At 54.4% G+C, this 57,671-nt stretch carries 35 protein-coding genes (1 of these 35 running past the window's edge); 9 read left to right on the top strand and 26 right to left on the bottom strand.

Features of this window, described 5'->3' with window-relative positions:
• Both hemA and ACAW75_RS13860 read left to right on the top strand, forming a co-directional pair.
• Window positions 1-1,155 carry the 3' portion of a glutamyl-tRNA reductase gene (gene hemA, locus ACAW75_RS13865; protein WP_370729328.1) on the top strand. 135 nt of this gene lie to the left of the window's left edge, so the window shows 1,155 of its 1,290 coding nt (coding positions 136-1,290); the start codon falls outside the window, past its left edge; it ends in the stop codon at window positions 1,153-1,155.
• Window positions 1,156-1,318: 163 nt separating this feature from the next.
• Window positions 1,319-2,065, top strand: a complete 747-nt coding sequence (locus tag ACAW75_RS13860) for a 3-keto-disaccharide hydrolase (RefSeq protein ID WP_370729560.1) — start codon at window positions 1,319-1,321, stop codon at window positions 2,063-2,065.
• 16 nt (window positions 2,066-2,081) lie between these two features.
• On the opposite strand, the gene ACAW75_RS13855 is transcribed toward ACAW75_RS13860, so the two are convergent.
• From ACAW75_RS13855 to ACAW75_RS13845, 3 genes are all read right to left on the bottom strand, one after another.
• Window positions 2,082-4,442 carry an ABC transporter permease gene (locus ACAW75_RS13855; RefSeq protein WP_370729327.1) on the bottom strand — a complete coding sequence of 787 codons (2,361 nt, stop codon included), beginning with the start codon at window positions 4,440-4,442 and terminating at the stop codon, window positions 2,082-2,084.
• Between the two features lie 126 nt (window positions 4,443-4,568).
• Entirely contained in the window at window positions 4,569-6,125 is a 1,557-nt protein-coding gene (locus ACAW75_RS13850) for a sensor histidine kinase (RefSeq protein WP_370729326.1), read from the bottom strand.
• A gap of 242 nt (window positions 6,126-6,367) precedes the next feature.
• Window positions 6,368-8,830, bottom strand: coding sequence for an ABC transporter permease (locus ACAW75_RS13845; protein WP_370729325.1), 2,463 nt, complete (start codon window positions 8,828-8,830; stop codon window positions 6,368-6,370).
• A 241-nt stretch (window positions 8,831-9,071) separates the two neighbouring features.
• Here ACAW75_RS13845 and ACAW75_RS13840 point away from each other — a divergent pair, with 241 nt between their 5' ends.
• Window positions 9,072-9,818, top strand: a complete 747-nt coding sequence (locus ACAW75_RS13840) for an SDR family oxidoreductase (protein WP_370729324.1) — start codon at window positions 9,072-9,074, stop codon at window positions 9,816-9,818.
• 41 nt (window positions 9,819-9,859) lie between these two features.
• Here the strand turns inward: ACAW75_RS13840 and ACAW75_RS13835 are convergent, their stop codons facing one another.
• From ACAW75_RS13835 to ACAW75_RS13825, 3 genes are all read right to left on the bottom strand, one after another.
• Complete coding sequence (locus tag ACAW75_RS13835; protein ID WP_370729323.1) at window positions 9,860-10,273, bottom strand: DUF1493 family protein; 414 nt, start codon at window positions 10,271-10,273, stop codon at window positions 9,860-9,862.
• Between the two features lie 75 nt (window positions 10,274-10,348).
• Window positions 10,349-10,798, bottom strand: coding sequence for a DUF5990 family protein (locus ACAW75_RS13830; protein ID WP_370729322.1), 450 nt, complete (start codon window positions 10,796-10,798; stop codon window positions 10,349-10,351).
• Between the two features lie 70 nt (window positions 10,799-10,868).
• Window positions 10,869-13,241 (bottom strand): ABC transporter permease, encoded by a 2,373-nt coding sequence (locus ACAW75_RS13825; protein ID WP_370729321.1) that lies wholly within the window; start codon window positions 13,239-13,241, stop codon window positions 10,869-10,871.
• A gap of 46 nt (window positions 13,242-13,287) precedes the next feature.
• On the opposite strand from ACAW75_RS13825, the gene ACAW75_RS13820 reads away from it, so the two are divergent.
• Window positions 13,288-13,740 carry a hypothetical protein gene (locus tag ACAW75_RS13820; RefSeq protein ID WP_370729320.1) on the top strand — a complete coding sequence of 151 codons (453 nt, stop codon included), beginning with the start codon at window positions 13,288-13,290 and terminating at the stop codon, window positions 13,738-13,740.
• A 62-nt stretch (window positions 13,741-13,802) separates the two neighbouring features.
• Here the strand turns inward: ACAW75_RS13820 and ACAW75_RS13815 are convergent, their stop codons facing one another.
• Both ACAW75_RS13815 and ACAW75_RS13810 read right to left on the bottom strand, forming a co-directional pair.
• On the bottom strand, window positions 13,803-16,184 hold the full coding sequence (locus ACAW75_RS13815; RefSeq protein WP_370729319.1) for an ABC transporter permease: 2,382 nt from the start codon (window positions 16,182-16,184) through the stop codon (window positions 13,803-13,805).
• 113 nt (window positions 16,185-16,297) lie between these two features.
• Window positions 16,298-18,760: an ABC transporter permease gene (locus ACAW75_RS13810; protein ID WP_370729318.1), complete on the bottom strand. Its 2,463-nt coding sequence runs from the start codon at window positions 18,758-18,760 to the stop codon at window positions 16,298-16,300.
• Window positions 18,761-19,111: 351 nt separating this feature from the next.
• Between ACAW75_RS13810 and ACAW75_RS13805 the strand changes: the two genes are divergently transcribed.
• Window positions 19,112-19,915: an OstA-like protein gene (locus ACAW75_RS13805; RefSeq protein ID WP_370729317.1), complete on the top strand. Its 804-nt coding sequence runs from the start codon at window positions 19,112-19,114 to the stop codon at window positions 19,913-19,915.
• 20 nt (window positions 19,916-19,935) lie between these two features.
• On the top strand, window positions 19,936-21,336 hold the full coding sequence (locus ACAW75_RS13800; RefSeq protein WP_370729316.1) for a tetratricopeptide repeat protein: 1,401 nt from the start codon (window positions 19,936-19,938) through the stop codon (window positions 21,334-21,336).
• Between the two features lie 141 nt (window positions 21,337-21,477).
• On the opposite strand, the gene ACAW75_RS13795 is transcribed toward ACAW75_RS13800, so the two are convergent.
• From ACAW75_RS13795 to ACAW75_RS13745, 11 genes are all read right to left on the bottom strand, one after another.
• Entirely contained in the window at window positions 21,478-21,771 is a 294-nt protein-coding gene (locus tag ACAW75_RS13795; RefSeq protein ID WP_370729315.1) for a hypothetical protein, read from the bottom strand.
• 107 nt (window positions 21,772-21,878) lie between these two features.
• Window positions 21,879-22,454 carry a hypothetical protein gene (locus ACAW75_RS13790; protein ID WP_370729314.1) on the bottom strand — a complete coding sequence of 192 codons (576 nt, stop codon included), beginning with the start codon at window positions 22,452-22,454 and terminating at the stop codon, window positions 21,879-21,881.
• Window positions 22,455-22,465: 11 nt separating this feature from the next.
• Complete coding sequence (locus tag ACAW75_RS13785) at window positions 22,466-22,831, bottom strand: hypothetical protein (protein ID WP_370729313.1); 366 nt, start codon at window positions 22,829-22,831, stop codon at window positions 22,466-22,468.
• Window positions 22,832-22,845: 14 nt separating this feature from the next.
• On the bottom strand, window positions 22,846-25,284 hold the full coding sequence (locus tag ACAW75_RS13780; protein ID WP_370729312.1) for an ABC transporter permease: 2,439 nt from the start codon (window positions 25,282-25,284) through the stop codon (window positions 22,846-22,848).
• Between the two features lie 149 nt (window positions 25,285-25,433).
• The gene (locus tag ACAW75_RS13775; protein WP_370729311.1) at window positions 25,434-27,797 is read right to left on the bottom strand and encodes an ABC transporter permease; all 2,364 of its coding nucleotides are present in this window, start codon (window positions 27,795-27,797) and stop codon (window positions 25,434-25,436) included.
• 258 nt (window positions 27,798-28,055) lie between these two features.
• A complete protein-coding gene (locus ACAW75_RS13770; protein ID WP_370729310.1) occupies window positions 28,056-30,440 on the bottom strand; it encodes an ABC transporter permease in 2,385 nt (794 codons plus the stop codon).
• Window positions 30,441-30,597: 157 nt separating this feature from the next.
• The gene (locus tag ACAW75_RS13765; protein ID WP_370729309.1) at window positions 30,598-33,024 is read right to left on the bottom strand and encodes an FtsX-like permease family protein; all 2,427 of its coding nucleotides are present in this window, start codon (window positions 33,022-33,024) and stop codon (window positions 30,598-30,600) included.
• Window positions 33,025-33,153: 129 nt separating this feature from the next.
• Window positions 33,154-35,604 carry an ABC transporter permease gene (locus tag ACAW75_RS13760; RefSeq protein WP_370729308.1) on the bottom strand — a complete coding sequence of 817 codons (2,451 nt, stop codon included), beginning with the start codon at window positions 35,602-35,604 and terminating at the stop codon, window positions 33,154-33,156.
• Between the two features lie 137 nt (window positions 35,605-35,741).
• Entirely contained in the window at window positions 35,742-38,168 is a 2,427-nt protein-coding gene (locus ACAW75_RS13755) for an ABC transporter permease (protein ID WP_370729307.1), read from the bottom strand.
• 86 nt (window positions 38,169-38,254) lie between these two features.
• Window positions 38,255-40,657: an ABC transporter permease gene (locus tag ACAW75_RS13750; protein ID WP_370729306.1), complete on the bottom strand. Its 2,403-nt coding sequence runs from the start codon at window positions 40,655-40,657 to the stop codon at window positions 38,255-38,257.
• A gap of 100 nt (window positions 40,658-40,757) precedes the next feature.
• Entirely contained in the window at window positions 40,758-43,187 is a 2,430-nt protein-coding gene (locus ACAW75_RS13745) for an ABC transporter permease (RefSeq protein WP_370729305.1), read from the bottom strand.
• Window positions 43,188-43,569: 382 nt separating this feature from the next.
• Here ACAW75_RS13745 and ACAW75_RS13740 point away from each other — a divergent pair, with 382 nt between their 5' ends.
• The gene (locus ACAW75_RS13740) at window positions 43,570-44,334 is read left to right on the top strand and encodes an alpha/beta hydrolase (RefSeq protein WP_370729304.1); all 765 of its coding nucleotides are present in this window, start codon (window positions 43,570-43,572) and stop codon (window positions 44,332-44,334) included.
• A gap of 188 nt (window positions 44,335-44,522) precedes the next feature.
• Window positions 44,523-45,746, top strand: a complete 1,224-nt coding sequence (locus tag ACAW75_RS13735) for an ABC transporter permease (RefSeq protein WP_370729303.1) — start codon at window positions 44,523-44,525, stop codon at window positions 45,744-45,746.
• A 270-nt stretch (window positions 45,747-46,016) separates the two neighbouring features.
• On the opposite strand, the gene ACAW75_RS13730 is transcribed toward ACAW75_RS13735, so the two are convergent.
• From ACAW75_RS13730 to ACAW75_RS13715, 4 genes are all read right to left on the bottom strand, one after another.
• On the bottom strand, window positions 46,017-48,425 hold the full coding sequence (locus ACAW75_RS13730) for an ABC transporter permease (RefSeq protein WP_370729302.1): 2,409 nt from the start codon (window positions 48,423-48,425) through the stop codon (window positions 46,017-46,019).
• Window positions 48,426-48,518: 93 nt separating this feature from the next.
• A complete protein-coding gene (locus ACAW75_RS13725) occupies window positions 48,519-50,903 on the bottom strand; it encodes an ABC transporter permease (protein ID WP_370729301.1) in 2,385 nt (794 codons plus the stop codon).
• A 75-nt stretch (window positions 50,904-50,978) separates the two neighbouring features.
• A complete protein-coding gene (locus ACAW75_RS13720; RefSeq protein ID WP_370729300.1) occupies window positions 50,979-51,605 on the bottom strand; it encodes a GIN domain-containing protein in 627 nt (208 codons plus the stop codon).
• Between the two features lie 76 nt (window positions 51,606-51,681).
• On the bottom strand, window positions 51,682-54,099 hold the full coding sequence (locus ACAW75_RS13715) for an FtsX-like permease family protein (protein WP_370729299.1): 2,418 nt from the start codon (window positions 54,097-54,099) through the stop codon (window positions 51,682-51,684).
• Between the two features lie 340 nt (window positions 54,100-54,439).
• Here ACAW75_RS13715 and ypfJ point away from each other — a divergent pair, with 340 nt between their 5' ends.
• Entirely contained in the window at window positions 54,440-55,303 is an 864-nt protein-coding gene (ypfJ, locus tag ACAW75_RS13710; RefSeq protein WP_370729298.1) for a KPN_02809 family neutral zinc metallopeptidase, read from the top strand.
• A gap of 298 nt (window positions 55,304-55,601) precedes the next feature.
• Here the strand turns inward: ypfJ and lpdA are convergent, their stop codons facing one another.
• From lpdA to ACAW75_RS13695, 3 genes are all read right to left on the bottom strand, one after another.
• Window positions 55,602-57,020: a dihydrolipoyl dehydrogenase gene (gene lpdA / locus ACAW75_RS13705; protein WP_370729297.1), complete on the bottom strand. Its 1,419-nt coding sequence runs from the start codon at window positions 57,018-57,020 to the stop codon at window positions 55,602-55,604.
• 126 nt (window positions 57,021-57,146) lie between these two features.
• Window positions 57,147-57,344, bottom strand: a complete 198-nt coding sequence (locus ACAW75_RS13700; RefSeq protein WP_370729296.1) for a DUF4177 domain-containing protein — start codon at window positions 57,342-57,344, stop codon at window positions 57,147-57,149.
• Window positions 57,337-57,567: a DUF4177 domain-containing protein gene (locus tag ACAW75_RS13695; RefSeq protein ID WP_207328184.1), complete on the bottom strand. Its 231-nt coding sequence runs from the start codon at window positions 57,565-57,567 to the stop codon at window positions 57,337-57,339. Before ACAW75_RS13695 ends, ACAW75_RS13700 begins: the two co-directional genes overlap by 8 nt.
• Window positions 57,568-57,671 lie beyond the last annotated feature (104 nt).

Genomic DNA, 57,671 nt, shown 5'->3' with positions numbered 1-57,671 from the left:
TTGCTGGTTGTCTCGACCTGTAACCGTACTGAAGTGTATTATGCGGCTTCTGAAGATCATAATACCACTATTGCGCGGTTGGTGCTGATCGAAAAAGGCCTGACTGATACTGATTCTTACCTGCCCTATTTTCAACAGATTGCCGCGCACGCACAGGCAGTTCGGCATTTGTTTGAAGTCTGTGTAGGCCTGCATTCGCAGGTCATCGGCGACATGCAGATCCCAAACCAGGTAAAACAGTCGTACCAATGGTCGGCTGACCTCGATTTGGCTGGTCCGTTCCTGCATCGTCTGATGCACACCATTTTCTATACCAACAAGCGTGTAGCTCAGGAGACATCTTTCCGCGACGGGGCAGCGTCGGTATCCTATGCCGCCGTGGAGCTGATCGACGAGCTGTTGGGTGAACGGGCCAATCCAGCAGTACTGGTCGTTGGGCTGGGCGAAATTGGTGCCGATGTCTGCCGTAACCTGGTGAACCGGGGCGTTACAAATATCACGCTCTGCAACCGCACCCGCTCGAAAGCCGAAGAGCTGGCGACTGAATTACAGGTACGTTTTGCCGACTTCGATCAGCTGGCTACTGAGATTCAGCAGGCCGATGTAATCATCTCGGCTGTTCAGCGCGACGAGCCATTGTTTACCCCCACTCTTTTAAGCGGGGTAACGGTGCTTACCTATAAATACTTCATCGACTTATCGGTGCCCCGGAGCGTCGATGCGGCCGTTGAGCAAATTCCGGGTGTGCTGGTGTACAACATCGACCACATACGCACCCGGGCCGACGAAGCCCTGAACCGGCGACTGGCCTCGATTCCGCAGGTAGAAGCTATCATCACTCAGTCAACTGCCGAGTTTGGCGACTGGTCGAAGGAAATGATGGTCTCACCAACTATTAATAAGCTGAAGAACGCCCTGGAGCAAATCCGGAAAGAAGAGATTGCCCGGCATCTGAAGCACCTCAGTCCCGATGAGTCGGAACGGATGGACAAGATCACTAAGGGTATTATGCAGAAAGTACTGAAATTACCCGTTCTTCAACTGAAAGCTGCCTGTAAGCGTGGTGAAGCCGAAACGCTGATCGACGTCTTGAACGACCTGTTCAATCTGGACAACCAGTCGGCCAATGCCGATACTTCCTCGTTGCATTACTAACCTATGGGTATTGATAGAGAACCCCAGCCTGCCAGGCTGGGGTTTTTCATGTTCAGGCCGTTCGCGCGAAAGCGAAGTAAAAACAAACAGACTGCTGCTTCTTTGACCAGCAACTCGTTCAAACTAATCTACCGCCAGTTCTGTGATAACGAATAAATTACTCATGCCAGTTGCCCTGCTCGTAGGGCTGTCGACAATGGCCACCGCACAGACAGGCGTTGGCGCAAAGGCCCCCAAAGGAGCCACCGTTTATTTTGACGGCACCCAGAAGATGCGTGACGCCAAATGGACTTATTGGGATGGACCAGGCCGTACGGCTACAATGCCCATCAACTGGCCAATGGCAACCGATCCCGTTGATGGCGGGCCGGTCATGACCAGCAACGACCCTGCTTCGGCGGGTGGTAAATACGGGTCTGCCGATCTGGTAACGAAAGACACCTTTAAAGACGCTCGTATCCACGTTGAATTCCTCATCCCCATGACCGGTGGTAACAGTGGGGTTTATCTACAGAACCGCTACGAAATTCAGGTGCTGGATGGCGACTCAACGGCCCACGGCATGGCCGCTGTCATTAATGAAGAGGCCTCACCGTACAATGCCTACAACGGGCTGGGCAACTGGAATGCGTATGATATCACTTTCCGGGCGGCCCGTTTTAAAGCGGGTAAGCTGGTTGAAAAAGCAATGGTTACCATGTATTTCAACGGCAGGAAAGTACACACCAACAAGTCGATCAGTCAGGTGTGGGGCGGCCCCAAGTCAGGCATAGATGGGGGTAACGATGGCGGCAAAGGCATTACAGACACGCCCGGTGGCCTAAAGCTACAGGCAGAAGGCCACAACGTCATGTACCGTAACATCTGGATTAAGCCGCTAAACCTTACAAACGCGTCAACGGATTTCTAGCTGGGCACTAACCCATTTATTCACCCCGTAATGCATCAACCGGATCTGTCAGGGCAGCACGGATGCTGTGATAAGCGACCGTCAGCAGGGCCACGACAATGGCCAGTAAGCCAGCGCCAACGAAAATCCACCCGTCGATCGTGACCCGGTAATTGTACGTGCTCAGCCATTGTTCCATTCCCCACCAGGCTAGCGGAACAGCTAGTAATATGGCCACGACGACCAGTTTCAGGAAATCTTTTGATAGCAACGTCACCACACTGGGTACGCTGGCCCCTAACGTTTTTCGGATACCGATTTCTTTCGTTCGCTGTTCGGCTATGAACGTGGCCAGGCCAAACAATCCGAGGCAGGCAATGATAACGGCAATCACGGCAAAAGCGTCAGCCATGGCTCCAATGGGGCGAAGCTGGTCAAACTTGCGCTGATATTCCTGATCCACGAAGTTTGCCTCGAACGGAAAAGCCGGATTATACCGCGTGAAAATCTGCGCCGCTTTTTTCAGGGCTGTTTCGGTGGGCAAAGCCGGGTTCAACCGGTAATTGATTGTACCCGACCAGTTACTACCCTTGACGAACATAGGCGGCACTTTGTCGAATGGTGATCCCCAGATGAAATCAGCGAACACGCCTACGATACGAAAATCAGTACCTTCGTTTTTGATCACTTGCCCGACCGGATCTTTAAACCCTAACACGTTGGCCGCCGTTGCATTGATCAAACAGGCAGACGTATCCGTTGGGTACGTTAGGTGATCGAGGTCGCGTCCGGTAATGAGCTTAACGCCCATCGTTTTCACAAAATCGCCGCTTCCGCACGTCAACTGATCGAAGGTAATTTTTGAGCCCGGTGGTTTTCCTTTCCAGTCAAGGCCCCAGGTATTGCTATACGATTCTGTGATTGCATTGTTCGTTTTGCAGACAGCCGTCGCTACCCTCTGATTGAGCAGTTCGTTTCGGATGAGGGTATAGTTTTTATCAATGTCGCCCGTGAATCGGCTAAAGACCAGGTTAGCCCGGTTGTAGCCCATGTCGCGTTGCTGGGTATGGGCCAGTTGGCGTTTCACGACTAACGTACTAATCAGCAGAGCCACCGTAATCAGAAACTGAAAGACAACCAGCACCTGCCGGGTTGCCAATCTTCCCCTAATGGCCAGTAACCGTCCTTTCAATACGCGGATGGGTTCCAAAGCTGACAGGAAAAAAGCCGGATAACTACCCGCTAACGTACCTGTAACTAGAATCAGCGCCAGGCAGGCGCCCCAGAAACGCATAGTGGTATAGGGAATTACCAGTTGCTTTTCGAGTAGCGTATTCAGGGCAGGTAGTGCCAGCTGGGCTAACAGCAAAGCCAGCATGAATGAAACCACAGTCAGCAGGAGCGACTCGCCTAAAAATTGACCAACCAACGACCAACGGCTTGCACCGACCACTTTTCTGATTCCCACCTCACGACCGCGCTTTTCCGAACGAGCCGTGCTGAGGTTCATAAAATTGATGCAGGCCAGTAGCAGAATGAATCCCGCAATGTATCCTGCCATACGTACATACACCATCGCACTGGCACTCTCAACGCCATTCTGGAACCAACCATACAAGTGCCAGCGGGGAGAAGGATACAAAAACACTTCGTTGTCTTCTGTTCCTTTCGAGTGGCGTCTGGTGATATCACGCACTTTAGCGTTTACCGCCTCTACTTTGGCTGTTGGTGCCAATTCGACAAACGTGCGGACGTAGTTGTTTCCCCAATAGCCATAATCATCGCCAGTTTTGGTCTGGTAGGCCCAGGGAAGCAACATCTCAAACTCGAATTCTGTGTTCTTCGGCAGGTCTTTCAGCACGCCCGACACCACGAAATTGTCTTTATTGTCGATCCGCACCACTTTGCCCATCGGATCTGTCTCACCAAACAGTTTTTTGGCAGCTACCTGGGTCAGCACCACTGAATTGGTACCGTTCAGCGCCGTTTTCGGGTTACCCTGTAGCAGCGGAAAACTGAACATGGTCAGAAAACCAGGATCGGTAAAGCTACCGTCGATGTTTACCCTGGTTGTACCGTAGCTGGTCAGGTACGGCTGTTTCCAAAGCATCCGGGCCGACTCGACAATTTCCGGGAATTCAGCTTTCAACGCCGGGGCCAGCGGACTTGGCGTAGTTGGCCAGCAATGAACAGACCCTTCGAAGGTATTCCGGTTGTAGGCTTTATACAGTTGTGATCCTTTGGCATGAAACCGATCATACCCCAGTTCATCGGCTATGTTGATACCGATCAGCAGGGCGCAGGCCATACCAAGTGCTAATCCGATAATGTTGATAAAGCTTTGGGTACGATTGCGCCAGAGTGTACGGAAGGAAACGAGCAGGTAGTTACGAACCATAGACGTTGATGTAGTTTTATGCCGGTTTATCCACAAAAAAACAGCCAATTAAGCAAACATCTGTATATCAACGGTTCCCTGCCCAATAAATGTCCAGAAGCGGACAGCGCCCGGTCAGAAACGGCCCTATTTAGGGAGGTAAACAGTAAATGTAGCCCCTTCGCCCAGCTTACTGGTGGCAGCTATATTGCCACCATGCGTTTGGGCTACCCGTCGGCAAACGGCCAGCCCTACGCCGGTACCAGCGTACTTGTTTTTGCCATGTAGCCGCTGAAAAACCTCGAAAATACGGTCGGTATACTGCTGATGAAAACCAATACCGTTATCCCGAACGTCGATTTGCCAGTAGGTACGTCGAGCAGGCAGGTCGGCGGGTAGTGTTGCCGAATCAGCGAGCTGGCAGGTAACGGCAACCATTGGCTGCTGGCCCGGCGGCTGAAATTTCAGCGCATTCCCCAACAGGTTGTGGAACAACTGACGAAGTTGCACGGCCCGCCCATGCACGGTCGGCAAGGCATCGATCTGGATCGTTGGCTGGGTTTCCTGAATGCGTAGGTCCAGATCGATAAGGGCTTCATTAATGATTGCATTCAGATCAACCGCTACCATCGGCTCTTTTTCAGTCGTCAGGCGAGCGTAGTTGAGCAGATCACGAATCAGTTCCGACATTCGCCGGGCCGACGACTGCACCCGCGTAAGCATATCCAGGCCCGTCCCTTCCAGTTGCTCGGCGTATTGTTCACCCAACATCTTACTGAATGACTGCACCTTACGCAGCGGCTCCTGCAGATCGTGACTGGCGATATAGGCAAACTGTTGCAGGCTCTCGTTCGAATGCAGCAAATCCCGGTTCATCTGGGTTAGCTGCTGCTGCTGTTCGGCTAAACGGGTTACGTTAGTGAAGGTAAACAGTACGCCATCGCCCTGCTGAATGTAATACCCATCGAAGGTCCCTTTCACGCCATAACGGTCATAAACGAACGTGTTTTCGATGGTTTCCCCCGTTTCTGTTACGTGAACCAGCGTATTGAATAAATCCAGGGTCTGGTAGCCGGGGAACAGCGACGAGACCAGTTGACCATTCATTTGAGCTACCGTGAGCCCCATCATTTTCGCATTGAGGTTGTTGGTCAGCAAATAAACAAAATCAACAACCTGCTTATTGGCATCCCGAACGGCTTCCAGCAGCATCAGCCCGGAGGGAGAATGGTCTACTACCCGTTGCAACAACTCGGCCTGTTCCTGCGAACGAAGCGTAGCCTCATAGCGATCATGGATATCATTGAACGACATGAGCAGGGCATCACCCACCCGCGACACCGACATGTCGAGCCAGCGATGTACCGTCGGATGAAGCATCTCCTGACGAAAGGCTACACCAGTCGTGTATACGTCTGCGAATAGTTTGCAATGCCCTGACTCATGAAACTCCTGATTAAATTCACTGACCAACCGACCAGCCAATTCTTCGTTGGAATGGTTGAGGTAACGAGCCGCCGCCGGATTAACGTACAGATAACGGAAATCAATCAGTGCGCCTTCATCATTCCAGACGGGCGCCCACAACGAATTAGCCGAAGCGGTATGTTCAACTATAGCCCGGAGTAAATCGGTCTGATTTTCAGTCGATAATGACGACAGCACCGGAAACGCCGGGGGCGGCGCATGGAGCAGAGAAGCCATGAGATAGTAAGTTAGTTACGGAGGTTGCCGGTAAAGATACGGCAATTATACACAGAGGGATTTCAACACCAGCCAGATAAATACGGATTTTAGGCCGCCTTATCAGCTTTTACTGATACCGGCTAATCGTTCATCTCTCTTATGCCTGTAGACAATACCGACCTTATATAAACATAAAGATACTGTCTACCCTCCCGACCATGACCCATCCTTCCGCTTATCCGTTTATACGTCGGCCAAAATCATTCTGCACGCAGGCTGGTCACCGGATCGGCCAGCGCAGCACGGATGCTTTGGAAAGAAACCGTTATCAGCGCAACAAGCGCTACTAACGTACCTGCGCCCGCAAATAGCCACCAGTGCAGCGGTGTTTTTTCTGCAAAATCCTGCAACCACCGGTCCATTGCCCACCAGGCGAGCGGAACGGCCAGTACAAAGGCAGCCCCAACCAGTTTCAGGAAATCTCCCGATAATAACGCCACAATGCTGGCCACACTCGCTCCCAGTACTTTCCGAACGCCAATCTCTTTGGTACGACGCTGTGCCGTAAAGGCCGCCAGGCCGAAAAGACCCAGGCAGGCAATAAAAACAGCCAGGCCTGCCGCTACACTGAACAGCTGCCCGTACTGCTGCTCGGCCTGGTATTGTTCATTGTATTTCTGCTCAACAAAGAAGTAATCGAACGGATTACCAGGGTAGCTGGCTTTATATAGCTTTTCCAGTTCGGCCAGGTGTTCAGGTACGTTCCCCGGCGCAAGGCGCACGGTGAGGTATCCGTTGTAGGTACGTGGAATGATGATGACGGGCTCGACCGGCGTTTTCGGCGACTGATGCCTGTAGTTATTTACCACGCCTACCACCTCAAAGGCGCTTCCCCATAACACAGCTTTACCAATGGCATCGCTGGCCGATGTAAAGCCCATATCCTGGGCAGCGCGCTCGTTCAGGATAATGGCTCCCCCTTTTTCGTAATCGACTTCTGTTTGTGCCCGCGTAAAATTCTGACCCGCCAGCAACCTGATCCCGAACGTGGGCAGAAAGTGATCATCGGCAAAAACCATGTTGTACGACCGCTTTGCTTCATCGGGTGTCGGGTTCTGGCGCGTAATACCGGCTGAGGTAAAATTGTACCAGTTGCCCGGCACGCTTCCGGTATTGCATAGCGCCTCCACATACGATAACTGCGCCACCTGCTGCTGGAAGGCTGTTCGGCGCGAGACGAAATCGGCCTGCTGTTTGCCTACTTCCGGCCCTTTTATCGTCACTAAACGATCCATAGTGAGCCCCAATGGTCTATTGCGCAGAAACTGAACCTGCTGAAACATGACGACAGTGGCCACGATCAATACCAGGGCAATGCCAAACTGCACCACCACCAGCGACTGGCGCAGCCAGGTAGCCCGCCCGTGGCTGCCGACGCCCGCCCGCATTATATCTACCGACCGCGTACGTGTGAGTGCGTAGGCCACGTAGCAACCCGATACCAGCGATCCGGTCAGCAAGGCCAGTAGTCCCCAACACCAAAGGCCCAGTTCGCCGGGGCGCCCAACCAGCAACGTACCTATGCTAAGCTGTTTACCCACAAACTGGTTGAATACGGGCTGCACCAAACCGATCAGCAGCAGGCCAAGCAATAACCCAAGCGCATTGATCAGTATCGATTCGCCTAACAACTGGCCAACCAGCTGGCTTTGCGTGGCGCCTATCACTTTTCTGACGCCCACCTCTTTGGCGCGGGTAAGGGCTGTGGCCGTGCTTAAGTTAATGTAGTTCAACCAGGCAATCAGCACGATCAACAACGCCAGGGCACTGAGCAGGTACACGAATGCCAGACTACCCACCGTCACGAACGGATCATCCAGCGATTGGCCAAGGTGGCTGTACTTAGCGGCTTGCAGGCGCACCGTCGTGGTGCTTTCATCTGGTTTTTTGGCGCGGTAAAAGGTCGTCAGTTTACGAGCCAGCGCATCGGCATCAGTACCAGGTTTGAGTTGCAGGCTGGCCTGCAGAAAATTACTGTTGTAGCTGGTGAGGCTAGCCCAGCCGTTTCCGTTTAAGTTGGCCGGATTAGCCAGCGTCGCCAGCGAGTAGAGCAGATCGAACCGGATATCCGAATTCTCGGGCATATCGGCATATACGCCCCCGACTGTATAAAGCTGCTGCCCAAACTGGCCATTCACGGTAATCGTTTTACCCACCGCTGGCTGGCTGTCGAAATACCGACGGGCTGTACTTTCCGACAGGAACACCGTATTAGGCTGTTTCAGACTTGCCGGGTTACCGCTCACCAACGGAAACGTGAACATCGAAAAAAAGCTACCATCCGCCATCGCTACGTTGGCTTCGCGAAACGTTTTTGCCTCACCGTTGGCCTGTGCTACACGTTGTGGTACGCTGACAATAGCCTGCGCCGCTCCCGTTATCAGCCGACAAACAGCCTCGATTTCGGGAAAGGCATCCTGTGCATCCGGGGCTAGTGCCGCCGGCCCAAACTCACCGGTTTCGCCCGATTTACCTTCCAGCAATACCCGGTAAAGGTTGGGCAGCTTTTGGTGAAATTGATTTACACTTCGCTCAAAAGCGATGTACTCCCATATAAGACCAAAGGCGGCAATGCCGAGACCCAACCCAACAATGTTGATGAGGGTAAAAGCCCGGTTTTTGCGCAGGCTTCGTAAAGCGATGATAAGGTAATGGTGAAACATAGCAAAAGGCCTGTTTAGTAGGTACATACGGCTGGTCAAGAGCCATGCCAACTGCTAAAAAAAGCCTTTTAAGCCTATTCTACCCACTATTGGCCCCTATCCCTGTCCGAAACCGGACGACGGCTGTCCGGTGATGTTAAGTCTATAAGGGGGCGAAGGAGGCCCTATTGGCGTGCCGGCAACGTACCTGACCGGTAGCTAAGTTGCCGGTCAGGTACGGTAGCAACTGGGTTTATCGATCATGAACACTGTGATTATTACCGGCGCTGGCCAGGGCATTGGCCGGGCTACGGCAGAATTCCTGCTTAACCACAACTATGCTGTCTCGCTCTGGGAGGCCGATGCTGAAGCGCTTGCCGAAGCTCAGACAGAACTGGGGCCTGTGCATCCTAATGCTCAATTTCTTTCCTGCGACGTATCGGACGAACAGTCCGTGAGGCAGGCGATGAAACAGACAGTAAAGCAGTTTGGGCGCATTGATGCGCTGGTCAACAATGCAGCCATCATGCAGGAGAAATCCATCGACGAACTGACAGCCGACGAGTGGAGCCGGGCCATTGGCGTAAATCTGACGGGTATGTTCCTCTGCGCCAAGTATGCCGCGCCGCACCTCCGCAAACAACACGGCACCATCATCAGCCTGTGCTCAACGCGGGCGTTCCAGTCAGAGCCCGATACGTTTGGGTATTCGGCCAGTAAAGGCGGTATTTTTGCGCTGACCCACTCGCTGGCCATGAGCCTCGGCCCGCAGGTACGTGCCAACTGCATCAGCCCCGGCTGGATCGACGTGTCGGGCCTCAAAAAAGGGCATCCTACTCCTGAAAAACTACGCCCTGCCGACCATAACCAGCACCCCGCCGGCCGGGTTGGTCGCCCCGACGACATCGCCCGGATGATCCTGTTCCTGCTCGACGACGCCAACGATTTCATCACCGGCCAGAACTTCGTGGTCGATGGTGGCATGACCCGCAAGATGATCTATGTGTAGCAGAAGATAGCCGCGAAACAAGCAGCAAACATCTTCGACTATCAGCGGGTGCATCTGTACAGGATAAGGCAGATGAACACCCCAACTAACAGCTGATTGACCAGGATGTCATATCGCCTTTTGGGCATCTTATGTGGTGGGTAACTAATGTCCCAATGACCTTTGTTCGCAACATCAACTAACAGTTGAGGCGTTACCGCTATGTGGTCAACTCGACTAGGTGGTGATTTGAAAAAAGCAGCGCCAAAGTTCTGGCCTTCTTCCCCGGTGTGAAAATACCATAAATAGCTGCTCATATCGACTTGAAACACAGACGAATAGTCCTGCATGAGCCCGTGAAAATCGTCGCCTGTGCAACCCAGATCCCTCTCGATGTCACAGTCTGCGCTCACTTTGCTGATGTCCGCTCCCGTTTTATTGGCGATGAACCGTTGTATGTCAGCAATCTTGTGCATAATCAACCTGATGTCGTACGAATGACACGACTGAATGAGCTACCAACCTGTTAACGTCTGCCATGTATGCTGTAGCTAGGACTGGCCTGGTGTTTCAACCTTCCAGCCATCAACTGGTTTAGCCGTTCCTCCGACCGGGCGACCGGTCTTTTCACTGGTGCCGTAAATGGTAGCGACAAAGACACGTTCGCCAACTACCTTTTCCCTAAACTCGTCAGGAATCCTGGGAAGCGGCACTTTGAGGCGTCCACTGAAAGGGGCATTTTCCTGGCCGGCGTAGCTTCCAATGTCCAGATACAGGAATCGTCCATGCGGCGGTCCCTGACAAAGAGGCCCGCACAAAACCAGATTGCCTTCTTTGTCTCTCTTTGCGGGAAGAGCGCTATCAAAGCGGAGGTCACCGGAATTAGCGGTCTGTTTTTGTAGCGTTTCATAGGCATTCCCGCTTCCTTTTTGCACGCCATACACGGCACCGGCAACGGGTTTTGCAACAATAACTCTGAAATCGAATACCTGTTCAGTCATCTCGCTTCCTGTAGGGGAATTATACTGTTCAACGTAACAGAGGTCTATGCTATACCGTGATGCCGCTCTATCACTCACTCCGCAGACTATCAACGGGGTTGGCAATGGCAGCGCGGATGCTTTGGGAAGATACCGTCAGCATAGCCACCACCAGCGCCAACGTACCTGAGCAGGCCATTACCCACCATGGGAAAGCGATGTGTAGCACAAAGGTATTGAGCCACTGATTCATCATCCACCAGGCCATCGGACTAGCAATCACCACGGCGATGCCCACCAGACGCACCGTTCGTTGCGACAGCAGCCAGACTATACTGCCTACACTCGCGCCCAGTACCTTTCGAAGGCCGATTTCGCGGGTACGTTGCCGGATACTGAACAGTGACAACCCGAAAATGCCCGCACAGGCCAGCAAGACCGTGATCAGAGCCATACCCGTCAGGAATACCTGCGACTGCGCCATCACGGTGTACACCTGGTTATAGTCGTCGCTCAGATACACGTACCTGAATGGTTTCCGGGCTGGTATGGCCTGAAACTGTCGCTCCAGATCAGCCAGCAGCGCGGGGGCTGTTCCGGGTTTTACCCGAACGCTAAGCCAGTTATTGTTTCGTAAGCGAGCCGGACCGCTAGACCAGAAAAGCATGGGTTCTATAGCATGGTGTACACCCCGCTTGTAATAATCGCGAAAGACACCCACGATCATGAACGGGCTACCGCCACCGTGCGGTTTAAGCACTTTACCAACCGCTTCGCCTACGGTTTTATAACCCAGCGTTTTGGCCCCAGTTTCGTTGATCACCACGTTGTTAGCGGCCGTGTCGGCCGCCAGCAGCGAACGGCCCGCAAGGAGGGATATGCCAAACGTAGACAGAAACGTTTCATCCACGGCCTGCTGCTCAAACAGCACATCCCGGTTAACGGTCAGGTCTGTATACGTGTTCTTGTTCAGCCAGTATTTACCCGGAACAGTTGCCGTGGCGCTCAGATCCAGCACCGCCGGATTTTGCCGTAGTCGGCCAATCAGGTTATCAACGGCGAGTTCGGCACTGGTGGAATGTCGGTACGCCCGATCCAGGTCTACCACCACGATATCATCCTGCCTGAACCCGGTTTGCTGACCCTTGATAAAGGCGTTTTGCGTGATCATTACCCCGGTGCAGGCGATCATGATGGTAGCCAGCGTGAATTGCACCACCACGAGCATCGACCGGAACCGGGTACGGTTGCCTACAGTTGTCTTTCCCTGCAAGGCCGTAACCACTTTCTGGCGCGTCAGATAACGGCCCGGTAACCAGCCTGCCAACGTACCCAGCACCAATACGACACCCACCAGAAATAGACTGGTGCTCAGTGGTAGCTGCGGCGAGAACATGGTATCAATGTCGAAAAAATCGATGTAGACGGGAAGCAGCGCCTTGAGCAGCAACGTACCCAGCAGTGCCCCGACAGCGGCGACCAATACGGCTTCCAGCACAAACTGGCTCAGAATCTGACCAGCCCCGGCACCCAGCGTTGTGCGTAAAGCCACCTCGCCCGAACGGGCCAGCGACAGCGCCGATGATAGGTTCAGGAAGTTGATGGCAACGATGAGCAGGATAAAGGCTGCAATGAATACCAGACCGTAGATAATGACCGTCAGCAACGCACCCGCGTCTTTCCGAAGCAATTGGCGAACGGGCAGCAGGGTCAGCTTCCGGTTACGGCCTTCACCGGCGTAATGCGTTGCTACAAACGCCTTCATCGACTGCTCGAATACCGATGGGTCAGCGTCTGGTCGAAGCCGCACATACGTTTGGCAATTGCCGTTGTACCAGTTCTCGGTAGCGGGCTGGTTTGTGGCCAGCCGATCGGCAAACGGGATCAAGACCTCGGCATGAATGGCCGAATTGGCTGGGCGCGGCCCTATGACCCCACGAATCACATAGGCGCGGCCATTATCGAGCGTAACGGTTTTGTCCATCGGATTTTCGCCGGGAAACAGCTTGTCGGCCACTTTCTCCGAAATCACCATTGCAGTGGGCTCGGCCAGGGCCGTTCGGGGATTACCAAGCTTGAGCGGAAAATGAAAAACGGAAAACACGCTGGTATCGGCGTGGAAGATCGCCTGCTGCTCATCGCGGTTCAGGTACGTTATCCAGTTAGTTTGCCAGCTGACCAGCCGCGTGCCCGTTTCAACGGCCGGACTTTCGCGCAGCAGCGTGGGCAGTAGCGGCGTGACCGTAGACGAACCCGGTTCATGATTCGGCGGCAGGGTTTCGCTCAGGCGATACAGGCGGTCGGCGTGGGGGTGTTGGCTATCGAAGCTATTGATCTGACTGACTTGCCAATAGATCAAAGTCACAGCTGCCAGGCCGATAGCTATACCACTGACGTTCAGCAACGTATACACTTTGTTGCGCCACAGGGAACGGAGCGCAAGGGTCAGGTAGGAATGCAGCATAGGGTCAGCCGTTTTGGCTATATTTGACAGGTAAAGTAATACTATTATGGCACACTATTCAGATAGTTTCGTTCCGGTCTCGTTGGTAAATGATGATGGAGCCAATGCACCAATGCGGCACCAACAGATTATTTCCAGACTACATGTAGGCTTGGGAATCCTGTATTATAAAGAGCGTACGCTCATCTACGAACCGCTTGCTGAGACTATGCTTGCCGAGGGATATGGCAATCCGGTACCAGACGTATTGCTCTTCGATCATGCGACTGAGCAAACTCGGTTGATCATTGAAGTGTGCCAAACCAATGGACAAAAAAACGATCTTAAAAAGATAATCCGGTTAATCGAGGACGACGACTACGGCATTCTGGAAGGCTTCGTGTACAACTACCGAACCAACGAATGGCTACGGTATTGCAAAGGCGATGGCGGCGTAGCAACCGCTTCGTCGTTCTCAGAATTGATTAATTTGGACTTGGCGCAATTTTTAACTTTGTAAAAGCTGCACTAAGTCCAGCTCTCTAACCTGCTGACGCGTCTGAGCCGCAATATTTTGCGGCTCTACTCAGATCGTAGGCTATCGACCGGGTTAGCCACGGCGGCGCGGATGCTTTGGATGCTGATCGTTAGCAGCGCAACGAGCATGGCACCCACCGCCGCTGCTGCGAAGACCCACCACTCGATGGTGATGTGGTAGGCAAAGTCGGCTAACCAGTTGGTCATGGCCCACCACGCCAGCGGGCTGGCAATTAATACGGCAACGGCAACCAGAGCGATCAGTTCACGGCTCAATAATCCGACAATGCCGGCAATACTGGCTCCCAGCACTTTCCGGATACCGATCTCTTTCGTACGGGCTTCGACCGTAAACGTCATCAGACCCAGTAAGCCGAGGCTGGCAACCAGCAGGGTGAGCACCGTGAATCCATTGACAAGGGTAGCCAATTGCTGCTCTTTTTCGTAAAGCTTGTTGTAGGCATCATCCAGGAAATAATAGTCAAAGGGAGCGGGCGGGTTAGCTTGTTCATACAGACGTTTCAGCTGCCCCAGCGCCACAGGTACGTCCTGATTCGGATTCAGCTTGACCAGCAAATAACCGCCATTCTCGACTACGGCCCGGCTGGTATCACTCACCACCGAAAGCATCACCGGCGACTGTTCGTGTTTCAACCCGAAAAGTTTAAAGTCTGCCGTAACGCCTTGCAGACCCTGACTGTTAAACCCAAATGGGTCAGGATGCGGCACTACCCGAACCCTTTCGCCAGCCTCTTTCATCGCCTGCTGATTATATACCTGCAGTTCCTTCGTAATGGCTTTGTCGTTCCAACCAACAGGCGGTACACTCCAGCCAATTCCGAGCGTTTTAAAAAACGACGTATCGACCGTCAGCACGTTGACCATCGACTGCTTTCTGGTCTTTTTCACCGTCAAAAAATAGGTAGCCACAAACGGGGTAAACAAACGCGTATTCGTAGCCGCCACCTGGTCGGCACCAGTCCACTGGCGCACCGCATCGCGGAACGCCGCATACTGCGGAGCCATCTCTTTATCGATGGCAACAGCTACGACCTGCGCCCGGTCGAGGCCGATATTTTTTGTCCGCAGGAAGCGCATCTGTGCGAAAAAGATCAGACTGCACATCAGCAAACCAGCCGACGCCGCAAACTGACCCGTAGTGAGCACGCGGCGCATACCCACCCCCCGCCTGCCGCCCGACACGGTACTTTTAAGCGCATCCTGCGGTCGAAAACCTGACAGCAAAAAGGCGGGATAACTACCGGCCAGCAGCGAACAGCCAAGCCACAGGCCAGCCAGTAACAGCCAGTAACTGGCGTCATTGGCAACACGATCATCCATACGGATACCCAGCAACTGATTTATCCACGGAAACGACATCGCCAGCAGACCAAGCCCTAGCCCGACGGCCAGCGTAGTCGTCAGAAACGATTCGGTATAGAATTGCGTAACCAGCTCGCGACGGTGCCCACCGATGGCTTTCCGAACGCCCACTTCGCGAGCCCGTTGCGTGGCGCGTGCGGTTGTCAGGCTAACATAGTTGGTGGTAGCTAAGACCAGAATCAGTAAGGCAATGCCCAGGAAAATGTACAGGTTCTGGCGTGTGTCGGGCGAAACCGAATGACTGTGCAGGTGAAGATCGGGCAGTGCTTCGAGCAGGAAAGACGCTTTGGCATCCATGAACTTCACACCTTTGTTCACCGACTTCAGCTTTTCAGCAGTTTTAGCCACATCTGTTCCAGGTCGTAGTACCAGATACGTGTCCAGGAAACCGGCATACGCCCAACTCTGCTTTTTTCGATCGCCCAGTGTAGGCATAGATGCCAGCGATACCAGGGCATCAAACTGGAAAATGGTGTTGGTGGGCAAATCGGACAGGACACCGCTGACTGTTAGCGGATAATTCTTGTCGTACGTAATTGTTTTGCCTACCGGGTTTTGGCTACCAAACAGTTTCTCGGCCAGCGGTTTTGTCAGTACAATCTTCCCCGGCTCGGTCAGTGCCGTTCGTGGGTCACCCTCGGCCAGCCTGAATCCCATAACGCTCAGCAGCGCCGGATCGGCAAAGCCTACGTTGGCCGGTTTCTGCTTATGGTCAGCATCAGCCTGTACCCATACTGGGCCCATTCCTGCCGAAAAACGCACCATCTGTTCTACCTCGGGCAGTTGCCGTTTTGCCTCCCGACCAAAAGACTCGTGCATGTTGGCCATGGTCATTTCCTGCCCGTCGTACTTCGACACAGACAGCGCCCGATAGGTACGTTCAGCCAGTGGATGAAACCGGTCGTAGTGGAACTCGTGCCAGACGTATAGCCCGATATAGGCGCTGACGGCCAGTCCAACAGCTAGACCGCCAATGTTCAGGGCTGAATACAGCCGGTTACGCCCCAGTTGGCGCAAGGCAAGGATGAGGTAGGTACGTAGCATATGCGTAGTGCCGGAACGGTCCGTCGCTGCGGCTCCAGCTTCGGTAGTGTAGAACTAGCCTTGACTACCGAAGCTGGAGCCGCAGCGACGGACCGTTCCGGCACTACAATACCTTACTCACTCCGCAGACTATCAACGGGGTTGGCAATGGCAGCGCGGATGCTTTGGAAGGCAACGGTGGCCAGCGCGATAACCAGCGCAAGGGCAGCCGCACCGGCAAAGAGCCACCACGACAGGGCGATCTGGTAGGCGTAATTGGCCAGCCACTGCTTCATGCCCCAGCCCGCCAGTGGCGTAGCGATGATAATGGCTATGCCCACCAGCCCAACAAATTCACGGCTGAGTAGGCCAACGATACCGGCCACGCTAGCCCCCAACACTTTGCGCACCCCAATTTCTTTGGTGCGCTGGAAAGCCGTAAGCGTAGCCAGACCAAACAGGCCGAGACACGAAATCAGCACAGCGACCAGGGTGGCCAGGTTGACAATGCGCGCCAGGATATGTTCCTTTTTGTAGAGGTCGCTCAGGGTGTCATCGTAGAATTTGTAGTTGAACGCATCATCCGGGTACGCTTTTTTCCAGGCAGCTTCCATGGCCGATAACGTACCTGACCAGTTGGCCGGATTAGCCGACGCGAGCTTAACATTTAGCGTGTTGTTGGTCTGGGTTTCGGTCATCAACGCTACCGGATTGATCTTCTGCGAGATACCCAGGGTGTTGAAATCCCGAACCACGCCTACAATCGGCCGTTTTTTGCCGTACTCGTCCAACACTTTGCCAATCGCCTCCTGGGGTGTTCCCAGATCAAACGTTTTCAGGGCCGTTTCATTGATAACCCATTCCCTGACGGTATCAGACGGGCTCAGATTACGGCCCGCCAGCAGTTGCACGTCGTAGAGGCTCAACCAGCTGGTGTCCACATGTTTACGCTGCATCAGGGCGCTAATCTCCTGTCCCTTCCGGCCACGGCTTTTGGTATCGCCACTGGAAAAGGAACCCGCCAGGGGCGCATCGCCCATACTGACCCTGGCCACACCGGGCAGGCGTTTCAGGTCTTCACTCAGCGTCAGGTGGCGGGTGTGCAGGGGTGATTTTTCGTTCCACACGTACTTCATGGGCGCCCGCACAACCACTACGGCCTGTTTGCTGAAACCCAGATCTTTAACGTATGCATACTGCAACTGACGCCCCACAATGACTGCGCCCACGATGAACACTTGTGCAATGATGAACTGAAAGACGATCAGTCCTTTTCGAAGTGTAATGCGGCCTGCGGCTCCCGCGACTACCACGCTGGTTGTGCCACGTAACACGCGCACGGTCTGCAATCGGGTGATGAGCCAGGCCGGATATAGCCCCGCTAACCCACTAACGACCAGCACCAGAGCAACCAGAAACAGCAGTAATCGGGTGAGGTTCAGGTAGTCGGTAGTGCCTTCAGGAATAATGTCCTGAAACGACTGCATAGCCAGTTTCGACAGGGGCCAGGCCAGCAACAAAGCGAGGGTAGTAACCAGCATGGTTTCGCCCATAAACTGCGCCATGAGCGTTGCCCGGCTGCTGCCCAACGTCTTGCGGACGCCGATCTCCCGCGCCCGTTGGGGCACCTGCGCTGTGCTTAAGTTGATGTAATTGACACAGGCCAGCACCAGAACGAACAGGGCCAGGCCTACTAATCCGAACAGCATTTTTTTGTCGGCCCGTCCCTGATAATCGGTATTGAAATGAATGTCGGCCAGGGGTTGTAGTTCGTGGCGGCGCTCGGAATCGCTCATGCCCCACTTTTTGAACAGGGGGGCCGCATTACGGTGCGACCAGGCGTTGGCCTGCTGAATTACCTTCGTCGGGTCAGCTTTGGGTTGCAGTAGCACATACAGCTGGCTCTCTGAGTTGGTGCTTCCCCATTCCTCCGAATCGGCATACGATTTATCACCGGCTAGCGACAGAAATTCCCGGCCGTCGAAGTCGGTTGGGTACGTTAGATCTGCGACAACGCCCGCCACCTCGGCGTGGGTCGTATCGCTGAAACCGATATAGGTCAGAGATTGCCCCAACACCTGCTCTGCTGTCAGGTGCGGAAAATACTGCTGCGCCCGGCTCGCCGTCAGCACCACTTTACCGGGTCGAGCAAGCGCCGTGGTCCTGTTGCCAGCCAGCCAGGTGTATGGAATAAGCGCGAAATAGTTGGATGTGGCATGCCAGATATGCTTGGCCTCATCGAAACGGGTTACTTTGGCCGAGACGCTGGCCGCGGGTACCTCAACGGTGGCCGTCCAGTCTTTTTTTACGGGCACAGACAGGGCAACCCCGGCTATCTGCGTGCGCATGGTTTCGGCCAGCGGCTTTGGCGTGCCGGGGTTACCTACCTCTTTCCCATCGAAGTTAAAGTGACTCACCACCCGGTACAACCGGTCGCTGTCGGGCAGGTTTTGGTCGAAACTGAACTCGAAGCTGACGATCTGAAAAATGACCCAACAGGCGCTGAGGCCAATGGCCAGCCCCAGCACGTTGAGACTCGTGTATAGCCGGTTTCGCCACAACTGACGAAAGGCAAGCGTGAGGTAAGAACGAAACATAACGCAGGGTTTGCCCGAGCATCGTCAAGGGTCATGCCATTACTAAAAAAGCGGGTTTCCGGCTACCAGAAGGCAATTTCAGGCGTCCCCCTGTCCGAAACTGGACAGTATTCCGTCCGAATGAGTACGGGTATCTGTTGGCCGTTCAGCGCAGTTTTTCAGGCCATTTACAAGCGGCATCCTACTGTAAAGTAGATTTTTATGCGTGTAGCTACATCTATATAGCGCACTTCCGAGTATGTACTTAATCGCTGTCTTACCGCTAAAGGCCACCGGGTCTGTCGGGCAGGGCAGATCTATCCATCACATACTTTATCATCTGGCTTATGGTGCTTTTCAGCACCGACTGACATGCGTAACCCGTCGATTCTCTTTGTTCTAACCTGCCTGCCTATTGCCGCCCTGGCGCAACATCAACCGCCACCCCCACATCGCGCTGACCTCATTCTACTGGATAAACAGTCTGGTACACAAGTAGACAGCTCACCGTCACCAGATGTTCGCCGCTACAAAGGCAATGTCAGGTTACGCCAGCAGGGTATTCTGCTCTTCTGCGATCGGGCCGTTCACCAACTGTCAACGAACCGCATCAGCGCTGCCGGCCATGTGCTGCTTGTTCAGAACGATTCGCTCACGGTAAAAAGTGACTCGCTAGTCTACGACGGTAACAGCCGACAGGCACTATTGCTGGGCCATGTCCTGTTTCAGCATGGCCAATCAGTGCTGACCGCTTCGCAACTCGACTATGATCTCCGAGCAGGCACTGTACGCTACAAGGGCAAAGGGCGCCTGGCGAGTGGGCGCTCCATCCAGACCCTGTCTGACGGTTTGTATGCCATCAGCACCAGGCAGCTGGTGGCCAGCCAGGTCAACAACGAGCAACCCCGCAGCAACGTACCTGACCAGCTACCAGCCAGTGATGCCGTTACAACCCGGCGGGGCAGGCGGTCACAGGAAGACAACCGGCCTGTTCGACTGACCATGAGCCCGCAACCAAACAACATCGTAACAAACGCCGAATACGTAGGTACATATAAACGGCAGGTACGTGTGTCGCAACGCCCACTCCTCCCCCCAACCACCAGCCCCAGCGAACCAACGCCCGACGAAAGTGACCTGGAATACCTTCTTAACCGAAAAAAACGAGCTTTTTAGCTTTAACAACCCATTTCTCTATGAAACGTGCTCTTTTTTCCCTTCTCTTTTTGGGCTGTACGCTGACCGGCTTTTCTCAGAAAGCCCAGTCGCTGACGCAGGCCATCCGGTACATTAAATTAGCGATAACGCTGCGTGAAGTCGATAAATCAGACGAATCCATTGCGCTGCTTAAACGGGCATTGCCAGCCGTTGACAAGAACCTCTACTGGCACGCCATCACGAATGAACTCCTGGGGCTTTCGTACAACGACCTGCAGGACCATACAACGGCGCTTCGTTATCTGGAGCAATCCCGCTCGCAGTACGCGAAGCTCAAGTACGTAGCCAGCGCCTGGGGCGTCAACGAAGTCATTCGGAATATTTCGGGTAAAAACCTGTACGCAGGTATTCAGATCGGCGCGTCGGATATCAAGCTGGCCATTTTCAAGACGCAGTACGAAAGCGATTTCTACGAGAAGGACATCCGGTCGGTGATCGATATTCCCGATGTCACGCTGGTGGCCGACGCCTCCAATTCGCTCCAGAAAGGCCGTGTCGCCCTGAAAGAATGCCTGGATTCGATCCGCCGGTACAACATTCCCAACGAGCGGGTGTTCATCGTGTTCAGCAGCGACGTTCGGAACGGAAAGCCAATCGACAAAAACCGGCTTTACGATCAATTGGCGACAATTCTGCCTGATGGCACTACGCTGCGCATCGACACCACCATCAGCGTAGCCCGCGAAGCCGAACTGTTCACGATCGGAGCCATTCCACGCAAAGTATGGCCCACTACATCTGCCCTCAATATTGGGGGTGGCAGCGTTATGGGCGGTTATTTCGATGCGAATAAGAAGTTTCATTATGTCAACTTCCCCACTGGCGTCAACACACTGACCGATCAGATTGACCCAAAACGGTCGCTGAGCATTGATGCATTTAAACGGGAAGCCCAACGGGTGGCGCCCAGTCTGGCCAACCAGAATCTGACGCCTGACCTGCCTGGCATTCAGCAACGCCGGACGGTGGGTGTGGGGGGGGCCATTGCTCAGGCGCTGGTCACGTACCTGCATCCCGAAAAAGCCATGACCACGGCTGTTCCGATCAGTCAGGCCGACATTGCGCAGTTTAAAAACCTTGTCCTGAATGATTTTTCAGCCCTGACAAAACCGAACCTGACCGAGATCGCTGACCCCGCTATTCGCGACAAAGCGGCCCGGGAGATCGGCCAGATTCAGAACCAGTTGAATCAGAAGCAGTTGATTGCGGGCATTTTGCTGTTGGAGGCTACCGTCAACGGCTACAACAGCAAGGGCGGCCCCAAGCGTTTTGTCTTCATTCGCGATGCCGACATTGGCTGGGTGACGGGTAAATTCCTGGAAACGATCAACTACGAATACGAGTCGACCATTGCCAAAGGATCGCTGTATACGCGGTAATCGGCAGCTCTAGTCTTAATGTTACGCACGAAACCCGCTAGTGAATCATCGCTAGCGGGTTTCATGTTTTAAGGATGGCTTGTTGACTTTGCGCTTTAGGTGGCTGACGCCTGTCTCCGCAGCGGCCAACAACGTACAAACCTATGCCAGTTGCCGCAATCGGCGCTGCTTGATCAGGTCTTCGCGGCGTACGAACGTGATCGGCACAAATTCATCGGTCGGTGCGCCGATGTAATACAGAGCCCAATCCTGGTCATAACTGGCCAGCAGTTGCTGAATGCACTCGACCCGATCAAACGTCGGCACGGTGCAGTCGCTCCAGTAAAACAGCTCGACGCGGTAATGCAGGGCTTGTTTCTGCCCGTTGATGGTCACCTCAATCTCTATGTCCTGCTTGCCAGGAATGTTCGGGATGGGAATAGCGATATGCGCCATGGTAGTAAGGGTTTAGTCAGTTTGTAAGGCGTTTATAAGGTGGCAGAAGACCTGGCGCTGAGAGCATGGGAGCTGATTTTTATCGCTGCTCCCATGCTCTCGGCGTCTTATTTCACAGTGATCACATTTTTTGCACCAGCTTTGACCGTAAACGGTGTTTGCATCTGCAGCACACCGTTCTGCCAGTATTTCAGCCTGTACTCGCCGGGCTCCAGCGGCAGGTCAATCGGGAAGAACGCCGCCTTCTCTCTGTCTGAACGTTGCGAGCGGGAATACGCATAGCCGGTTCCCGAGATTTCGAGCTTCATCTGGTCGGTGCAGGACGGGCAAACCAGCCGAACCGTTTCGGTCCCCGCCGCCGAAGCAGGTGAGCCTGCCGATACCCCGACCGTTGGCGGGGTTGGTGGGGTGAGTGTTACCTGAGGGGGCGGTGTGTTGCCAAGACCAAGCGAGTCGAGCACGTGGTTTTTCAGGGCGTCTTTCTGCGCCTTGGTCAGGCCGGCTACGTTAAACGTGCGGTTGTAACGTAGCTGCTCGCCATCGGCCCGGTCAGCCTGGATCTGAATAGACAATTTATCGTTACCATTGTCATTGATCGACGTGTTTACGTTCCGATAGGTTGTTGGCTGGGCCACCGCCAGCGTACCGGCCAGCAGGGCCAAAAGTGTGCATACCGTTTTCATGGTTCCTGGATCTAAAAGCCCTTGACCGCGCTCATCCGGGCGGCTCGGTCCGTTTGGTAAACAATGATCAGCAACGTCAGTAGCAGCGAGACGACGCCCAGCGACAAGATAAGCAACCACCGTATATCGTGGACGGATACCGGTATGTGCTGCGCCCGAAACGCCCGAAAGGTCAGCCATTCTTTTTGCAACTGATTCATCCCCGACACATCAAACGACTGGTCGACATGGACACGCTGCCCGTTCTGAACGCCGTCAATACGGATAGAGAGCGTTTTTTCGTCATCCGAGATCTGTTTCCGAATCGAATTCGGCGCCTGTTGGGCCATGGTGGCTGCACTGAGGCAGAGCAACAGGCCAATAAGGAAGTGCTTCATGAGTGAGTTTTGTTTTATTCCGACCGTAACGACGTCACCGGATTCATCAACGCTGCTTTAATGGACTGAAAACTTACCGTAAACAGGGCAATGCCGATAGCCAGCATGCCAGCCAGGGCAAACACCCACCAGTCGATATCGATTCGATAGGCGAAGTCGCTCAGCCAACTGGTCATAGCATACCAGGCCAGCGGTGAGGCAATTACGATGGCCACCACGACCAGTTTCAGGAAATCTGTCGACAGCAGCCCAACGATACTGGTTACGCTGGCACCCAACACTTTACGGACGCCGATCTCTTTCGTTCGCTGCTCGGCCATGAAGGCGGCGAGGCCAAATAGACCAAGGCAGGCGATCAGGATGGCCAGCACTGAAAACAGCAATACGACCGTACCAACGCGCTGTTCGGCGCGGTACATCTGGTCGAAACTATCCTGTAAAAACGAGTAGTTGAACGGCTGCCCCGGCGCAAACTGTTTCCACTTCGCTTCGATCTGGCGCAGCAGCGCAGGTACGTTGGTCTGGCTGATTCGGAAAGATACAGACCCACTCTGCGGGCTCAGCACCAGCGACAGTGCCCCGATATTGGCTCGTAGCGACTCGAAGTGGAAGTTCTTTACCACGCCAATTACCGTGTAGGTTTTACGGGTCTTGCCTTCGGCGGCGTCGAACCGATAGATACGCATACCCAGCGGGTCTTTCACGCCCAGCACCTTCACCGCCGCCTCGTTCAGAATTATTCCGGTTGAATCGGTCGTGAACGAACGCGAGAAGTTGCGGCCCTGCACGATGGTCATGCCAAGGGTAGGAATGTAATCATGGTCGACATCCCAGTGCTGCATGTTGATGCCTTTTGACCGGTCGGCCTGTCCTTCCGGGAAGAAACCGCTGTCACTCCGATCAGAGGGGGTAGGCAGGTAGCTCGACAACGTACCTGCCGTGACACCGGGCAATCGTAAAACGTCGTTTTTAAATACTTCAGCCTGCTGTCCGAGCACCCGCACATCGTTGATGGTCACTACCCGCTCGCGGTCGAAACCTACTTTTTTGGTCTGAATAAAGTGAATCTGCCGGTAAACGACCAACGTACCCACGATCAGCAGCATCGACATCATGAACTGAAACACGACCAGCCCACTCCGCAGGCTAACCCCTTTCAAACTGCCTCCCCGATTGGTGACACCGCTTTTCAGTACGCTGATGGGTCGGAATGACGACAGGAACAGGGCCGGGTAGCTCCCCGCCAGTACCCCTACGCCCAACGGCAGCAATGCAATACCGACCAGCATACCGGGCGTCAGTAACCGGCCAATGGTTAACTGTTTTGCCGTGATATCGTTGAACAGGGGCATAGCCAGCGACACCAGGGCGATAGCCAGCAATAACGATAAACTGGCTGTCAGGATCGATTCGGCCATAAACTGGCCGATCAGTTGCCCGCGTTCAGAGCCCAGCACCTTCCGAACACCCACTTCTTTAGCCCGTTTGGATGAACGGGCTGTGGCCAGGTTCATGAAGTTGATGCAGGCGATCAGCAGGATGAACAGTGCCACCGCCGAGAAGATATACACGTACTGGATATCACCGTTGGGTGCCAACTCAATGACCTGTTTTGAACGCAGGTGAATATCGGTGAGGGGTGTCAGCCAAAAGCGCAGTGTGTTACCACTTTTACGAAATTGATCCATACCGCCACCCAAGAACTGACGTACCTGAGGTCCCACATACGTCTCGATCACCTGATCGAAATGCCGGGCGAAAGCCGTAGCCTCAGTGCCGGGTTTCAAAACAATGTAGGTGTGGTGATTAAAACTGAGCCACTGCCCCAACGGATATTCGTCGTTGCTTATAGTCAGGAAAAAGTCGGTGCGGAAGTGGCTGTTCGCAGGCATGTCGCGCATAACCGCCGTGACTTTATAGGCGTCTGTGTTGTTGAAAATCAGCGTTTGACCAATGGCGTTACCCGCACCAAAGTGCCGTTTTGCTGCCGCCTCGCTAATGACCACCGAATTTGGGGAAGCGAGCGCTTTTTGGGGATCTGCCCCGGCCACAAGCGGCAGGGTAAAGACATCGAATAGCGTTGAATCAGCGAATATGATGTCACTCTCGCGCAGGTTGGTAGCACCACCGGCTCGCTTCACCAGCCCGTTTCCCCGATGATGCAATCGTACATACGCCTCAACCTGAGGGTAATTGGCTTTGAGCGTTGGTCCCATTGGGTCGGGAGCTACCGCAAAGTGAATGTCATTGCCGCCAAATTTCAGGTCAGAATTGACGCGGTAGATCCGGTCGGCTTTGGCGTTGAACCGGTCGTAGCTCAGTTCGTCCAGCACATATAGCGAAATGAGCAGGCAGCAGGCAAGGCCAAGAGCCAGGCCAAAAACATTGATGAACGTGAAGCCGCGTTGGTTGTTCAGGCTGCGCCAGGCGATTTTAAGATAATTCGTAATCATGGCTGCTTTGTAGAGGACAGAACCGAAAATTTCTATACCAGGTACAAGCCATATGCCAGATAGCGAAAAGGCCATTTCTGAGTCAGAAACGGCCTTATATGCTCAGCTACTTGTCCAGTTTCGGACAACAATCCGTCCGGTTAGCGCTGCTATTCCATACGAAGGCTTTTTACCGGATTTCCCTGGGCAGCTTTATAGGTTCGGAGACCGATCGTCAGGCTACCAAGAACTAGCAAGACACCCACGCACAGGCCCAGCGTTTCGAAGCCGATAGCCACGTGGTAGGCAAACGAGAACAGAAAGGCGTAGCCGGTCATGTACCCCAGTGGCAGGGCAATGGCGGCGGCAATGAGCAAGAGCTTAACGAAATCGCGCGACAGCAGCCAGACCAGTTGGCTGACCTCGGCGCCCATCACTTTCCGAACGCCAATCTCTTTCACACGGGTCTGCGTGGTGTAGGTGACCATACCGAGCAGGCCCAGACAACCAATAGAAAACGCCAGCCCAATAAGCAGGCCCATAAAATCGGTGTCGTCGGCATGGGTATGTCTGGCTTCCAGAAAGTCGTTGTACCACTGCCCGTCGAAGGGCTCGTAGGGCTGAAGTCGTTTCCAGACCTGCCTGGCACCGGTCAGTACTTTTTCTTCAGCTCCCGCCGCCACCCCAAGCGACAGGTACCGGTACTGATTGGGTACAGTGTGCAGGAGCAGTGGTTTCACAGCGAGGGCAAACGAAGTAAACCGAAAATCCCTGACCACGCCGACCACCAGCACATCGGTGCTGTCGTTGAGCCAGAGCGACTGCCCAACGGCGTCGCGGGACGTACCCAGCCCGAAGGCCTTCACGGCTTCTTCATTGATCAATACCTGGCGCCCTGTTGTATCGGCGGCCGTGGTCGCCAGGTTTTGCCCGGCCGTCAATGTCAGCCCCATAGTCGGAACAAACTGATCATCGACCGACCAGACAAAGGCCTGCGCCACCTGCTGCCCCGAACGTGTCCGTTTGATGGTCTGATAGGCACCGTGCGAACCGAACAGTTCAGACGTGGCCGAGACGCGCTCTACCCCCGCCAGTCGGTTCAATTCGTTCATCAGGCGGGGCGCAGGTACGTCGTTGAGCGGCACATTCAGCACCCGCTCGCGCCGAAACCCGTAATCGCCCGTGGCCATGTAGTTCATCTGGCGTACCATGGTCAACAGCCCGATCATGGCAATCAGCGAAATAGTAAACTGAATGACGATCAGCGATTTGCGAAGCGACAGACCGCGAATGATGCGTAGACCCGTGTGACTGCGGAGCACCTGGGCCGGTTCAAAACCCGATAATACCCGCGCTGGTACGATGCCCGCCAGCCCACCAGCCACCATACTGAACAGGGCGAAGATGACCCAGATTGTCCAGTCCCACCGTACCCCGCCAATAAGCCATTGCTGCACAAAGGCCATGGGTTTCACCAGTTCCAGCATCAGAAAGGCCAGCCCCAGCGCCAACACCGACAGCACCACCGATTCGGCCATAAACTGCCCCATCAGTTGCCATCGAAGCGCCCCGGAGACCTTCCGAATACCTACCTCGCGGGCGCGGCTCAGCGAACGGGCCAGCGTGAGGTTCACATAGTTGAAAGCCGCCAGCAGTAACGTAACCAGCCCCACACCCAATTCGACCAGCAATCCGGGGACTTGTGGCTCGTAGGTACCATACATCATCTCCCCCCGCGCCGGAGACAGCTTGCTCAGTTGTTGGGTGCGAAAGCTATAGCCTTTTATGTCGGCAAACCGGAGGCCGCGCGTGGCCCGGCTCACCACCGAAGGCAACACGTTGTCGAGCGCTTCGGCCAGTGTGCCGGGTTTCAGCATCACATAGGTATAGCCCGAATTATACTGCTGCCACCCGGAAAAGGTCGCCCGGTTCTTTGCAACATACGACGAAGCCGAAACCAAGAGATCGAACACCAGGTGTGATTTGGTCGGTAACTCGGCCAACACGCCCGTAACGGTGAAGTTCCCTAATTCCTGGTGCTGCAACGTCTGGCCTATAGGATCAGCTGTACCAAAAAATTTCCGGGCCGTCGCCTGCGTCAGCACAACGGTGTTTGGCTCCGTGGCGGGCCGACCTTTCGCCAGCGGGTAACTGAATAGGCGGAAGAAGCTGGGGTCAACGACGAAACCCATCGTAGACAGCCGCTTATGCTTACCCAGAAACTCGTTATACGATTTAACCACATGGGTAGCCTCGTCGATAAATCCGTATTGCTGCTTCAGCAACGTACCCAGCGGCATGGGCGTGGTGGCAAACAGAGCTTTGTCATTGTTCTTCGCCACCACATCGGAGATAATCCGGTAGGTACGTTCGCGGTTCAGGTGGAACGCGTCATAATCGAACGCGCCCTTGATGTGGGCGATAGCCAGCATACAAACCGTCAGCCCCGACGCCAGCCCAAAGACGTTGATAAACGAAAAGAGTTTGTGTTTCCACAAGTTGCGCAGCGCGATTTTGAGGTAGTTCTTGAGCATGGGATTGGGGGAGGAAAGGGAAGACACAAACTTCGTTGTCGCTTGCCTGTGGCGAGTGACGACTATCGATAGGGCCTCTGGCCCGTTGGTTAACCTTTCAAGACATTGGCTAATTCGTGTTTCATTAGCTACCACCGGGCCAGAGGCCCTATCGTTAAGGGTCACTCGCCACAGGCAAGCGACAACGAAGCTTGGGGCTTGGGGCAGCTGACACGAGAGTAATACCCCACGCCCCGCGCCCTAAGCCCCGCGCCATTTTTATTCCGTTCGTAAACTTTTTACCGGGTTGGCCATGGCGGCTTTAACGGCCTGAAAAACAACCGATACTAACGCGATGGACACCGCCAATAAACCGGCCACGGCGATGTACCACCAGTGCACTGTTGTGTGATAAGCGAAGTAATTGAGCATCTTTCCGCCGAGCCACCAGCCGATGGGCGACGCGATCAGAATAGCCAGCGCCACGAGTTTCAGGAAATCAGCCGAGAGCAGGGTCGTGATACTCAGCACCGATGCCCCCAGCACTTTCCGAACACCAATCTCCTTGGTGCGGCGTTTGGCCACCAGCGAGATAAGCCCGAAAATACCGGCGCAGGCGATCAGAATGGCCACGAGTGTAACGAAGCCGATCATGCGCCAGATGTTGTCGATCGCCTGGTAGTTTTTGGCCAGTTCATCGCTGATGTAGACATACGACAGGCTCCGGCGAGCGGGGATTTTTCGGAAAGCGGTTTCCAACTCGCGGATCAGGGCGGGGGCGTTGGCCTGATTGGTCAGGCGTACCGTCAGGAAGTTGTTCAGGCGCTGCCGACCGGGATACCACTGCACCAGCGGCTCTACCTTCTCTTTCAGGCTCAGGTAATGGTAATCTTTCGTGACGCCGATAACGGTGAAAATCTGCGTGCTGTTCAGCTGCCTAAGCCGTTTGCCCACCGCCGTTTTCCAGCCAAACGCCCGCCTGGCCGACTCGTTGATCACCACCGCGTTATTGACCGAATCGGCGGGCGAGGCATCGGAAAAATTGCGGCCTTCGAGCAGCGGTATCCGGTAGGTTTCGGTGTAGCCAACCGCGCCCGATCCGTGGCGGATGTGCACTTTTTTTACCTCGTCGCCTTCGGGGTAATAGCTGTTGAAATTGTTCTGGTAGCCAACCGGCGTTACGTCTGAGCTGGTAAACGAAACGACGTTCGGGTTCTGACGCAGTTTATCCAGGATGACCTGACCCTGCGAGATGGCAGCGGCTTCGTTGCGGTAGGCCAGATCCGTTTTGAACACGAGCAGATTGGCGGTGTCGTAGCCCAGATCGGCCTGTTTCATGAACTGGATCTGCTCGCGCATGCCGATCGTACCGAGTATGAAGATGATCGCCAGCACAAACTGTAGCACGATCAGGCCATTCTGCCGCAGGCGTCCCTTCTGCGGACTGGCCGAGAGTTTACCCTTGACAGATGCAGTCACGTTCAGCCCCATCAGGTACAGCGCCGGGTACGTGCCGGCCACGATGGCCACCATCAGCGCAATGCCCAGCACGGTTAAAATGGTCGGATAATCGTTGACCAGCGAAATATCGAGCTGCATCCGGCCGTCGCGCATGTGGTTGAAACCCGGAATCAGGTAATAATTGGCAAACAGCCACGATACGATCAATGACACCAGCACAACCAGCCCCGACTCGACCCAGAACTGGTTCAGCACGAGTTGCCGGGTAGCGCCTACCACCTGCCGAACGGCCACCTCTTTGGCGCGGGGCAGGGCCGACGCGGTGTTGAGGTTGACCATGTTGATACTGATAATGAGCAGCAGGAAAGCCGCAATAATCAGTGCGCCGTAGATCAGACCCGAAAACGACGGATTCTCAACATGAATAAACTCTTTGTAAGCACCGAGCGTAAGGCGCTGATTCTGCGCTTCGGCGCTGAAATGGCGCTTGACCAGTTGCGGTAGCTTGGCTTCCAGCCGCGCCTTATCGGTGCCCGGTTTCAGGACGATGAACACCGACGCAAACGTGTTGTACCAGTCAGCGTTCTCCCGAAAACCCGGGTTGTCCATCAGGTTGGCGGCGGGCAACAGCACCTCAAACTGCTGCGACGAGTTTGACGGCATCTTCTCCAGCACGCCCGTAACCGTATACGCGAGCGTATCATTCAGCATCACGGTTTTCCCCACAGGATCAACTCCGCCGAACAGGTTCTGGGCCACGCCTTCGCTCAATACGACAGACCGTTTGTTATGCAGGGCTGTCGCCGGATTACCCGAGGTGAGCGCGAAACTGAACACGTCGAAAAAGGTCGAATCGACGTAAGTTGTCCGGTGCTGAACACTCTTGTTGCCGTACTGAATCCAGGGTTGGTTCCAGCCCTGAATATGCGTCCCCGTCTCAATCTCGGGGTAATCGCGCAGCAGCTGGTCCAGAATAGGGTATACCGTCTGGTTATAGGTTTGCCCATCGGTGTTGGTGGTCTGGATGTAATAGAGCCGGTCCAGCTTCGTATGGAACTGGTCCCAGGTCAGGCATTTCTGGGCAAACAGGACCAGCACCACCACACAGGCCAGGCCCACTGACAAGCCCAGCACGTTGATACCCGACAGTAGTCTGTTCTGCCACAGATTCCGAAGCGCGATTTTGAGGTAGTTCGTTAGCATGAGGAGGAATGGAGGAGGGGGAGAATGGAGGAGGGGGAGACCGGAGGAAGGGGAGAATGGAGGAAAGGGAGAATGGAGGAGAGGAAAGAGGGAGAGAGGTAAGATGGCGTCAGCAGTATGCCTTTCCCCCATTCGTCCCCCTCTTCCCTTTCCTCCTTTACTCCGATCGTAAACTTTTCACAGGATTCATCAACGCAGTAGCAATCGTTTTGCCGCTGATTGACACGACTACCAGCAGCAGGATCAGCAGCGCAGGTGCAGCAAAAAGCCACCAGCTTAGCTCGATGCGGACGGCATAATTGGCCAGCCAGTTTTTAACGATGAAGTACGTAACGGGCAGGCCGATCCCGATCGATAGCAGGACGGTTCTGATAAACTCTTTCGAGAGTAATAGCATCAGGTTCGCCGTGCTGGCCCCAATCACTTTCCGAATGCCAATCTCCTTCGTTCGCTTGGAAACGGTAAACGTCGCCAGTCCGAACAGACCCAGGCAGGAGATCAGAATGGCGAAACCCGTTAGGGCAGAAAATACCTGCTTGAAGCGATCATCAGCTTTGTATTGCTTATCGTATTCACTGTCCATGAAGAAGTAGCGGAATGGCGAATACGGAAAACTAGCCTTGTAAATTCGCTTCAGTGTTGTCAGTTGCTCACTCGTATTTCCCCCGGCAAACTTCACACTCGCAAACGAATCGAAATCGGGCGAGTACATATGGATAATCGGGATGTATGCCGCCTTGGGCGATTCGTAATGGTAATTGTTGATGACGCCCCGAATTGTTGCCTTACGCCCCCAGAGATCTACCCGCCTGCCAATCGCTGCGGCGGGTGTGGGGATTTCCCAAAGCCGAAGAACCTCTTCATTCACAATAAGTTGCCGATCTGTGGTATCTGAATAGCCCGGTCGGGTCGTGGCATCGAAGTTTTTGCCCGCCAGCAGCTTAATACCCATCAGGTTGATAAATGACGTGTCTATCCCGGTATGGTAATAATTATAGGATGTCTTCTGGGCAGCATCTGCCAGATTAACGCCCGTTGTTGTGTTCATCTGGGTTGAGCCCAGGCCTGGTACCGTACCGGAAACAGACACCGCTTTTACCTGAGACTGAGCCAGTAGCCCTTGCCGAAATGCACCATACTCTTGTCGGGCACTGTTTCCGGCCGGTGCTTTCACTACCAGTGTGTGATCTATGGTAACGCCTAAGTTCTGCTCCCGTAAAAAGTTAACCTGCCGGTAAACGGCAAACGTCTGCACCAGCAAAATGACGGTGATGGCAAACTGACAAACCACCAGCGATTTACGCAGCAATGTGCCTTTGACCGAGCGCGAGAAACTGCCTTTGAGCACCACAACCGGATCGAACGAAGCCAGAACAAAGGCGGGATAAAACCCCGACAGGCTGATGCTCAGCACCAGAAATGCGCTCAGGCTCTCCCAGAAAAAGGCGTCCCTGAACACGGTAAACCCTTCGGGCAGGCCCGCCACCTCAACAAATACCGGACGCAGCGATACAACCAACAGCACAGCCACCACGCCAGCAACGATGTTGATCAGCGTCGTTTCCATGAAAATCTGCGTTCGTATCTGGCGCTGGGTTGAGCCAACTACCTTTCTCATACCGATTTCCCGCGCGCGGTCGAGGGCTTTGGAGGTAGTTAGGTTTACATAGTTGACAAAAGCACTCAGGAGCACCAGAAAGGCAACGCCCAGCAGAAAATACACCGAACTGGCGTCACCATTGGGCTCGGTTTCAAAGGTTTTGTGCGAATACAGATGGATATCACCAATCTTTTGGGCAACTACCCGCTCGTGAATGAGCCGCTTTTCGCCATGCAGTCGGTCGTTGAAGGCGACCAGCGATTGCTCAAACCCGGCGTAATTGGCATTGTCGGCCAGTTGCAGGTAGGTAAGCGTATTGTTTCCATCCCAGTTATCTTCCCGTTCGCCAAAATCGGATAGCATGGTCGGGTACGAAAACAGCATGTCGAATTTTAGATGCGTATTGGCCGGACTATTCGGCACAACGCCAACTACGTCAAACAGAATACTGCCCGACGACCGTTGAATTTTCAGGGTTTTCCCCAGCACATCGAGCGTATTGAAATAGGTCAACGCCATTGCTTCCGTCAAAACAGCCTGCCGGGGTTTGGTGAAGAGTTCTTTCCGGCTTCCCCGAATGAGCGGGTAGTTGAACATGGAGAAAAACGACGAATCCACCGCCAGCACCTTCTCTACCAAATGGTAATTCTGGCCAATCTGAATGGTCACACTAGGATTACCGATCGGATAAGCGCGCGTATAGTTGACTACCTGGCTGATCTCCCGCTTGATTTTAGGCCCAAGCGGCGGATTGGTTTCCGTGTCCTGCGAGTCGATCGTATTTCCGTTCATGTAGTCCATGGTGAGACGCACAATGCGGTCGGCCAGCGGATGCGTGTTTTCGTAGCTCAGCTCGAAGCGCACGTATTGGATAATGAACAGCGCCACAGCCAGACCCGTAGCCAGCCCCACCACATTGATGAGGGTGAAGGTGGTATCTTTCCTGAAGGTCCGAAAGGCGATCTTAAAGTAGTTCGTGAGCATGAGATTGAGGGGGAAAGGAGGAAGGGGAGAACGGAGGAAAGGGAAGAGGGGGACAATGGGGGAAAGGCATACTGCTGACACTAACTTTACTTCCCTCTCGTCCCTTTCCTCCATTCTCCCCTTCCTTCTTTATTCCGTTCTTAAGCTTTTCACCGGATTCATCAGGGCAGCTTTTACGCTTTCAAAACTCACAGTCAACAAGGCAATGCCCACGGCCATTATACCGGCAATGGCGAACATCCACCATTCGATAGCGATCTTGTATTCGAAACCCTGCAACCAGCGGTTCATTACATACCAGGCTACGGGCGAACTCAGTACCAGAGCGATCAAGACGAGCCGAACAAAATCGACCGAAAACAATCCGAAAATATGCGCCGTGGAGGCGCCCAGCACCTTGCGAACACCAACCTCTTTGGTACGGGTTTCGGCCATAAAGGCGACGACACCGTATAAGCCAAGGCAACCAATAAACAGGGCTATACCCGCCAGCAGTTGCAGTAACGAATACAGTTGTTCCTCACTCCTGTAGAAACTGGCGAGTGTGTCGTCCAGGAATTCGTACGAAAAGACAAACGCCGGGTACGTTGCTGTCCAGGCGGTTTCAACCTGTTTCAGGAGTCGGCTAATGGCTTTGGTGCCTCCCTCCCGGGTCGACAGTTTAATGGCCATACTCACATAGTTACCTCGTTGGGTGGTCAATACGCTCGGCTCCACACGATCACGCAGAGAGTACATGTTGAAGTCTTTAACCACGCCCACGATCGGCTTTTTTACGGTCTCACCATTCACCGTCATCACCTTTCCAATGACCTGCTCGGGTTTCTGAAATCCCAGCCGTTTCATAAACGTCTCATTGATCACAAACTCACGGATCGAATCGGCGGGTTGGTACATCCGTCCGGCAATGAGCTTCAGGCCATACGTACCCACGTAGGCTGTGTCGGCCGGGCGCATCACCACGCCATAACCCGGGTCTTTGTCGTTATTCTCGAAGCGAAAGCCGGTACTCCAGTTCAGCGTAGATGACGGAGACGTCATGCCAAAGCTAAGCGACTGTACCCCTGGTTCATGGGCGAGTTTAGCCCGTAAATTGGCCAGTTGCCCCGGTTCATTTGCCGGTAGCTTCACCGTTAAGACAGCCTCGTGGTTGTAGCCCAGATCGACAGAGCGAAAAAACTTCATCTGGCAGTACGCTATAATAGTCCCGATGATCAGGATTTGAGAAATAGCGAATTGCCCGACGATCAGCCCCCGCCGGAGGGTAAAGTAGTGGCCTGCTCCTATTGCCTGCACCCTGCCTTTCAGGGCCAGAATCGGCTGGTAACCCGAGAGCACCAGTGCGGGGTAAAACCCGGCCAGCACCGTTGTCAGCAAGCATAACCCTAGCAGAAAGCCAAGGGGCAACGGGCTAAACAAAGTGACGGCTCCGGGAGCAATATGTAGCAGGTCGCCCACAACGGGGAGCGAGACCTGAGCAACCAGCAATGACAGCCCAACCGACAGGCCCGTCAACACGCCGGTCTCGCCCAGAAACTGACGAACCAGCTGGCTTCGGGTGCTTCCTAACACTTTCCGAACGCCCACCTCCCGCGACCGGCGGATAGCCTGGGCCGTGGCCAGATTAATGAAGTTGACACAGGCCGTTCCCAGAATGAAAAAGCCGATCAGCACCATTGCCCAGATCATTTCGATACTGATACTGCGCTGAGCAAAATTGGCTGTGTTGGTAGCGAAATGGATATCGGTCAGGGGTTGTAGCACGTACCGCAGTTTCTTGACACTCTCCGGGGCATAGTACTTCTTCACGAAGCCTACGAGCTGCTTCTCCATCCGCACGGCAGGCGACTCCATACCGGCAGTTTGCGGCGGGAGCATCATGTAAATTTGAGCCCCTTGATAACTCGATTCCCAGCTATCGGGGGGCGAGGTGTTGCCGTAGGCCAGAATAGACGCATGGGCCAGCAACACATCAAACGGCATGCTGGTCGTGGCAGGTGGTGCCTGCACCAGGCCCGTTACCACAAAATCCATCTTGTTGTCGAGCCGAATCGTTTTGCCCATCGGGTTGGTATCGCCGAAATATTTACGGGCAATCCGATCAGAAAGCACCACCGTGTTGGGGTTCGTCAATGCTGTTTGAGGACTACCTTTTTCCCAGGTGTAATCAAACAGGTTAAAATACTCCGGTTCAGCAAAAGCGATCACGCCTTTCTCTTCCTGAAATCGTTTCTTACCGGAATCACCCGTTCCGCCCACCGACACGACCGCCGAACGTACCTGACTAACCATGGTAAGTTGGTGTTTAAGGTCGGGAAAATCGTTACGGAGCGCAGCCAGGGCCGGAAACGTGATTCCCGTGTTCGGCTTATTCTCCGTTGAGGTTTTATCGGTACCCAGCATTCGGTAGATGCGGGTGGCGTTCTTGTTATGCGTATCGAAGCTCAGTTCGTAGCGCACGGCAACAAACAGGAGCAAACAGCTAGCTAACCCCAGCGTGAGGCCCATTACATTGATGGTCGAGTAATTCCAGTTACGCTTCAGGGCGCGGAAGGCGATTGTCAGTTGGTTCGTTAGCATGAGGTTGGGGAGGAAAGGAGGAAGGGGAGGAAAGGGAGAATGGAGGAAAGGGAAGAGGGGGACAATGGGGAAAGGAACGATGCTGACACTAACTTTACTTCCCTCTCTCCCTTCTCTCCGTTCTCCCCCTGCCTCCTTTACTCCGATCGTAAACTCTTCACCGGGTTCATCAGCGCGGCTTTGATGCTCTGAAAACTGACCGTGGCCAGCGCAATGGCGATGGCCGACAGACCAACGATGACGAATACCCAGGGGCTGATGGCGATGCGGTGCGCGTAGTTGGCCAACCAGGTCTGCATACCGAACCACGCCAGCGGCACGGCGATACCCAGGGCAATCAGCACCAGCTTCACGAAGTCGCGGGAGAGCAGCAGCACGATGCCGGGAATGCTGGCACCCATCACTTTCCGAATGCCGATCTCCTTCGTCCGCTGCTCGATCATCAGCAAGGCGATGGCAAACAAACCGATGCACGACAAGAGAATGGCCACGCCCGACGCCAGGCTCAGTACCTGTGACAGCTGGGCCTCATTCTCATACCACTCGTCTACATTTTCGTCCAGGAATGACCCGATGAACTCCGCTTGGGGGGCCACCTCTGCCCATACTTTCTTCAGCTTTTCCATCGACCCGGCCAGACTTTGTGGGGCCACCCGAATAAACACGTAGCGGATGGTCTCGCTGTTCGACAGGTGCAGCGTGATCGGGTTCGCTTTGTCTGAAAGCGAGTACAGCCGAAAATCGGGCACAACGCCGATGACCTGTGCTTTAGTACCCGTTGTATCGCCGTCGTCGCCCAGCAACGTACCCACGGGGTTGGCCACGCCCATCATCTTCGCCATGCTCTGCGTAATGATGACCCGGTTAACCGAATCGCTGGCGTAGGCCCGGTCGAAGTCGCGGCCGGCAAGGGGATTGATTTTCAGCGTTTTCAGGTAGTCGAAATCAACCAGCAGCAGGTCGCTCGTGATGTCCCTGCCCTTGAACGTGTAGCCTACTGTGCTCCTGGAGCTGACCCGGTCTTTGCCTTTGCCCAGATTCACGTCTGTGCCCGTGATGGCCAGCACCGTCGGGTCATTCGCCAGCTTGTTACGTAGCCGCTGCAGTACCTGCCGGCCGTTTACCTGCGTGCCCACCGGAATGCTGATCACCTGCTCTTTAGCAAAACCGAGCGGCCCCTGCCGCAAATAACCCACCTGCTGAAACGCAATGACAGTGCAGCATACCAGCAGACAGGACAAGGCAAACTGGGTCACAATCAGCGCGTTGCGCAGCACCCCCGGCCGCTTCGCCGACACGTTTCCTTTCAGCACCTCAATCGTGTTGAACTTCGTCATTTGCCAGGCCGGATACCCACCCGCCACCAGGGTAACGAGCAGCACAACAAACAGAACAAGGCCAATGAAGCCCGGTTGCAGTAGGTAATCGACCTTCAGTCTGGCACCGAACTGGGCGTTGAACGCGGGCATCAGCAGATACATCAGACTGGCCCCAAACAGGAAGCCAATGACGCAGATCAGGCCCGATTCGCTCCAGATCTGAACAAACAGACTGCTCCTCAGCGCTCCCAGCGACTTCCGCACGCCTACCTCACGCGCCCGGGTAAACGATCGGGCAATGCTTAGATTAATGAAGTTGATGGAAGCAATGGCCAGAATGAAGAAAGCCATACCCAGTAGCACGTAGATGATGGCAATGGGCGTTCCCCGGCTATCGCTCATCTCCCGGTTGAAATGCACGTTGGCGAGCTGTTGCAACCGCAGGGCAAACACATCGCCCCGCGCATCGGGCTGCGCCCTTTTCTTTTTCAGCCCATCGATCTGATTCTGGAAGTATTTCTGGGTGAAGGGTTTCAGCCGGTTTTCAAAAGCGGCCTGATCGACCGGCGCCGGGAGCTTGATAAAGATGGAATGCGAGTTATCCGTCCAGTTGTCTTTGCCTTGCTGGTACATCGGCGAATTCTCGATCCGAACCAGCGCATCGAATCGGACCGATGAGTTGTCAGGTACGTCGTTCAGTACGCCCACTACGACATACTCTTTCTGACTACCGATGCTACCGATCTTGAGCCGTTTCCCAACCGCGTCGGCTGTGCCGAATAAGTCGGTCGCCATGTTTTCGCTGATGACCACGTTGCTCAGTTCGCGCAGGGCTGTTTCCCGGTTGCCGGCAAGTAGCGGGAACGAGAAGATGCTCAGAAAATCGGGGTCGGTGAAGTTGATCAGCTTATCAACATACTTTCCATTTACCTCTACCAGGCTCTTCCGCCCCGCTACGATCCGGGCTGCCTGTACATCTGGGAAATCAGCTTTGAGCGCTGTCGTCAGCGGCAATGGCATCGCCCCGTTCCTGGTTGGGTGCTCAGGATCATTGGCAAACAGGTACGTCTGGAATATCCGGTCACCGTCTTTATGAAACGAGTCATACGTGAGGTGCAGATAGGCCGTCAGCAACAGGAAGACAGTGATGCAAAAGGCCACGCCCAGGCCAATCACGTTGATGGCGGCATAACCCCGGCTACGCCAGAGTGTGCGAAAAGCGATTTTTAAGTAGTTAGCGAGCATATTTTTGAGGAGAAAAGAAAGAGGAGAAAGGAGGAAAGGGAGAAGAGAGACAAATACTGGCATCATCAGCGCCTTTCCTCGTTCCTCTATTCCGTTCGTAACGCGTTCACCGGGTTCATCAGGGCGGCTTTAACAGCCTGAAAACTGACCGTTAGCAGGGCAATAGCGACCGACAACGTACCTGCCAGCGCGAAGACCCACCACGGCACCTCAACCTTGTAAGCAAAATCGTTTAGCCAGGTAGTCATGGCCCACCAGGCCAGCGGTGAAGCGATCAGGATAGCGATGACTACCAGCTTCAGAAAATCCTGCGCGAGTAGCGCAACCAGGCTATAGACACTGGCCCCCAACACCTTACGAACGCCAATTTCTTTGGTGCGCTGCGCCGTGGTATATGCCGACAGCCCAAACAGCCCCAGACAACCCAGAAAGATGGAAAGGAAGGCAAAGACGCTGAACACCCGTCCCGTGCGCGTTTCGCTGGCGTAAAGATTGTTGAACTGCTCGTCGAGAAACTGATACTCGAATGGCTGGTCTGGCAGCAGTGATTTCCAGGTACGTTCCAGCGCGGTCAGCGTGTTGGCGACGTCACCAGTTCCCAGCTTTACCAGCAGCACGTTACCACCGTTTTCAGGAAAAAGCACCATTGGCCCGATCAGTTGCTTCAGCGATGAGAAGTGGAAATCGGCCACCACCGCCTTTACCTTACCAGCCCGGCCATTTACGTTCATCTTCTGCCCAACGGCCTGTTGCGGTGTCCAGCCCAATTCCTTCGCCCCCGATTCATTAAGCAGGAATCGGTAGCGATCCAGACTGTCGACACCGGCCTGAACGGTCCGGTCTGCATCGGCGACCGTCAGGTCTTCGCCCGCGACAATACGCAGGCCCGTAGCCTTCACAAACTCCTCATCGATGGGCAGTCCCGTCACCATTTTCTGCTGGTTTTCGGTCATATCGGGCCGGCCCATGCTATAACCACCGCCCACAAACACCGGCGACTCATAGGCCATGGATACCTGCTCTACGTTACCACTGCGTTTGAGTTCGCTTTTCAGGGTCCGCAGTTTATCGGCTACCTGCTGATTGGTAGGCAGCATCACCACCCGGTCGCGGTTGTAACCCAGTTTTTTGTGCTGAATGAAATCGAGCTGATTACGAACCACCAGCGTGCTCACAATCAGGAAAGCGGTGATGGCGAACTGGCCCACGATCAACCCCCGTCGAAGGCTGCCACTGCCCGCCATCATCCGCCCCTGAAGCGCCCGCATTGGCTGGAAACGGGCCAGTATCCAGGCCGGATACCCGCCCGCCACCACGGCTACCAACAGGCCAATACCCAGTACGCCCAGCACCCAGGCTGGTGTGAGCCAATCGGCGGCAACAAAGTGCCGGTCAGACAGCTCGTTGAACAGGGGTAACAGCAGCCAAGCCAGCCCAACGCCCGCGACCAACGCCATGCCTGTGACCAGCAGTGATTCGCCCATAAACTGGCCGAAGAGCTGCCCCCACTCGGCACCCAGCACTTTCCTGACGCCTACTTCCTGCGCCCGTTCTACCGCCCGCGCCGTAGCCAGGTTGATGTAGTTGACGCAGGCGATGAGCAGAATAAGCACCGAAATGATGCCGAAAATAGACACATACGTCAGGTCGCCATTCGGCTCAAATAGGCCTTCGACCGATGAACGGAGATGCACCTGCCGGATGGGCTCCAGCTTGTAGGTCAGGTAATCGCCCCCCGTCATGCCTGTTTCGCCCGCCTGCGATTTCATGAACGCCGGCATCTTTGCCTGCAACGCCGCAATGGCTTCGGGCGTGCGAAGCAGCAGGTACGTGCCGTAATTGGCCGACCACCACTCTTCGGTTTTCGCCGCCCGCAGTGTCGTGAAGGAGGCGATCAGGTCATACTTTATCTGCGAGTTGGCGGGGCTGTTGGCCACCACCCCCGTCACGGTCAGGTATTTATCGGTGGGCCCGCCCGTTTTTACCTGGAGCACCTTCCCAATCGGATTAGCCGTACCAAAATACTTGGCCGCTGTGTTTTCTGACAGCACCACGAGGTTAGGCCCGGCCAGCGCCGTTTGCGGGTTCCCGGTCAACAGCGGGAACGAGAAGATCGTAAAAAAGGCCGAATCAGCGTAGAGCAGGCGCTTTTCGCTGAACTGCTGACCGCCGAGCCGCACCACGCCCTGCCCGTTGATGAGCCGCACGCCTGCTTCAATTTCCGGGAACCGCCGCCCCAGTTCAGGTGCTACTTTGGTACCCGTTTGAGCGGCCTGCCTCACTTTTCCCTGGCTGCTGTACTCCATCGTCACCCGCGCAATCCGGTCGGCGTTGGTGTGGAAGGCATCGTAGCTCAGTTCGTTGCGCAGGTAGGTGAACAGCAACAGGCAGGAGGCCAGCCCTATGGACAGCCCCAGCACGTTGATACTGGTATTGACCCGGTTCCGAGCCAGATTCCGGAGGGCGATTTTAAAATAGTTGCGTAGCATAGTATTGAGGAGGACAGGAAGAAGGGGAGAAAGGAGGAAAGGGATGAGGGATAGGCAAAAGCTGGCATCATTGATGCCCTTTACTCCTTCCTGCTTTCCTCTACTCCGTTCTTAATGATTTCACCGGGTTCATCAACGCGGCCTTGATGCTTTGAAAACTGACCGTCAGCAGGGCAACGGCTACTGCCAACGTACCTGAAAGCGCAAACACCCACCAGTGAATAGCCACCCTGTAAGCAAATTCGGCCAGCCAGCGGTGCATAGCCCACCAGGCGATCGGACTGGCCAGGGCGATAGCGATGAGCACGGGTTTCAGCACATCTTTCGAGAGCAGCCCTACCACGCTGGCGACGGTGGCTCCCAGCACTTTGCGCACCCCGATTTCTTTGCGGCGTTGCTCGGCCGTGAACATGGCCAGACCAAATAGCCCCAGACAGGCGACGAAGATGGTCAGGCCGGAAAACAGACCAAGAATCTGGCCTGTTTTCTGCTCGGCCAGGTACGTCTGCCTCAGGCTTTCGTCCAGAAAATAGTAGCTGAACGGCACCTCAGGTTTGAACGCGTCCCACTGCTTGTTCAGACTAGCCAGCAACCCACTAACGTCTTTTGTTTTCGCTTTAATAATAATCGAGCCCTCACCTTTGCCAAGCACCATCAGCAAGGGCGTAATGCGTTCGTGGAAGGATTTGAAATGGAAATCCTTCACCACCCCAATGACCCGGTACGTCAGCCGGTTACCCTCCCGCTCCGCATGCGTAATGGTGTGACCCAGCGCGTTACCTGTCCAGCCATAGGCTTTTGCGGCCGTTTCGTTCAGGATCACGCCTGTTGAATCGGTTGGGAATTGCGATGAGAAGTTGCGACCTGCCACCAGTTTCATGCCCATTGTCGGAATATACCGGCCGTCGATGTCGTAGCGGAGCGTGGTAATCAGCTTCGACGAGTTATCATCGGCATACGAAATGAAGTTGTTGTTATTGGTCGGTCCGGCCGGTAAATAGCCCGATACGCTCACATTGGCTACGCGCGAGTCCTGCTCTACTTGCTGGCGAAAGGCCGCTTCGTTTTTACCCAGTCGCCACGCTTCCCGCAGCACCAGCAGCTGGTCTTTATCGTAGCCTAATTTAGTGTTCTGAATGAAGTTGAGTTGCTGGTAGACCACCATAGTGCCCACCATCAGCAGCATGGCAATGAAGAATTGACACACAACCAGCCCCGACCGGACACCGATTCCTGACTTGCCTGCCCGGCTAAACGACGTGCCTCCTTTCAGCACCGCAATAGGTTTGAACGACGACAGGAAAAAGGCCGGATAACTCCCCGCCAGTAGCCCCACCAACGTACCCAGCAGCAGGATAGCCGGTACCAGCCAGGGTGTTTTCAGCCGATTCAGACTCAGTTCTTTCCCCGTCAGATCGTCGAAGAAAGGCAGAGTAATGGCAACCAGCACAACCCCTAAAATCAGTGAAACGGCCGTCAGCAGCAGCGACTCGGTCAGGAACTGGGTCGTCAGGCTGGAACGGAGCGAACCCAGCACTTTCCGAACACCGACCTCTTTCCCCCGTTTCGACGCCCCGGCTGTGGATAAGTTCATAAAGTTGATGCAGGCGATCAGGAGCATGAATACGGCAATGGCTCCGAAAATCCAGACGTACTGGATATTGCCCCCCGCTTCCAGGTTCCCCGTCGTATCGGAATGGAGATGAATGTCGGTTAATGGGTTTAGGAACAGGCCAATCTGATTGCCTTTTTGCAGGAACTCACTCATGGTCATGCCAAATGCTTTCTGCAACTGCGGGCCCATGTAGGTGGCCACTACCTTCGGCAGTTTCGCTTCCAGCTGCCGGTAGTCGTAGCCCTTGGGCAGGACCAGATATGTATGGTATTCCGACGTCATCATCGACGTGGAACTGGCATCGGGCAAACCGGCCATCGACGCAAAGAAATCGCCGTGAAAATGCGAGTTGGCGGGTACGTCTTTCAGTACGCCTGTCACGGTGAAAGCAGTATTCCAGCTTTTCACCGTCAGCACTTTACCAATCGGGTTCTCCTGGCCAAAATACTTCAGCGCCGCTGTCTGCGACAGAACCAGCGTATTGGGTTCGGCCAGCGCTGTTTTGGCATTGCCCGCCCGTAGTGGGAGCGTGAACACCTGGAAAAAGTTAGCGTCGACATAGGCGAAGCGTTCGTTCGGGAATGACTTTTCACCGTAGCTGATAAGCGATGGCCAGCTCGACCGCAACCGCGTAGCGGCCTCTACTTCGGGGTAGTTCGCTTTCAGGATCTGCGCCACAGGCGGCATCACGTGCGCCTCCCGAATTTTCTGCCCGTTGATCGACGCCCGGAAGACGACCCGGACTATCCGGTCGGCCTTCTCGTTATACCGGTCGTAGCTTAGTTCGTCGATAATGAACAGGCCGATGAGCAGGCACGTACCCAGCCCGATCGCCAGCCCAACGATGTTGATTGCGGAGAAGGCTTTATTGCGGAGCAGATTCCGCCAGGCGATTTTGAGATGGTTCTGGAACATAGGATACGGGCGTGTGCCATTCACTGCCTATGCGCTGTCCAAATCCAGTACCGTAATTATAATCAACTACTAATCAGCCAATTAAAATTTACAATTCAGGTAAACTTGTCCGCATTCGGACGTTTCGTTTCAGGAGCGGACAGCCGCCTGTGCGCCGGTAAACACGCCCTCAGTGAAAAGGCCAGGTACGTAGCCCACATCGACGGATTAATAATTCTTAAAAAGAAACAGCGCCTTAGAACGCTTCAGGCTTATCGATACTCTTTACCCTGTTCGGTTCATATGCATTACATCCTGGATGATCACACAACTCACTCATTTACTGGCCATTGGTAGCCTCCTTTTCTTTTTTTGCTGCCAGTCAACTACACAGCCCAAGGCCTTGCCTACAGCAGAAAGGGACAGCTTCGCCCTTTTTTCTGCTGCGGTAAACGATTCCTTTTACATCCAGACCCAGGTGCCCATCGAATACACAGACAGCACAGCCAAGCGATACCCTGTTGTGGTTCTGTTGGATGCCAACTTTCATTTTCCCATGCTGGCAGCGACTATACGGCAGTATGAGCAGGGAGGCCTCCTGCCGCCCCTTATTCTGGTAGGCATTGGCTACAAATCATTCCAGGACATGGATTCATTGCGCCCCCGGGATTATCTTTACCCGGCAGCGCTGCCATCCGATGAACTGACGGCGAGCGGCGGCGGCAACCACTTCAGGCAGTTCATTGTCAATACCTTACTGCCAACTATTGATTCAACGTTCAGAACAACCAAACAGAATCGGTCGCTGCTTGGCCACTCATTCGGCGGGTACTTCACGTTATATTTGCTGCTGGCACAGACGATAGACAAGACGGGTGAGTTCAACAACTTCATCGCTGCCAGCCCCTCACTCTGGTACCACGATTTTTTCCTGAATCAGCTGCCGTCAACACTAGCCTCACTCAGCCGACGAGATTCAACACACGTTTTCATCACTGTTGGCGGCCACGAGAACCCAACCTGGGAGGTCAGACCAGTCATTACCCTTACGAATAACCTGAAAAAGAACAGCGCACTGCATGTGAAAGGAGGAGTGTATAACCAACTCGAGCACATGGACACGGGCCAGTTAAGTTTTCTGAAAGGCCTTCAGGCCTATTACCGATAGCTGCGCATTCGCTTTGCAACAGTTACCCACGCCTGGTGCAGGCCACCGATACGTTGGAAGCGGACAGGTAGATCAGCAGGCAGGAGACGGCTTTCGAGCAATCAGCCGCTTATCACATACGGGTTGCCCGCGTAGCGCGAAGTCTGCTATTTCGTGGGGCCTGCACCAAGCGTGGGCATCCCGTTCCGATGAAAAAAATCCTGGTCTCGTTCGCCACGGCCCTGCAAAACATCCGCACCCGGTTTTTCCATACGGTGCTCTCCATTCTCGGCATCGTGATCGGCGTGGCGGCGCTGGTGGCTATTCTGTCGTTAATTGATGGCATGGAGCAGTACGCGCAGGAACAGATTACCAAGACCACGTCACTCAAAGCAATTCTGGTGCAGTCGAACCCATATAAAACGGTGAACGAGGTGCAGGTCCGTAAAGCCGATTACGCACACTTCACATACGGGTCGTTCAGAAAGATGCGGTCGGCGTTGACCAAACCGGCCACGGCCTATCTCTACTGTCGGCAGAATGGCGAGCTTACGCTCCAGTCGCCAACTCAAAAAACGGGGGCTATCGTTACCGGCCTGAGTTTGCCCCTGCACCCCGACTTGACCCTTATCCACGGAAAGTCGTTCACCGAAGCCGACCTGAACGGGCAGCATCCGGTGGCTGTCATCAATCAGAAGCTGGCCAAGCAACTGGTGGGTAAACAACCCGAGAAAACGGCGATTGGCCAGCAGGTAACCTATAATGGAAAGCGGCTAACGATCGTCGGCATTTCGGCCGATAAGGACGCCAAAGCGGGACAGCTTCTGATGCCCCTTACGCTCGTGTCAGACAGCACACTGGAGGCTATTCCGCCAATGTGTGTGATCGAAGCGGATCGGGTGGAAGACGTACCTGCGTTGAAAACAGAGCTCGAAGGCTGGCTAAAAGCCAACACGAACGGTCGGCAGGCCGATTTCACGATCATCACCAACGAACAGCGCGTTGATCAGGCGGCGAAAGGATTTTTGTTGTTCCGGCTCATTATGGGCCTGATCGTCGGCATATCAGTACTGGTTGGTGGCATCGGGGTCATGAACGTACTGCTGATCTCCGTTACCGAACGTACCGTCGAGATTGGCGTTCGGAAGGCGCTGGGGGCTAAACGGCGCGATATTCTCTGGCAGTTTCTATCAGAATCGATCACGATTTCCACCCTCGGCAGTTTGCTGGGCCTAACGCTGGGCATTTTAAGCACACTGGCTTTTATTCCCCTTATCAAAGCCATCACCGACGTGCCCTTCCAGGCCGCCTACACCTGGAATACGTTTGGCCTCATCATCGCCATCGCCATGCTGATCGGTGTCCTCTTCGGCACGTACCCAGCCATGCGCGCCGCCCGCCTCGACCCCGTCGAAGCCATTCGGAGGGAGTGAGAGGAAGGGAGGAAAGGGAGGAAAGGGAGGAAAGGGAGGAAAGGGATAAAGGAGGAAGGGGAGCTGACGCGTCGTGAGCGCTTCGTTGTCGCTTGCCTGTGGCGAGTGACCTGTATCAGCAGGGCCTCTGGCCCGTTGGTTACGTTTACCTGGGTTAACTAAATATCCGTTTCTCAGCTACCAACAGGCCAGAGCAGTGCGCCGTTGGTAGCTGAGAAAGCAACCTACAGCCCGAAGCAATATCCTGAGTCCCCAGCTCTCTGCCCTACCCTACTCGCTCCTCAAACTCTTTACCGGATTGGCCAGCGCGGCTTTCAGGCTTTGGAAGCTGACGGTGAGCATGGCAACGCCAACCGCCAACGTACCTGAGAGGGCGAACACCCACCAGTCGAGGTCTACTTTATAGGCGAAATCGCGTAGCCAGCTTGTCATGGCAAACCAGGCTACGGGACTGGCAATGACGATCGCGACCAATACCGGTTTCAGGAAGTCTTTCGACAATAGCGTGACAATACTGCCAATGCTGGCGCCCAACACTTTCCGGACGCCAATTTCCTTCGTGCGCGCTTCGGCGGTGAACGTAGTGAGGCCAAACAAACCCAGGCAGGAAACAAAGATCGAGAGGATCGAGAAGTACAGGATAATGCGCCCCATTCGTTGCTCGGCCCGGTATTGCGCGTCCAGTTCCTGATCAACAAAGCCGTAGCTGATCGGAGTGGCAGGTTCGATCTGTTTGTACAGTGCTGTAATGCCCGCAATTGTTTGGGATACAGCGCCGGGCTTCGTTTTTACCAGCAGATTGAAGTACGGATTGTCGGGGCGGAAGCGGAAGATGAATGGCTCGATCGCTACGCGCAGGGGCCTGAAGTGGAAATCTTTCAGAACACCAACCACCACGCCCGATGGCCCCCAGAATTTCAGTCGCTTGCCAATAGCCTGCTCGGGTGTCCAGCCCATTCGTCTGGCGGCGGTCTCGTTCAGCATAAACGCCCCCATTGTGGCTGATGTGTCGGAAGGAATCTGCCACGAGAAGTTTCGGCCGGCGGCCAGCTTCATACCCGTTGTGGCCATAAAGTCGGCGTCTACGTTCATATTCGTGATCAGAAACTTGTCGTTTGGCTGCTGGCCTTCCCATTCAATGTCAGATCCATTGACCATATCAACCAGAGCGCCGGTGGTTGGCGCTGCTACGGTTACGCCGGGTAACTGCTGAACCGCCTGCTTGAAGGGTAGCACCTTGTCGCGCAGGTTGCCTTTCAGGCGAACGTACATCAGTTGCGACTGGTCGAACCCAAGCTTCCTATGCTGAACGAAGGCCAACTGACGATAGATAACCACGCTCCCAATAACCAGCCCAACGGCCAGTGCAAACTGCCCTATCACCAGCGACTGCCGAAAAACCCGTCCCGACTGGACCGACAAAGCAGGGGCCACCCCCGTCCCTTTCAGTATCTGCGCAGGCCGGAACGACGACAGGAAGAAGGCTGGATACAGGCCTGTCAGCAGGCTGACCACGGTTGTAAGGCCAGCTAATGCCAGCCAGAAGTACGGTTCATGAACAGGCAGCACCAGCGTTTTAGCCGCCAGCTCGTTGAACAGGGGCAACAGGGCCTGTACCAGCACCAGCGATATAGCAACCGCCAGACAGGTCATCAGTAGGGCCTCACCCAGAAATTGCACCACCAGCCAGGACCGTTGCGCCCCGATCGTTTTGCGAACACCCACCTCACGCGCCCGTTGCGACGCCCGCGCCGTAGCCAGATTAATAAAGTTGACCACCGCGATTAACAGTAAAATCAGCCCAACGGCCAGAAAAATGCGGATGTATAAGATGTCGCTCCGCACCCCCCAATCTGTCTCGAAGTCGAATGCCGATTTCAGATAGCTATCGCTGAAAGCTTGCAAATAAAGCTTATCCCCGGTTGGCGTATACCGATTGAGTTGCCCACTCAGTTTAGCCGAAAAACTGGCCAGATTTGCCGCCTCAGCGGCTTCGGGCTTCAGCAGCACGTAGGTGTGATAATTGTTGCTGTTCCATTTCTGGCTCCATTCGTCGGTTTTTTCCAGCCATTTATAGGGCAACAGCACGTCGAACTGAATACTCGAGTGTGTCGGTAGCGTTTTGGTTACACCGGCGAGCACAAATGACGTTTCGTTGTTAAACACAAGCGGTTTACCCAGAATACCCTGCGTCGCCCAGTTTTCGCCGAAAAGACGGACCGCCATGGCTTCGCTGATGACCAACTCATTCGGGCCCATCAACGCTTTTTGGGCATTGCCAGCCACCAGCGGAAAATCAAATACACTAAAGAAAGACGGCTCCGTAATCAGCATCGATTCAGCCTCGACCGTTTGGGTGCCCCGGCTCAATGCTCCGTGCCACCGTCCGATGCGCGTTGTCTTTTCTACTTCTGAAAAATCCTTCGTGAGTGTAGCCGCCAGCGGGCCGGGCGTAACGGCTACGTTATACAAACCATCGGCCTGTTTCTGATGCGACACGACGCGGTAGATCCGGTCGAGCTTGCTATGAAACCGATCGTATTGCAGCTCGTCGAGTATGTAGAGGCCAATGGCGGTGCAGCAGGCCAGCCCCAGGGCTAACCCGACGATATTAACCCCCGAATAGATCTTGCTCTTCCACAAGTTGCGAAAGGCAATTTTGATGTAGTTCTGTAGCATGATCGTAGCGCCGAAGTTCCAGCTTCGGCAGTTAAATACCACTCATTATCACCGAAGCTGGAGCCACGGCGGCGGACCGTTTAGGCATTATAGTTACTCTGTTCGCAAACTCTTCACCGGGTTCATCAACGCGGCTTTTACGCTTTGGAAACTCACCGTCAGCAGCGCAATGGCTATGGCCAACGTACCTGAACCGGCGAAAATCCACCACGCGAGGGTGATCTTATAGGCAAAGCTGTCCAGCCACCGGCTCATAGCGTACCAGGCGAGTGGTGCGGCAAGGACGATAGCGATTATGATCAACTTCAGGAAGTCTTTCGAGAGCAATGTCACGATACTGACTACGCTGGCACCCAGCACTTTCCGCACCCCAATTTCTTTTGTACGTACTTCGGCCGCATAAGCCGCCAGGCCGAACAGGCCGAGGCAGGAAACCAGAATGGCGAGCAACGTGAAGGTGAGCAATACCTGACCCTGTTTCTGTTCGGCTTTGTACTGTTGCGAAAAGTTCTCGTCCAGGAAATGGAAGGTGACTTCGGCGGTAGGGTCGAACTGACGGTACGCCGATTTGATATAGGCCAGCGCCTCCGCTGTTTTGGCCGGCTGAATCCGAACATACAGGTTATCCTGCTCCGACGGGGCGGGCATCTGCAACACCAGCGGCTCAATTTTGTGTTGTAACGAATACGTGTGAAAATCGCTCACAACGCCCATCACCTGCGCTTCAGCGGTTTTGTCTTTCCCGAGAAAATAGCGAACCCGCTTACCAATGGGGTCCTGCCAGCCCATTTTTTTCACCAGCGATTCATTGACCAGCACTGCCCCCAGCCGGTCGCTGACAGCGTCGGTGAAGTTGCGGCCTTTGAGCAGCTTGACTTGCAGCGTACCCAGGTAATCGGCATCGACAGAGAAGGTCTGCACCACCTGCGTACTGGTTGGCATCACGCCGTTTTGCTCGAAGAACATACCGTTGGTGCCGATATTGTTGTTGCCGATCGGGTTGCTGGCTGCGGCTACCTGTTCAATCAGCGGACTCTTTCGCAATTCATTTTTCAACGCCTGAACCTGGGTACGTACCGCCTCGCTATCCAGGTGAAAGGTCAGCACCTGCTCTTTGTTGAAACCCAGATTCTTGTGGGTCACATAGCCCATCTGCCGGTAGATCACCCACGAGCAGCTAATGAGCGCTACGGCCGCCACGAACTGAAACACCACCAACGATTGCTGGAAGCGTCCGCCGTTCGATTGAGCCACCAGTCGGCCTTTCAATGCCGCTACCGGTCGAAAACCCGATACCAGTAAAGCAGGGTACAGGCCACTTACGAGCCCAAGCAATAGCGTGAAAGCCATCAGCGCCACACCCGTTACCAGCGGGCCGTAGGCGTTGATGGCAAACGCGTTACCCGCCAGGTCGTTGAACAGAGGCAGGAACAGATTAGCCAGCACTAACCCGGTGGCGCAGGCCAGAAAGGCCATCAGTGTTGATTCCGTCAGAAACTGACCAATGAGTTGCCCACGTCGCGAACCAACCGCTTTCCTGACGCCCACTTCGCGGGTGCGGGCAATGGCCCGAACAGTATACAAGTTGACGTAATTGATCCCGGCAATCAGCAGAATCAGGAACGCAACAACGGCGAACGTGTAAACAGTGCTAAGCGTCCCGTTCGGGCCTATTTCGTAGTCGAGATGCGATTGCAGGTGAATCGACGTCAGCGGCTGAAGCACCATCCGGTAGGTCAGCTGGCCTATTTCTTTTTTGAGGTACTTCTCATAAAAACCGGGCAGCTTGGCCTCCAGCGCTTTCGGGTCGCTGCCGTTGGCCAATAGCAGGTATGTATACAGCTCAAAATTCTGCCAGCCGCTGGTATACTTATCGGGAAGCGACCGTAACGCGCTGAATTGCAGATGTGAGGTCGTAGGTACGTTGTCAATAACGCCCGTAACCCGGTTGGGGAAGTTATTCGAAAATTCGATGGTCTGCCCAACGGCTTTGGCGGCGTTACCAAACAGTTTTTCGGCCAGGCTTTTCGTGATCACAATGCACTGAGGCTGAGCCAGCGCCGTTGCCGGATCACCATACAGCAGCGGAAACGAGAATACATCGAACAGGGTCCGGTCGGCAAACAGGATATCGTCGACGTTCAGCTTCTTGTCTTTGTAGGTGATCAGGCCCCCGCCTTCGGGCTGAACCCTGACGGTCTTCTCCACCTCCGGGTACTCATTCTGCAAGGCGGCCGCAAAGGGTGCGGATGTAGGGGCCAGTTGAAGGTCACCACCGGGCCAGTTGGCATATTGCACCACGCGCACGATCCGGTCCGCGTTGGCATGGAAGCGGTCGTAGCTGAGTTCATGGACGACGTACAGGCTCATCAGTCCAACGGCCGCCATACCCACGCCCATGCCAACAATAGTCAACGCACTGAACAGGCGGTTCTTCCACAGGTTGCGGAACGCGATTTTGAGGTAGTTTCTGAGCATAGCTGTAGGGCCGAAGCTCCAGCTTCGGTAGTCAGAGACCTACTTTACTACCGAAGCTGGAGCTTCGGCCCTACTCTAGTGCGCCACGTTGGTTACGTCGGCATTTGCATTGCGTACTTCATACACGTCTTTGGCATTGACCCGGATCGTAGCGTTGGCATGGGTCATCACGTTCGCGGTCGTTGTCAGTAGCCCTACAGCATCTATGTTCCCGTTGGCCGTGCTTACCAGGTCGAAGGTGCTCACCCGGCCCTGTAGCTGTACATTTCCGTTGCCCTCATTGACGAACGCAAACGACTCGCCGCGCAGGCCCCGAACAGCTACGTCGCTGTTGGACCCGTGCTTGAACCGCTTTAACTCCGAGGTTCTGATAACAACGTCTATACTGGATTTACTAACCCAGAACGGTTTGTTATTCGGGTCTTTAAACGCGAGGCGTAACGTACCGTTCCTGTCGTCGATCACCAGCAGCGAACGCAGGTTATCGTCGATACTGATCGTCACCGACGACTCAGGCGCACCAGCTTCAACTACCACTCTGGCAGGAAAATGGTCAATCTCGATTCCGTAGAACGGTTGAACGGTTTTCGTCTCACGAACGAGCCGGCCATTACCCCTAAGTTCTCTGGTTGCCGCGTACTTATCCTGTGCAAAACTGCCAAGCGAAAGGTGCAGAGCCAATACGATCAATATCGTTTTCATGGGAATTGGGAGGGAAACCGGGCCAGAAGCGTGGGGTGACGAAGCAATTCACCCTAAGCACCAGCCCTTTACGTTTTTATTCACTTCGCAAACTCTTAACCGGATTCACCACCGCAGCTTTGATGCTCTGGTAACTCACCGTCAACACCGCCACAACGACCGTTGCCATCAGCGCAACGACGAAAATGAATGGTCCGAAATCGATGCGGTATTCAAACGATTGCAGCCACTGATCCATCACCCACCAGGCCGCCGGAGCCGCCAGCACGAACGCAAAACCAATGAGCCGGGCAAACTCCTGATTGAACAGCCACAGAATGCTGCCTACACTGGCCCCCAGTACTTTGCGCACCCCGATCTCTTTGGTGCGTTGTGTCACCATGAACAGCACCAGGCCATACAGCCCCATACAACCGATCAGCAGGGCCACGGCGGCGAAGAAATTGACCAGCCGCCCCATCGTCTGCTCTTCCTGATACCGCTCTTCAATCTGATCGTCCACAAACTGATGGTCGAAATAGCTATCGGGATACACCTGGTTATAGGCCACCTCCAGCTGGCTGATCACGCGCTGATAATTTCCAGCTGTCCGTAGTTGCAGGTTAGCCCCGAAATAGTTCTTAGCCGATGTACTGAAGAACGACGGACCAATGGCGCTTTTCAGATCGCTCTGGTTGAAATCTTTCAGGACGCCGACAATCTCTATGGAAGAGCGACCCCGTTTATGAATGAACTTACCGAGTACCTGCGCCGGATCACTGAAGCCCAGTTTACGTACCATGGCCTCGTTGACCAACGCCTCCCGAAGCGTATCTGATGGATTGAGATTCCGGCCAGCTACCAGTTTCAGCTTGAACAGCGGCACGTATTTATCGTCGATCCAGGCTTGCTGCGGGCCGAATTTTTCTTCTTCCGGCCGCGTATCAAACCGGATACTGGTCTGACTTACCCAGCCCGACTGAGGTGCTCCGCTCATCGAATAACTAAATCCGGCCACATCGGGCAGCGCCGTTGCCAGATTCCGGAACGTACTCATCTTAGTGATATCCTGTTCAGCTACAATCGGCAGTCGAATGGTTAGCAAGGCGTCTTTCTTGAAACCAAGGTCTTTGTTCTGCACGTAATTCAGCTGGCTTGCCACCACCACAAGCCCAATAATGAGCATCTGCGAAATGGCAAACTGCGTGACCACCAGCCCGCGCCGGATACTGAAACCGCCCGCCTGCCGTGTTGTGATTTTACCCGCCAGCGCCACCACCGGCCGGAAACCGGCCAGCACCAGCGCCGGGTATAGGCCTGCCAACAGAATCACCCCAATCACCAGCAACGCCAGCCAACCCAGCACCGATGGTGAGAAATAGAACGTGAACCGGAAAGCCCCGTGCAGGTACGTTTGCGCCAGCGACAGCCCGTAGCTGAATAGCCCGATTGCCAGCCCCATCGCCAGGGTAACAATCAGCGCTGTTTCGCCCATGAACTGGCCCAGCAGTTGATTTTGTGTGCTGCCCAGCACTTTTCGTACACCCACTTCGCGCGCCCGGTTCATTGCCTGCGCCGTGGCCAGATTCACAAAGTTGATGCTGGCCGTAATGACCAGAAACAGGCCAATGACAAACAGCGACAGCATGAGATTTTTGCTGACACCGTTGTAGTCTGTGGCAAAATGAAGTTCGCTCAACGGGGTAATGGGGTACCGGGTGGTTACCATGTTGGTCGGATTGTGCTTTTTCAGAAATGCAGGCAAATCCCGATTCCAGTTGGCGGGTGTGTACCGTTCATTTAGTGTGACAAAGCAATGTGTGCTGCTGTTGGTATTGGTGAAGCTCTCATCGAACGGCCGGCCCTGGAAGTCTTTAAGTGACGCGCGCGACCCGATCAGTTGGTAGGCATAGTCGGTATTGTCAGCGTAATCAGTGAATACGCCAACGACGCGCGCCTGGGTACGTCCGTCCAGCTTCACTACCCTACCCAACGCGTTCGTGGTTCCAAAATACTTGACGGCCAGTTGGGCGCTAAGCACCAGCGTACCCGGCTGATTCAGATCGGCGGGGCCACCTGCCACCCAGTTATAATCGAAAATCTGGAAGTACGATGGATCAGTGAACGCAGCTTTATCTGAGCTTTCCTTGAATTTTTTGTCGGTTCCCGTCGTGCCGGCCCCTGTCCCCCCGGGCACAATCACCATCGGCTCCTCCCATTCTTCGATCATCGCCAGTTGCTCAATCTCAGGATGATCGGTTTTCAGCGCCTGACCAAACGACTCGGGTACGCCGGGTGTAAAAAAGTCGCCATCAGGGGTTTTGAAGGCTGAGGTAAACTGATATATCCGGTCGTATTTACTGTGGTGTGTATCCGTGCGGTAGTGATAGCGTACCAGGGCAAAAAGCAACAGCGCACAACCAATACCCAGCCCTAGTCCCGTTACGTTGATCAACGCATAGAGGCGATTTCGGCGGAGTGTTCGAAGGGCGATGGTGAAATAAGAACGAAGCATAGCAAACAGGTTTTCGTTGAGCATTGGATGGGCTCCGGGGCTAACTCCTGTGCTTAGTCAACAGCCGTGCCACGACGAAAAATAACCCGTTTTAGGCCTAAAACAACTCTTTTCACGTAAACGCCTGTCCGAAAATGGACAAGTCGCTGTCCGGTGTTGTACGGCGTATCCGTAGCTCGATCTGTGGCTCACCAGGTACGTTGTTCAGGTAGGCTGGCCTATCCATCAACCCTGGCGATCGTAACTTTTCACAAGCCACTTAAACATTTTACCCGTAGAAAAGGTAAGCTTGCAGTGTTAAATGGAATAAAACACAGTACCTATTTCAAAACTTGATACTATGCGCTGGTTAGGTGGACGCGAAAGCGATAACGTAGAAGACCGCCGGGGTGGCGGCGGGGGTGGTATGGTCGTTGGCGGTGGCATTGGCACCGTGGTCATTGCCCTGGTGATCTACCTGCTGGGCGGCGACCCTTCACAAATACTCAATCAGAGTGGTGGCGATCAACAAACGGTCTCCCAGCAGGCGCCGTCGGGCCCACAGCCCGATGACCAGGCAGCCAAGTTCAGCCGCGTCACACTGGGCTATACCGAGGATGTCTGGACGCAGTTGCTCCAGAAAGAAGGGCAACAGTATACCAAACCGGTACTGGTCATGTTTCGCGGACAAACCCAGTCGGGGTGCGGCATGGCTTCGTCCGCTTCCGGCCCGTTCTATTGCCCCGGCGACGGCAAGCTCTACATTGACCTTTCTTTTTATGACGAACTGAAAGAGCGGTTCAATGCTCCCGGCGATTTTGCCATGGCCTATGTGATTGCCCATGAGATTGGCCATCACGTTCAGGATCAATGGGGCATTCTCGATAAAGTGCACCAGGCGCAGGAACGCATGAGCGAGGCCGACGCGAACCGATTATCAGTTCGTCTGGAACTCCAGGCCGATTTTCTGGCGGGGGTTTGGGCACACTACGCCAAAAGCGACTTAAATATCATTGAAGCGGGTGATATCGATGAAGCCCTGAATGCAGCCAGTGCCATCGGCGACGATAACATTCAGAAGGCCACCCAGGGGTACGTTACGCCCGAAGGCTTCACCCACGGAACAGCCGCCCAACGGGCCTACTGGTTCAAAAAAGGGTTTGAAACCGGCGATATCAACCAGGGCGATACATTCAACAGCCGCGAAGACGCGAGGTTGCAGTAAGGGGAGGAACGGAGGAAGGGGAGAATGGAGGAAGGGGAGAATGGAGGAAGGGGAGAATGGAGGAAGGGGAGAATGGAGGAAGGGGAGGAACGGAGGAAAGTGGAGAATGGAGGAAAGGGGAGAATGGAGGAAAGGGATTGCTTACGCTGGAGTATCTGCGCTAGCGTAAGCAATCCCTTTCCTCCGTTCCTCCCCTTCCTCCATTCTCCCTTTCCTCCATTCTCCCTTTCCTCCATTCTCCCTTTCCTCCATTCTCCCTCTCCTCCATTCTCCCTCTCCTCCGTTCCTCCCTTTATTATTACATATTGATTGCCCGGTTGCCGGTTGCAGCCAGACAGGCCTCTTTCAGGGCTTCCGTGTAAGTTGGGTGCGCATGCGATATACGGCTTACATCTTCGGCCGAGGCGCGGAACTCCATGGCCATCACGGCTTCGCCTACGATGTCGGCAGCGCGAGGGCCAATGATGTGTACGCCCAGAATCTCGTCGGTGTCTTTGTGCGCAAGTACTTTCACAAGGCCATCAACATCCATTGAGGCGCGGGCACGGCCCAGCGCTTTGAAGGGGAACGTACCCAGTTTGTAGGGGATCCCTTTCTCTTTTACTTCCTCTTCCGTATACCCAACGGCGGCTACTTCCGGCCAGGTATAGACCACGTTCGGAATGAGGCGGTAATGAATGTGCGGTTTCTGACCAACAATGGTTTCGGCAATGAACACGCCCTCTTCTTCCGCCTTGTGCGCCAGCATAGCGCCCCGGATCACATCCCCGAGTGCATAGATATGCGGCACCTTTGTGCGCAGGTGTTCGTCGACCTCGATCTTACCCCGCTGATCAGTAGCCAGTCCGGCAGCTTCCAGATTCAGGCCATCGGTGTAGGGTCTGCGACCAACTGACACCAGGCAATAATCGCCGGTCAGGGTTATCTGCTCCGGTCCGTCGCCACGGCCTTTGGGCGTATCGATGCTCACAACGACTTCATCACCCGTATTCTCTACTTTGGTCACTTTATGGTTGAAGTAGAAATCGGCCCCCAGCTTTTTCACGGCCTTCTGCAATTCCTTACCCATCGTTTTATCCATGGTCGGAATCATCGAATCGGCAAACTCGACAAACGATACTTTAGCCCCCAGACGAGCATACACCGACCCCAGTTCAGCGCCAATCACACCCGCTCCGATAATGATCAGGTGCTTCGGAATTTCAGGCAGTGTTAAGGCTTCGGTACTGGTGATAACCCGCTTTTTGTCGAGGGGCATCGATGGGAACGACATGGGTTTTGAGCCCGTGGCAATCACGATGTTTTTACCCGTGATCGTTTCGTCGCCGCTACCATCTGTCTTGGCAATCTTCACCGTATTGGCATCCACAAACGAGCCGACCCCATAAAACGTGTCGATCTTGTTTTTCTTCATCAGGTAGACGATACCCTTTGTCGTCTGATCTACCACGTCTTGTTTGCGGGCAATCATCTGCGGCAGGTCTACCGCCAGCTGATCCAGCTTGATGCCGTGTTCAGCGAAGGTGTGGCTGGCATTGAAATAATGCTCCGACGAGTCGAGCAGCGCTTTTGAGGGAATACAACCTACGTTGAGGCAGGTCCCGCCCAGGGTGGCGTATTTTTCGATGATGGCCGTTTTCAGCCCTAATTGTGCGCACCGAATAGCGCCCGTATAGCCGCCCGGCCCCGAGCCGATGACGATTACGTCGTATTGCATAGTATAGGTTTTATTAACTCGTCAACAGGTATCGTAAGCAGAAGAACTGGTTCTGCTCTGTTAATATGTAACAGTAAGGAGTAACTTTTAGTGGCACCTACCCATCCGTCGAGCTATTTGCCCTGCTTATTCCTTTGGCCGCTTGAACACGATCACGATTCCTGATGTAGCGGCACCACTGTCGAAAAGGCCAATGCTTTTCGACTCGATCGACTCCATGCCGACTAACTCCCACCCTAGTTCACCGAACTGGTTTAGTTTCTGGTGAAATTCGTTCAGTTCGTTAGGTCGGCAATTGAACGAGAGGTATTCCCACTTAGTCATTGCTGTAGAACCGTTTGAAGAAGTAGAGCAGCTCGATCCCGACCGAGCTATTGCCAAGCTGCACACAGTTGACCAGCTCCCAGTCCTGCTCGCCCTGTTCGTTCAGAATATCCTCCACTACTTCGGAAGGAATCATGGGACTTTCGGCAGCATCGTCGTTGCGAAACATCGACTGTGACTGCGCCATCACCTTCGTTTTGAGTGTTTTATATTCCCAGGGCATACTGTGAAAAAGTTTCAGGTTTCAAGTCTCAGACGGTCCGCCGCCGCGGTTTCAAGTGCGCTGCTTATTCAACTTTTGTATAATTAAGCAGCGCACTTGAAACC

It is taken from the genome of Fibrella arboris (assembly GCF_041321095.1).
Classification (GTDB): Bacteria; Bacteroidota; Bacteroidia; order Cytophagales; family Spirosomataceae; genus Fibrella; species Fibrella arboris.
Note: the sequence above shows the minus strand (reverse complement) of the source record. Positions and strands in the feature narration are given on the sequence as shown.

Bases quoted from the DNA above. Each gene is read 5' to 3' on its own strand.
- ACAW75_RS13755 (WP_370729307.1), bottom strand. From the start codon at position 38,168: ATGCTCGCTAACTACTTAAAAATCGCTTTTCGCACACTCTGGCGTAGC.
- ACAW75_RS13835 (WP_370729323.1), bottom strand. From the start codon at position 10,273: ATGCACAAGATTGCTGACATACAACGGTTCATCGCCAATAAAACGGGA.
- ACAW75_RS13720 (WP_370729300.1), bottom strand. From the start codon at position 51,605: ATGAAAACGATATTGATCGTATTGGCTCTGCACCTTTCGCTTGGCAGT.
- ACAW75_RS13750 (WP_370729306.1), bottom strand. From the start codon at position 40,657: ATGCTACGCAACTATTTTAAAATCGCCCTCCGGAATCTGGCTCGGAAC.
- ACAW75_RS13810 (WP_370729318.1), bottom strand. From the start codon at position 18,760: ATGTTTCGTTCTTACCTCACGCTTGCCTTTCGTCAGTTGTGGCGAAAC.
- ACAW75_RS13765 (WP_370729309.1), bottom strand. From the start codon at position 33,024: ATGCTCACGAACTACTTTAAGATCGCCTTTCGGACCTTCAGGAAAGAT.
- ACAW75_RS13830 (WP_370729322.1), bottom strand. From the start codon at position 10,798: ATGACTGAACAGGTATTCGATTTCAGAGTTATTGTTGCAAAACCCGTT.
- ACAW75_RS13860 (WP_370729560.1), top strand. From the start codon at position 1,319: ATGCCAGTTGCCCTGCTCGTAGGGCTGTCGACAATGGCCACCGCACAG.
- ACAW75_RS13715 (WP_370729299.1), bottom strand. From the start codon at position 54,099: ATGCTTCGTTCTTATTTCACCATCGCCCTTCGAACACTCCGCCGAAAT.
- ACAW75_RS13790 (WP_370729314.1), bottom strand. From the start codon at position 22,454: ATGAAAACGGTATGCACACTTTTGGCCCTGCTGGCCGGTACGCTGGCG.
- ACAW75_RS13795 (WP_370729315.1), bottom strand. From the start codon at position 21,771: ATGGCGCATATCGCTATTCCCATCCCGAACATTCCTGGCAAGCAGGAC.
- ACAW75_RS13700 (WP_370729296.1), bottom strand. From the start codon at position 57,344: ATGACTAAGTGGGAATACCTCTCGTTCAATTGCCGACCTAACGAACTG.
- ACAW75_RS13725 (WP_370729301.1), bottom strand. From the start codon at position 50,903: ATGCTCAGAAACTACCTCAAAATCGCGTTCCGCAACCTGTGGAAGAAC.
- ACAW75_RS13780 (WP_370729312.1), bottom strand. From the start codon at position 25,284: ATGATTACGAATTATCTTAAAATCGCCTGGCGCAGCCTGAACAACCAA.
- ACAW75_RS13850 (WP_370729326.1), bottom strand. From the start codon at position 6,125: ATGGCTTCTCTGCTCCATGCGCCGCCCCCGGCGTTTCCGGTGCTGTCG.
- ACAW75_RS13775 (WP_370729311.1), bottom strand. From the start codon at position 27,797: ATGCTCAAGAACTACCTCAAAATCGCGCTGCGCAACTTGTGGAAACAC.
- ACAW75_RS13840 (WP_370729324.1), top strand. From the start codon at position 9,072: ATGAACACTGTGATTATTACCGGCGCTGGCCAGGGCATTGGCCGGGCT.
- lpdA (WP_370729297.1), bottom strand. From the start codon at position 57,020: ATGCAATACGACGTAATCGTCATCGGCTCGGGGCCGGGCGGCTATACG.
- ACAW75_RS13735 (WP_370729303.1), top strand. From the start codon at position 44,523: ATGAAAAAAATCCTGGTCTCGTTCGCCACGGCCCTGCAAAACATCCGC.
- ACAW75_RS13730 (WP_370729302.1), bottom strand. From the start codon at position 48,425: ATGCTACAGAACTACATCAAAATTGCCTTTCGCAACTTGTGGAAGAGC.
- ypfJ (WP_370729298.1), top strand. From the start codon at position 54,440: ATGCGCTGGTTAGGTGGACGCGAAAGCGATAACGTAGAAGACCGCCGG.
- ACAW75_RS13845 (WP_370729325.1), bottom strand. From the start codon at position 8,830: ATGTTTCACCATTACCTTATCATCGCTTTACGAAGCCTGCGCAAAAAC.
- ACAW75_RS13745 (WP_370729305.1), bottom strand. From the start codon at position 43,187: ATGTTCCAGAACCATCTCAAAATCGCCTGGCGGAATCTGCTCCGCAAT.
- ACAW75_RS13855 (WP_370729327.1), bottom strand. From the start codon at position 4,442: ATGGTTCGTAACTACCTGCTCGTTTCCTTCCGTACACTCTGGCGCAAT.
- ACAW75_RS13770 (WP_370729310.1), bottom strand. From the start codon at position 30,440: ATGCTAACGAACTACCTCAAAATCGCGCTTCGGAATCTGTGGCAGAAC.
- ACAW75_RS13825 (WP_370729321.1), bottom strand. From the start codon at position 13,241: ATGCTGCATTCCTACCTGACCCTTGCGCTCCGTTCCCTGTGGCGCAAC.
- ACAW75_RS13820 (WP_370729320.1), top strand. From the start codon at position 13,288: ATGGCACACTATTCAGATAGTTTCGTTCCGGTCTCGTTGGTAAATGAT.
- ACAW75_RS13800 (WP_370729316.1), top strand. From the start codon at position 19,936: ATGAAACGTGCTCTTTTTTCCCTTCTCTTTTTGGGCTGTACGCTGACC.
- ACAW75_RS13805 (WP_370729317.1), top strand. From the start codon at position 19,112: ATGCGTAACCCGTCGATTCTCTTTGTTCTAACCTGCCTGCCTATTGCC.
- ACAW75_RS13815 (WP_370729319.1), bottom strand. From the start codon at position 16,184: ATGCTACGTACCTACCTCATCCTTGCCTTGCGCCAACTGGGGCGTAAC.
- ACAW75_RS13760 (WP_370729308.1), bottom strand. From the start codon at position 35,604: ATGCTAACGAACCAACTGACAATCGCCTTCCGCGCCCTGAAGCGTAAC.
- ACAW75_RS13695 (WP_207328184.1), bottom strand. From the start codon at position 57,567: ATGCCCTGGGAATATAAAACACTCAAAACGAAGGTGATGGCGCAGTCA.
- ACAW75_RS13785 (WP_370729313.1), bottom strand. From the start codon at position 22,831: ATGAAGCACTTCCTTATTGGCCTGTTGCTCTGCCTCAGTGCAGCCACC.